The organism is Collinsella sp. AF19-1LB (assembly GCF_003459655.1).
In the GTDB taxonomy this organism is placed as follows: domain Bacteria; phylum Actinomycetota; class Coriobacteriia; order Coriobacteriales; family Coriobacteriaceae; genus Collinsella.
In genome coordinates this window covers 1-57,671 of the sequence record NZ_QRWO01000006.1, presented here as the reverse complement: position 1 = coordinate 57,671, position 57,671 = coordinate 1, and the positions used below count along the sequence as shown (strand labels likewise).

The 57,671-nt window shown below is 59.8% G+C and carries 43 protein-coding genes (1 of these 43 running past the window's edge); 14 read left to right on the top strand and 29 right to left on the bottom strand.

Annotated elements, in window-relative coordinates; all coding sequences use genetic code 11:
• From DWX39_RS02840 to DWX39_RS02830, 3 genes are all read right to left on the bottom strand, one after another.
• Positions 1 to 1,318, bottom strand: partial view of a UbiD family decarboxylase gene (locus tag DWX39_RS02840; RefSeq protein ID WP_117758449.1) — the 5' portion only. It extends 170 nt beyond the left edge of the window; the window shows 1,318 of its 1,488 coding nt (coding positions 1-1,318); it begins with the start codon at positions 1,316 to 1,318; the stop codon falls past the left edge of the window.
• Between the two features lie 142 nt (positions 1,319 to 1,460).
• Positions 1,461 to 2,918: an SLC13 family permease gene (locus tag DWX39_RS02835; protein ID WP_199411436.1), complete on the bottom strand. Its 1,458-nt coding sequence runs from the start codon at positions 2,916 to 2,918 to the stop codon at positions 1,461 to 1,463.
• A gap of 268 nt (positions 2,919 to 3,186) precedes the next feature.
• Positions 3,187 to 4,134 (bottom strand): isopentenyl-diphosphate delta-isomerase, encoded by a 948-nt coding sequence (locus DWX39_RS02830; protein ID WP_117758448.1) that lies wholly within the window; start codon positions 4,132 to 4,134, stop codon positions 3,187 to 3,189.
• 152 nt (positions 4,135 to 4,286) lie between these two features.
• Between DWX39_RS02830 and DWX39_RS02825 the strand changes: the two genes are divergently transcribed.
• Positions 4,287 to 5,531, top strand: coding sequence for an MFS transporter (locus tag DWX39_RS02825; RefSeq protein WP_233508899.1), 1,245 nt, complete (start codon positions 4,287 to 4,289; stop codon positions 5,529 to 5,531).
• A gap of 228 nt (positions 5,532 to 5,759) precedes the next feature.
• Here the strand turns inward: DWX39_RS02825 and DWX39_RS02820 are convergent, their stop codons facing one another.
• Together DWX39_RS02820 and DWX39_RS02815 are read right to left on the bottom strand one after the other, a co-directional pair.
• The gene (locus DWX39_RS02820) at positions 5,760 to 7,322 is read right to left on the bottom strand and encodes a PTS transporter subunit EIIC (protein WP_117758447.1); all 1,563 of its coding nucleotides are present in this window, start codon (positions 7,320 to 7,322) and stop codon (positions 5,760 to 5,762) included.
• Between the two features lie 82 nt (positions 7,323 to 7,404).
• Entirely contained in the window at positions 7,405 to 8,730 is a 1,326-nt protein-coding gene (locus tag DWX39_RS02815) for a 6-phospho-alpha-glucosidase (protein ID WP_089573127.1), read from the bottom strand.
• 298 nt (positions 8,731 to 9,028) lie between these two features.
• Here DWX39_RS02815 and DWX39_RS02810 point away from each other — a divergent pair, with 298 nt between their 5' ends.
• A complete protein-coding gene (locus DWX39_RS02810) occupies positions 9,029 to 9,778 on the top strand; it encodes a MurR/RpiR family transcriptional regulator (protein ID WP_117757480.1) in 750 nt (249 codons plus the stop codon).
• A 59-nt stretch (positions 9,779 to 9,837) separates the two neighbouring features.
• Positions 9,838 to 10,284: a low molecular weight protein-tyrosine-phosphatase gene (locus DWX39_RS02805; RefSeq protein WP_117758445.1), complete on the top strand. Its 447-nt coding sequence runs from the start codon at positions 9,838 to 9,840 to the stop codon at positions 10,282 to 10,284.
• A 172-nt stretch (positions 10,285 to 10,456) separates the two neighbouring features.
• Here the strand turns inward: DWX39_RS02805 and DWX39_RS02800 are convergent, their stop codons facing one another.
• From DWX39_RS02800 to DWX39_RS02790, 3 genes are all read right to left on the bottom strand, one after another.
• Complete coding sequence (locus DWX39_RS02800; protein WP_117758444.1) at positions 10,457 to 11,818, bottom strand: ATP-binding protein; 1,362 nt, start codon at positions 11,816 to 11,818, stop codon at positions 10,457 to 10,459.
• Positions 11,819 to 11,995: 177 nt separating this feature from the next.
• Entirely contained in the window at positions 11,996 to 12,325 is a 330-nt protein-coding gene (locus DWX39_RS02795) for a TIGR04076 family protein (RefSeq protein ID WP_199411435.1), read from the bottom strand.
• Positions 12,318 to 13,142, bottom strand: a complete 825-nt coding sequence (locus DWX39_RS02790; protein ID WP_117758443.1) for a PfkB family carbohydrate kinase — start codon at positions 13,140 to 13,142, stop codon at positions 12,318 to 12,320. The genes DWX39_RS02795 and DWX39_RS02790 overlap by 8 nt, the downstream gene beginning before the upstream one ends.
• Positions 13,143 to 13,702: 560 nt before the next feature.
• Here DWX39_RS02790 and DWX39_RS02785 point away from each other — a divergent pair.
• From DWX39_RS02785 to DWX39_RS02775, 3 genes are read left to right on the top strand one after another with little or no spacing between them, the layout of a single operon-like run.
• A complete protein-coding gene (locus DWX39_RS02785) occupies positions 13,703 to 14,209 on the top strand; it encodes a MarR family winged helix-turn-helix transcriptional regulator (RefSeq protein ID WP_117655367.1) in 507 nt (168 codons plus the stop codon).
• Positions 14,202 to 16,016 carry an ABC transporter ATP-binding protein gene (locus DWX39_RS02780; protein WP_117758442.1) on the top strand — a complete coding sequence of 605 codons (1,815 nt, stop codon included), beginning with the start codon at positions 14,202 to 14,204 and terminating at the stop codon, positions 16,014 to 16,016. The genes DWX39_RS02785 and DWX39_RS02780 overlap by 8 nt, the downstream gene beginning before the upstream one ends.
• The gene (locus DWX39_RS02775) at positions 16,009 to 17,928 is read left to right on the top strand and encodes an ABC transporter ATP-binding protein (protein ID WP_117758441.1); all 1,920 of its coding nucleotides are present in this window, start codon (positions 16,009 to 16,011) and stop codon (positions 17,926 to 17,928) included. Before DWX39_RS02780 ends, DWX39_RS02775 begins: the two co-directional genes overlap by 8 nt.
• A gap of 204 nt (positions 17,929 to 18,132) precedes the next feature.
• Here DWX39_RS02775 and DWX39_RS02770 read toward each other — a convergent pair whose 3' ends face one another.
• Positions 18,133 to 19,011 (bottom strand): LysR family transcriptional regulator, encoded by an 879-nt coding sequence (locus DWX39_RS02770; protein WP_117758440.1) that lies wholly within the window; start codon positions 19,009 to 19,011, stop codon positions 18,133 to 18,135.
• Positions 19,012 to 19,244: 233 nt separating this feature from the next.
• On the opposite strand from DWX39_RS02770, the gene DWX39_RS02765 reads away from it, so the two are divergent.
• From DWX39_RS02765 to DWX39_RS02750, 4 genes are all read left to right on the top strand, one after another.
• Positions 19,245 to 20,126, top strand: a complete 882-nt coding sequence (locus DWX39_RS02765) for an SDR family NAD(P)-dependent oxidoreductase (protein WP_117582973.1) — start codon at positions 19,245 to 19,247, stop codon at positions 20,124 to 20,126.
• 65 nt (positions 20,127 to 20,191) lie between these two features.
• A complete protein-coding gene (locus DWX39_RS02760; RefSeq protein WP_117758439.1) occupies positions 20,192 to 21,448 on the top strand; it encodes an MFS transporter in 1,257 nt (418 codons plus the stop codon).
• A gap of 68 nt (positions 21,449 to 21,516) precedes the next feature.
• On the top strand, positions 21,517 to 22,557 hold the full coding sequence (locus tag DWX39_RS02755) for a Gfo/Idh/MocA family protein (RefSeq protein ID WP_117564354.1): 1,041 nt from the start codon (positions 21,517 to 21,519) through the stop codon (positions 22,555 to 22,557).
• Between the two features lie 420 nt (positions 22,558 to 22,977).
• Positions 22,978 to 25,125, top strand: a complete 2,148-nt coding sequence (locus DWX39_RS02750) for a Tex family protein (protein ID WP_117758438.1) — start codon at positions 22,978 to 22,980, stop codon at positions 25,123 to 25,125.
• A 381-nt stretch (positions 25,126 to 25,506) separates the two neighbouring features.
• Here the strand turns inward: DWX39_RS02750 and DWX39_RS02745 are convergent, their stop codons facing one another.
• From DWX39_RS02745 to DWX39_RS02725, 5 genes are all read right to left on the bottom strand, one after another.
• The gene (locus DWX39_RS02745) at positions 25,507 to 26,211 is read right to left on the bottom strand and encodes a transaldolase (RefSeq protein ID WP_233508926.1); all 705 of its coding nucleotides are present in this window, start codon (positions 26,209 to 26,211) and stop codon (positions 25,507 to 25,509) included.
• A gap of 323 nt (positions 26,212 to 26,534) precedes the next feature.
• A complete protein-coding gene (locus tag DWX39_RS02740) occupies positions 26,535 to 27,926 on the bottom strand; it encodes a PTS ascorbate transporter subunit IIC (RefSeq protein ID WP_117758436.1) in 1,392 nt (463 codons plus the stop codon).
• 71 nt (positions 27,927 to 27,997) lie between these two features.
• Positions 27,998 to 28,273, bottom strand: coding sequence for a PTS sugar transporter subunit IIB (locus DWX39_RS02735; RefSeq protein WP_022094539.1), 276 nt, complete (start codon positions 28,271 to 28,273; stop codon positions 27,998 to 28,000).
• Positions 28,274 to 28,348: 75 nt separating this feature from the next.
• Positions 28,349 to 28,795: a PTS sugar transporter subunit IIA gene (locus DWX39_RS02730; RefSeq protein WP_117564351.1), complete on the bottom strand. Its 447-nt coding sequence runs from the start codon at positions 28,793 to 28,795 to the stop codon at positions 28,349 to 28,351.
• A 9-nt stretch (positions 28,796 to 28,804) separates the two neighbouring features.
• Positions 28,805 to 29,515, bottom strand: coding sequence for a transaldolase (locus tag DWX39_RS02725; protein ID WP_117564350.1), 711 nt, complete (start codon positions 29,513 to 29,515; stop codon positions 28,805 to 28,807).
• A gap of 348 nt (positions 29,516 to 29,863) precedes the next feature.
• Here DWX39_RS02725 and DWX39_RS02720 point away from each other — a divergent pair, with 348 nt between their 5' ends.
• Positions 29,864 to 30,655 carry a DeoR/GlpR family DNA-binding transcription regulator gene (locus DWX39_RS02720; RefSeq protein ID WP_158548938.1) on the top strand — a complete coding sequence of 264 codons (792 nt, stop codon included), beginning with the start codon at positions 29,864 to 29,866 and terminating at the stop codon, positions 30,653 to 30,655.
• Between the two features lie 45 nt (positions 30,656 to 30,700).
• On the opposite strand, the gene DWX39_RS02715 is transcribed toward DWX39_RS02720, so the two are convergent.
• Positions 30,701 to 31,528 (bottom strand): HAD hydrolase family protein, encoded by an 828-nt coding sequence (locus DWX39_RS02715; RefSeq protein WP_158561604.1) that lies wholly within the window; start codon positions 31,526 to 31,528, stop codon positions 30,701 to 30,703.
• A 75-nt stretch (positions 31,529 to 31,603) separates the two neighbouring features.
• On the opposite strand from DWX39_RS02715, the gene rlmKL reads away from it, so the two are divergent.
• Positions 31,604 to 34,162 (top strand): bifunctional 23S rRNA (guanine(2069)-N(7))-methyltransferase RlmK/23S rRNA (guanine(2445)-N(2))-methyltransferase RlmL, encoded by a 2,559-nt coding sequence (gene rlmKL, locus DWX39_RS02710; protein ID WP_117758434.1) that lies wholly within the window; start codon positions 31,604 to 31,606, stop codon positions 34,160 to 34,162.
• Positions 34,163 to 34,256: 94 nt separating this feature from the next.
• Here rlmKL and DWX39_RS02705 read toward each other — a convergent pair whose 3' ends face one another.
• The 5 genes from DWX39_RS02705 to DWX39_RS02685 all read right to left on the bottom strand — a co-directional run bounded on the left by DWX39_RS02705 (position 34,257) and on the right by DWX39_RS02685 (position 39,980).
• Entirely contained in the window at positions 34,257 to 34,970 is a 714-nt protein-coding gene (locus DWX39_RS02705) for a response regulator (protein WP_195919844.1), read from the bottom strand.
• Positions 34,971 to 34,974: 4 nt separating this feature from the next.
• Positions 34,975 to 36,600, bottom strand: a complete 1,626-nt coding sequence (locus DWX39_RS02700) for an ATP-binding protein (protein ID WP_117758432.1) — start codon at positions 36,598 to 36,600, stop codon at positions 34,975 to 34,977.
• Positions 36,601 to 36,713: 113 nt separating this feature from the next.
• Complete coding sequence (locus DWX39_RS10965; RefSeq protein ID WP_158561603.1) at positions 36,714 to 36,884, bottom strand: hypothetical protein; 171 nt, start codon at positions 36,882 to 36,884, stop codon at positions 36,714 to 36,716.
• 61 nt (positions 36,885 to 36,945) lie between these two features.
• The gene (locus tag DWX39_RS02690; RefSeq protein ID WP_117758430.1) at positions 36,946 to 38,973 is read right to left on the bottom strand and encodes a KUP/HAK/KT family potassium transporter; all 2,028 of its coding nucleotides are present in this window, start codon (positions 38,971 to 38,973) and stop codon (positions 36,946 to 36,948) included.
• A gap of 158 nt (positions 38,974 to 39,131) precedes the next feature.
• Positions 39,132 to 39,980 (bottom strand): nitroreductase family protein, encoded by an 849-nt coding sequence (locus DWX39_RS02685; protein ID WP_117758429.1) that lies wholly within the window; start codon positions 39,978 to 39,980, stop codon positions 39,132 to 39,134.
• Between the two features lie 213 nt (positions 39,981 to 40,193).
• On the opposite strand from DWX39_RS02685, the gene DWX39_RS02680 reads away from it, so the two are divergent.
• A complete protein-coding gene (locus DWX39_RS02680; RefSeq protein WP_117758428.1) occupies positions 40,194 to 42,494 on the top strand; it encodes an LTA synthase family protein in 2,301 nt (766 codons plus the stop codon).
• 711 nt (positions 42,495 to 43,205) lie between these two features.
• Here the strand turns inward: DWX39_RS02680 and DWX39_RS02675 are convergent.
• From DWX39_RS02675 to DWX39_RS02635, 9 genes are all read right to left on the bottom strand, one after another.
• Positions 43,206 to 43,904 carry a hypothetical protein gene (locus DWX39_RS02675; RefSeq protein ID WP_117758427.1) on the bottom strand — a complete coding sequence of 233 codons (699 nt, stop codon included), beginning with the start codon at positions 43,902 to 43,904 and terminating at the stop codon, positions 43,206 to 43,208.
• Between the two features lie 2 nt (positions 43,905 to 43,906).
• Positions 43,907 to 44,476: a hypothetical protein gene (locus DWX39_RS02670; protein ID WP_117758426.1), complete on the bottom strand. Its 570-nt coding sequence runs from the start codon at positions 44,474 to 44,476 to the stop codon at positions 43,907 to 43,909.
• Positions 44,469 to 49,946: a hypothetical protein gene (locus DWX39_RS02665; RefSeq protein WP_117758425.1), complete on the bottom strand. Its 5,478-nt coding sequence runs from the start codon at positions 49,944 to 49,946 to the stop codon at positions 44,469 to 44,471. The genes DWX39_RS02670 and DWX39_RS02665 overlap by 8 nt, the downstream gene beginning before the upstream one ends.
• A gap of 3 nt (positions 49,947 to 49,949) precedes the next feature.
• Positions 49,950 to 50,597, bottom strand: coding sequence for a hypothetical protein (locus tag DWX39_RS02660; protein WP_117758424.1), 648 nt, complete (start codon positions 50,595 to 50,597; stop codon positions 49,950 to 49,952).
• 95 nt (positions 50,598 to 50,692) lie between these two features.
• A complete protein-coding gene (locus DWX39_RS02655; RefSeq protein WP_117758423.1) occupies positions 50,693 to 51,418 on the bottom strand; it encodes a SipW-dependent-type signal peptide-containing protein in 726 nt (241 codons plus the stop codon).
• Positions 51,419 to 51,488: 70 nt separating this feature from the next.
• Entirely contained in the window at positions 51,489 to 52,010 is a 522-nt protein-coding gene (locus DWX39_RS02650; RefSeq protein WP_255413518.1) for a signal peptidase I, read from the bottom strand.
• Between the two features lie 845 nt (positions 52,011 to 52,855).
• The gene (bilS, locus tag DWX39_RS02645; RefSeq protein ID WP_117758421.1) at positions 52,856 to 53,407 is read right to left on the bottom strand and encodes a flavodoxin family protein BilS; all 552 of its coding nucleotides are present in this window, start codon (positions 53,405 to 53,407) and stop codon (positions 52,856 to 52,858) included.
• Between the two features lie 127 nt (positions 53,408 to 53,534).
• The gene (locus DWX39_RS02640) at positions 53,535 to 55,394 is read right to left on the bottom strand and encodes an ABC transporter ATP-binding protein (RefSeq protein ID WP_117758420.1); all 1,860 of its coding nucleotides are present in this window, start codon (positions 55,392 to 55,394) and stop codon (positions 53,535 to 53,537) included.
• A complete protein-coding gene (locus tag DWX39_RS02635; RefSeq protein ID WP_117758419.1) occupies positions 55,395 to 57,257 on the bottom strand; it encodes an ABC transporter ATP-binding protein in 1,863 nt (620 codons plus the stop codon).
• A gap of 215 nt (positions 57,258 to 57,472) precedes the next feature.
• Between DWX39_RS02635 and DWX39_RS02630 the strand changes: the two genes are divergently transcribed.
• The gene (locus DWX39_RS02630; protein ID WP_117758418.1) at positions 57,473 to 57,661 is read left to right on the top strand and encodes a hypothetical protein; all 189 of its coding nucleotides are present in this window, start codon (positions 57,473 to 57,475) and stop codon (positions 57,659 to 57,661) included.
• The last annotated feature ends 10 nt before the right edge of the window (positions 57,662 to 57,671 follow it).

Sequence of the window (57,671 nt, the reverse complement as noted above, 5' to 3'; positions counted from 1 at the left end):
CGTGGCAGTGGCAGCCGGGGATGGTGATGAGGTCCACGTCGGCCTGGAAGCGCGTGGTCATGGCCCACATCACGTCGCTCATGTCGAAGATGTCGACATCCTCGTCGACCAGAATCACATGCTTGAGCTCGGAGAATGCCGAGAAGGCGAGCATGGCGGCGTTGCGCTGACGACCCTCGTCATTTTTGCTCGACTTCTTGAACTGCATAATGGCAACGAACTTGCCGCCGCCGCAGGGGGCAGCGTGGACGTTGAGCAGGCGGCCCGGGATAGCGGTCTCGACCATCTTGTAGATGGAAGCCTCGGTGGGGATGCCGGCCATGGACACGTGCTCGCGCGAAGGGCCGATGCAGCTCTCCATGATGGGGTTGGTGCGTGTGGTGACGGCGGTGATCTTGATCACCGGGCAGACCTTAGCGCCACCGGTATAGCCGGGGAACTCGGGCATGGCGTAGCCGTGGCCGTTGACGTCCTCGTTGATGGTCTCGTCGTGCATGAGGTAGCCCTCGAGCACGTACTCGGCATTGGCGATGCACTTCTGCGGAACGGTGACGCAGTCGGCAAGCTCGACGGCGTGGCCGCGCAGGGCGCCGGCGATCTGCAGCTCGTTGAAGCCGAGCGGCGTGGTGGGAGCCTCGAAGCCGCAGCACATGTACACAGCGGGGTCCAGGCCGATGGAGATGGAAATGGGCATGTCCTCGCCGCGCTGGCAGTACTCGTCAAAGAAGGCGCCAAGGTGACGGCTACCCGGGGTGATCCACATGGCGAGCTTGTCCTTGTCGACGCAGGAGAAGCGGTGGATGGTCACGTCGGACTGGGAGCCGTCGGGGCTCGTGCCGTAGGCAAGGCCCATGGTGATGTAGGGGCCGCCGTCGACAGGCGTGTTGGTGGGAGCGGGGACGATCTTGCGCAGGTCAAAGCCCTCGTCGGTCGCCTTGTACACGACCTCCTGGCAGTCGACGTGCGCACCCTCGGCGATCTGCTCGGGCGCGATCAGGTTCTCGAAGCGCTTGCCGATCTCGAGGCCCAGGTGCTCCTCGTCCAAGTCGAGCAGGGCGGCAACGCGCTTGCGGCTGGCAAGCATGCCAATGCAGACCTTAGCATCGTCAAAACCCTTGACGTTGTTGAAGACCATCGCCGGACCCTCTTTGGTCGGACGCATAACGGTGCCGCCGGCGCCGACGTGGCGATAGACACCCGAGACCTCGGCGTCCGGATCGACCTGGGTGTCGGTCTCGAGCAGCTGGCCCGGCATCTCGCGCAAAAAGTCGAGTGCGGAGCGCAGATCGTGGATCTGGGAAGCATCGGTAGTGGACATGGCGTGCTCCTTTCGGGAGAGTACCCGGCGGCGGGAGTGCCGCCGGGCTGGGGAACGTAGTGGGGCCACGGCGCCCATGGATGGGGCACTCGGGCACTCGCAGTTCAAGCACTCGGCTAATTACAGCCAAGCGCTCGACCGTTTACATCAGGCCAAAGAGGTGGAACCAGGCGGCCTCGACCAGCACGACGATAAAGACGACCGCAGTGAGGGGAATGCCCATGCGCATGGCCTCTTTGGAGGTGTAGCCGCCGGCGTCCTTGCCCTCGCCGATAAGGATCGGCAGGTTATGGAACGGCAGGATGTAGTGGATGTTGATGGACGTGAAGACGATGAGTGCCACGGCGAGCGGGCTCACGCTGGAGCCAGCCGCAAAGCTGATGAACGCCGGCACGCACACGCCGAGCACGGCCATGACCGAGCCCATGAACATGTGAATGATCATGGAGAGCGCGGCGACAAGCAGGGCGAACAGGAAGATGTTCTCGGGCACGGAGCTGGGGAGCACGACATCGGCGATCCAGGCGTTCATACCGGTGGCACCGCCCACGGAACCCACGGCCATGGCGGCCGTCAGGAACATGAGGGACTTGATGTCGACGGCGTTCCAGCTGGCGGGAGTGAGGACCTCGCCGATGATGGGCATGGCGAGAGAGACGCCGATGGCCAGGGTGACCCAGCCGATGTAATCGCCCGAGACAGTGAGCCACAGCGCGATGGCGATGACAAGCCACACGATGGTGCGGATCTCCTTGACAGAGAGCTTGCCGAGCGCAGCCTGCTTGGCCACGATCTGCTCGCGATCGTAGACGAGTTCCTTGCTGGGCTTAAAGAGGAAGAGGCCCAGGAACAGGGTGCACAGCAGCGCGACCAGCATGGGCACGCTCATGTACAGGAACCAGTCGATAAACGACGGGCTCATGCCGCCGGCCTCGGCGCTGTACTGCGCAACGAGCGGGTTGAGTGTGGAGTCGCCCGTCAGGAAGAACATGGAGCCCGGAGCGGCAGCGGCAAACACGAGGAAGCCGAGCTTGCCGCGGTCGTCGTCACCGTAGCCGGCGGACTCGGCGATGACCGAGACGACGGCGAGGATGAGGAAGGCGCGGGGGAACGGATGCGGGATCAGCAGCGACAGCACAAAGGTGAGCGCGAAGATCGAGATGATGAGCGACTTGGCGTCGCGCACGAACTTGAGCATGAACGCGTAGGCGATGCGCTCGCCCAGGCCCGACTCCTTGACTGCACTGGCGATGAGGTAGGCGCCGATGACGAGCCACATGGTGGCTTTGGTCCACGAGCTAAACGTGGAGGCGACCGTCGCCGAGATGCTCGCGGCGCCCGTGTCGTCCACGCACACCTTAAACAGAACGAGCAGCGCGCAGTAGAGCAGGCCCACAAAGCCCGGCTGTGCCACGCCACATGCCCAGAACACCACCGTGGCGAGCGTCAGTGCCAGACAGGTCTGACCGCCGACCGTAAGCTCGACCGTCGAGCTCAGCTCCGCCAAAGGAAGAAACTTCACCAGCAAAAAGACAATGATACCCAGCACAAAGCCAATTTCGCGCTTGGTGATCTTAAACGCCTTCTTTTCCGCTTCCATCTCCCCACCTTTCTTGTTGGGGGCGCTCCGGATTCGCAGCCACGTTGCCACTTAAAAAGGGGCGCCCGTTATCGGACACCCCTTACGTTGCGCTGTGTTGCAGCAATACAGTCAAGCGAGATTTTTTGGATAGGTAGCGACCTTTCCTCTTGGACAGAAAACCGTCCCAACAATCGACGGTTTTCCTCGTTTTCGAGTTTTTCGCCGAATGTTGGGACGGTTTGGGGAACCAGTCGATCCCAGATGTGACAAAGGGACTGTCCCTTTGTCACATTGCGAGGGTCGTGCGGATGGATGGGGTCTCTAGAGCCTCGCGGAGCCAGGGGGCAAGGGGCTCGGGGCGACCCTGCAGGTAGCCGTCGAGCTCGGGCGGGGCCACACGACGCACCTCCGAGATTTCCTCTAGGTTGATGTGCAGCTCGCCCGGCTCAACATGGGCAAGATAGACCTCGCACCATTCGCACTCGCAGTGACCGTCGCCGTGGTCCTCGCGGTAGACGATATGTCCCAGATGCTCAAGATCGCTCAGCTCGCGCGCAACGCCGAGCTCCTCGCCCATACGACGAGCGGTGGCCGCGGCAACGTCCTCGCCCGGCAGCGGGTGGCCGGCGCAACCGTCGGCAAGTACCCCGCCCCACAGGCGCTTGAGCGGACTGCGACGACAGAGCAGCAGGTGTACATCTTCGCCCCGACCCTCAACTAGAAGCGTCAGGAAAGCCTGATGCAGGATGCCCTCCCCCGCATGCGCCTCGATGCGATCGACGGGGCCAAGCGCCTCGCCGGTCGCGGCATCGACAGCCACGACCTCGGCGCCCGCGCCGCCCTCGTCCCAGCCGGCGCGCAAGATGCGGGCTGCGGCGGCCTCGAGCGCGGCGATGAGTTCCTTGGTGGTATCGAGGACGCGCCGCAGATCGTCCGCGCTCGCGTGCTCAACATGAAAGCCCGTGCTTGCAACCACCGGCACGCCAAAACGCGTGGCCAGAGCCGCGGCGATATCGTGTGCCGGGATCTCGTCGCGATGGCACGGAACAGCCAGGATGCTCACCGTTGCCGTGCGGCCGGGCTCGGGGCGCGGAATGGCCTGCGCCGTGGCGCCCAGGTGAGCGAACTGGGGCGAGCAGGCATACACCGCCATGCCCCGCGGTGTCACCGTCAACTGGGCCTCGAGCGCAAACTTGCCCTCGCCCACTGCAACCTTTGTCGTGTGCATACCCATGGAATCTCCTGTCGCCCGCGATGTACCTGAGACCATCTTCACCTGTATTGCGACTATACAGACAAGCTCACCATGTGACAAAGGGACTGTCCCTTTGTCACATTCTGTTAGAGTTGCAGGGATTGAATCCCGCTTATTCATGCGACATTGGAGTGACAACCTTGACCGCCGCAACCACGCCTAAAAGTAAGTCAACCGCCGCCGCGCTCTCCCCCGCACGCACCAAGCTCTGCCTGGCGCTGCTCGTGCTGTTGGGATTCTCGCTCGGCTGCTCCGAGTTCGTGGTCATCGGCATCGAAAGCGACTTGGCGACGGAACTCGGCGTATCGCTTGCCACAGCGGGCCAGCTCATCAGCGTGTTTGCGCTTGTCTATGCCATCGCAACGCCGGTGCTTGCGCTCAGCACGGGACGTTTTCGCCGCTACCAGCTGCTCGTGTGCTATAGCATCGTCTTTGTGCTCGGCAACTTGGTCATGGCGTTGGCGCCCAACTTCCAGGTGCTGTTTATCTCGCGCATTGTCCTGGGCTCTGTCTCGGGTGCGCTGCTCGCCGTGGGCGTAACGTACATCCCTGAGCTTCTGTCCCCGCAGCAAACTTCGCTTGCCATCTCGGTGGTATATGGTGCGTTTTCCGTGGCGATGGTCTTTGTGACCTCGATTGGCAAGTTTGTGGCCGACACGCTCGATTGGCACGTGGCCATGTACGGCACGCTGACCTTTGCCGTTATAATCTGCGGAGCGCTCGTGGCGTTTATGCCACGAGCCGGGCAGACCGACGAACCCGCTACCTTCCGCGAGCAGGCGGGGCTTCTGCGCGAACCGAGCATCATCACCGGCATGCTCATCTTTTTGTTTGGCGTGGGCTCGGTCTACGTATTCTACGGCTACGTGACGCCTTATCTTGAGCAGGTGCTGGGCATGGGCACGGTCGAAGCCAGTACCACGCTTATGGCCTACGGCGTGTTCTGCCTGATCTCGAACATCCTGGGCGGATGGATCGACGCGCGTTTTGGCATGAAGGCGCTGCTTGTGACGTTTGTGCTGCAGGCTGTGGCGTTACTCGGGCTGTTTGCCGTGGGCGGCACCATGCCGCTCGCGCTGGTCTTTGTCTTTAGCTTGGCGTTGCTCATGTACCTGTTCTCGGTGTCGTGCATCACGCACTTTATGGACGTGGCACGCAGCCGCCATCCCAAGTCGATGGTACTCGCAAGTTCGGTTGAGCCCATGGCGTTTAACGTCGGCATCTCGTTTGGCACTGCAGTGGGCGGCGCCGTGGTAAGCAGCATTGGCATTGCGTACGTGGGCGCCGTGGGCGCCGCGTTCTCGCTTGTGGCCTGGGCGCTTACGCTGGTAACGATTAAGTTGGCTCGCTGGGAGCGCAGGCGAGCAAGGGCGTAGAGCGAGGTTCCCTCTAAAACGTCTATCGTTCCAGTCGCGACGCTTACCTGACGACAGGCTAAGCCAGCTCCTTTAGCTGTGGTTCGATCTCATGTACTTCGAATGCACGATTTTCCAGTTTTCGTGTATCCGAAGTACACGAAATGTGCGCGGGGCACCTCAAAGGCGGCGGCAGACGCATTGTCTGCCGCCGCCTTTTATACTGGATTTTATAGATACGCGAGTCGTTTACTCCATACCCAGTAGCTCGCGCATCTGAGTTGCGTAGTTAGATGCCATGTTGCCGTAGACAATCTGCACGCCGCCGTTAACATGCACGATGCCACGCGCTTCGAGCTTTTCGGTAAACTCGGCGTCATCAACTACCTTGTCACAGTCATTAAGCTGGATGCGCAGACGGGTGAAGCAGGCCTCGACAGACTTAATATTGTTATCGCCGCCCACTGCCTCAACGATGGCGGGAATGAGGTCGCTGATCACAGTCTTGGGAGCCTTTGCGGCCTCATCGTCGGACTCTTCCTCGCGGCCGGGAGTCTTAAGGTCCTTCTTAAGAATGATGAACTTGAAGACGAAGTAGTACACCACGAAGTAGATGGGGCCGAGGAACAGGATAACCTGCCAGTTGGAGCCCTTGGCTGCACCCATAATGCCGTTAAAGATCAACGACAAGAGCGGGCCGCCGAAGGACGCGGAGCCAGCCACGTTGAACTGCAGGATATAGGTCAGCGCATAGGCAAGACCAGCCATGAGAGCGTGGAACACGTAGAGGATGGGCGCAATAAACAGGAAGGAGTACTCGAGCGGCTCGGTAATGCCGGAGAGGATGCAAGGCACCACGATGGCAATCATGAGCGCTGCGGTCTTCTTCTTGTTCTTGGGAAGCGCCGTCTTGTAGAAGGCGAGTGCAGCGCCAGGCAGGCCGAACATGGCGAAGATAACCTTGCCGTTCATGACAAAACGGCTGACCTCGATGTTAAACGGCGTGCTGGGAGAGCCCAGGATCGCGTTGTAGATATTGATAGCGCCCTGAACAGTCTGGCCGTCGATGGTCTCGACGCCACCGAGCGACGTGAAGAAGAACGGCAAATAGACAAAGTGATGCAGGCCAAAAGGCAGGAGCATGCGCTCGCCGGCGCCGTAGACAAATGCACCAAAGGCACCCGTAGTCTTGATGAACTCGGACAGCGCACCGAGAGCGTTCTGAATAAACGGGAAAACAAAGGACATGACCAATGCGAGGATGCTGCATGAGAGCAGCGTCACCGCCGGGATAAAGCGCGTACCGTTGAAGATGGAGAACACGGCAGGCAGCTCAATCTTGTAGTAACGGTTATGCAACCATGCGACGATTGCGCCCACCAGAAGACCGCCGATAACGCCAGTGTCGAGCGTGGTGATGCCGAGGATCGTGCTCTGGCCCGTCGTAAGATTCGCGGGATCGATAACGCCAGTCGCCGTAAGGAACGTGCCCATCACGGAATTCATGCACATGTAGCCCAAAAAGCCACAAAGCGCCGCGGTAGCCTTCTCGGACTTGGCGAAGCCATAGGCGAGACAAATCGAGAAGATAACCGGGATGTTGTTCATAACGATGCCGGCAGCGGCCTTGAGAATCGAAAAGAAGATCGCAAAGCCCGGAGCAGCAAGCCAGGGAACAGCTGCCGTAAGGGTGGGGCTGGTAAAGGCATTGCCAAAGCCCTGAAGGATGCCGGCGATTGGCAGGATCAAGACAGGCGTCATGAGGACTTTGCCCAGACGCTGGAACTTTGCCAGCAGCTCATCTTTGTTCATGGGATACCCCTCTTAAAGAAACGGGGCGTGCAGCTCCACAGCCCACACGCCCCATAACAGTTATCAAGCGCTATGGAACTAGCTACTTAAGCTCCGGCCAGTAATCCTTATTGGCCTCGATGAGCTTGTCGAGCACTTTGCGAGCCTTCTTTGCGTCACCGACCAGACGATTAAGCGTGAGTGCCTGCAGAGCCTTCTCGTAGGAACCCTCCATCCAAGCCTCAACGGTCAGGCGCTCATAGGCGTACTGGTTCTCCATAAGGCCGCGATAGAAGGTACCGATCTTGCCAACAGCATAGGGCTGCGGGCCATTGGCGCCCACGCTTGCCGCGACCTCTACCATGGCGTCATCGGGCATGCCCTCGATAATGCCGTTGTTGGGCACGATGACAATGAAGGTCTTGTTGGTGTTGCGGTAAATGGCCGAGGTGATTTCCACGATCATATCGCCATGAGCGTCGTTCTGCACAACCGAGGAGTTCTTTGCGGTGCCGACTTTGGCAACACGCTCGCACTCGGCGAACACGCGCTTCTCACGACCGTTGATAACCTCGTCGGAGCGAGTGTAGTCGGGGTCGAGGTGAGCGACCTTGTACTCGGGATACAGATAGTACTGCAGATAAGTGTTGGGCAGATAGTCGGGGAAGTCCTCGAGCATGTCCTTGACCATGGCGTAGGTATCAAGCCAGGACTGGTCACGCTGCTCGGCATCGGCAGGAAGGAAGCCGTTCTTCTCCGTGTATTCCTTAATCTGCGGGACGAGGTCATGGCCCTCTTCATCGTAGATGTGCTTGAACCAACCGAAGTGATTGAGGCCAAAGTACACGGGCTCCGTCTTGCTCATATCGCGACCGAGCAGGCGACCGTAAGAGCGCATGAGGTTGACGGGCTGGTCGCAGATGTTGAGGACGCGATGCTCATCGGGCAGGACGCGCTCGAGACCATATGCCACAATAGCAGCCGGGTTGGTGTAGTTGATAATCCACGCCTCCGGGCTATGAGCGCGAACGTCGTTGACGATCTCAACCATGTCATGCATGGAGCGCATACCGTAAGCCATGCCGCCAGGGCCCACCGTTTCCTGGCCGATGATTCCCATATGCAGCGGAATCTTCTCGTCCTTGCTACGCATCTCGTAGCCGCCGGTACGAATCTGGCAGAGCACAAAGTCGACGTCGGTGTAAGCCTCGTCCTTATCGGTGGTGTAACCAAACTCCACACCGGGCTCCTCCTCGGCGAAGAGGATCTTGCCAAACTCGCCGATCGGACGCTGGCGCTCGGCATCGATGTCATAGAGCATCACGCGGTTCAGCGGCAGAATGTCCATGTGCTTGGTCAGGGCCTTGAGAATGCCAGGGCACCACGTAGAGCCGCCGCCAACGATCACAATATTGAGCTTATCCTTCATGTTCCGTCCCTCCAGGGTTGGCTGATCGGTGTTCTCGAAGACCTTGGGCTCCGCGGTTGTCCTCGGCTTGCTTCGTTTCGATTGATATTTTGCGATATAAGGTCATTTGAGAGTCCCCGTGTGGGCCAATGCGAAACGGGGACACATGATTTCGCTCACGACACAGATATGTGTAGGCAGACACGCGCGTTTGCCCAGTTCATGGGCAATAGGCAATCTTGACCGATTACCGATTTCTCACCTGGCTACACAAAGCGGTACCATATGTACGGCGAGATGCGAGGGGCTGAAACATCTTATGAAAGATCAAGAATCTTTTTATGATCATGTGCGAGCTGGCGAGAGCAAGCTCAACGATCTCGAAAGCGAGATCATGCGCTACATCATCGAGCTGCGTGATGATATTGACGATGTCACGCTTAAGAGCGTTGCTGAACGGTTCTTCGTCGCTCCCAATACAATCGTCAGGCTTGCCCATAAGCTTGGCTTCTCGGGGTTTACGGAGCTCAAACAATCGTATTCCGCCTCGCTCGACCGCAATCGATTCACTATCGAGGCACTTCCTCTTGATACCCAGCTCGTACAGACCAAAGATCTGCTTAACGACAGGGTCATCGATTCGGTTGTGAGTCTTATCCAGGATGCCTCGCATATCGTGTTCTTCTGCTCGGGCTTTTCGAAATACCCGTGCCTCGAGATGGCTGAAAAGCTCAAAATAATGGGCAAGAACACCGATACGCTCAGTGAACGTCATGTCATGAGGCATTACGCAGAGCTCCTCGGCAAAAACGACCTGGTCTTCAGCGTTTCCGTAAGCGGCGAGACGCAGGTGTCTATTGACGCCACATCGATAGCCAAAACGCGCGGATGCAAGGTCGTCACGCTCACCGGCTTTTCTCGAAATTCTCTCTCGAAACTAGCCGACTACCCTATCTACACCGTGCAAAAAGAAATCCGCTTGGGCAGCATGGACCTCGACAGTCGATTGATGTTCTATTACGTTTTCGAATTGATATTTGAGCGTTACTTCAAACTGGCCAAGAAATAAAACTTGGCATGCGCCCGGCTTCGACTCCTTAGCAGCCCTCTATATGAAAGGAACCGCGCATGCAACGTGTACTGTTTATCTGTTATGGAAATATCTGCCGCTCGACGATGGCTGAGTCGGTGTTTACCGAGCTGGTGCACCGCGCCGGACGCGCGGACGAGTTTGTCATCGATTCCGCCGCGACCTCGACCGAGGAGATCGGCAACCCGCCACATCACGGTACCGTTGCCAAGCTACGCGAGGTTGGGATTCCCGTCGTCGCACATCGCGCACGTCAGGTGCGGCGCGCAGAGTATGGCAACTGGGATCGCATTGTTTATATGGATGCTGAGAACGCGCGCGGTCTGCGTCGCATCTTTGGCGACGACCCCGACGGCAAGATTACGCGCTTGCTCGATTGGACCGAGCGCCCCGGCGACGTGGCCGATCCCTGGTACACCGGCAACTTCGATGCCACCTACCGCGATGTGCTCGCCGGCTGCACTGCCATGCTCGAGCAGATGTAGGTTCGCGGGCGCACGAACCTCGCGAGCCGCGTCATCGGCATACAGATCGAGCGTGGATTTTCTCCCACTTTGAGCATTCAAGTGCGCTCTAGACGGGAGAAAATCCACGCTCATTATCTCGGATAGCGGATGCGACAAAGGCACTATCCCTTTGTCGCATCGGGGACTGTCCCTAGACCGGCTTGACCTCCAGCTTTATCCCCTCGGCACAGGAGTCACCCAAAACATCCGAAAGGGCCCAGGTCGCATATAGCGGCAAATAAAGAACAGCTCCGCTGCGTTCAACGTTGCCTCTCGAGAAAACAATCCCAAGCCTTACGCCATATTCGGCCGTATCAAGCACATGACCGAGCGCGGCGTGCGCGTGGTAATAGGAACCCGATTTAACCTCGATCGGAACAGCCGTTCCATCCGGTCCGTCGACCACAAAGTCCACTTCGCCGCGCTTCTTTGTCTGATAGTAGTAAAGCTGGCGATTTTGGGCAGTCAGCTGCTGGGCCACCACGTTTTCGTAAATACCGCCCAGATTGGGTTCCTTGCTATCAAGATACGCCGCCTGGGCGACGCCAACGGGGTAGCGCGCCATCAACATGCCCGTATCCGATTGGTATAGCTTGAACTGCGATGGCCGTGCCGTCTTGAGCAGGGGCGACTTTGGCTCGGTTACGATATCCGCCTTGAGAGCAACGCCGGCATCGACAAGCCAGACAAAATCTCGCTGGTACTTGTCGTAATGCGCCTTGGGGTCAATGGAATTGAGCACGAAGCGTTTGTTTTCGCCCTCGAGCATAATAGGGAGCTGATCGTAAATGCTCTGCACCTGAAGGGCTCGCCCGCTTGCATACTTGGAGATATCCCGCCAGTACTGTTCGTTGAGCTCTGACTGTAGCTGACGAACGGAGGCAAGGTCGCCCCGCGTGTCAAGGAAACGCTGCACGACCTCTGGCATTCCACCGACAACGGTATAGGTCCTGAAGTTTGCCATCATCGCGTCGTGAATGTAATCAGGAATGGGCTTCTCGCTGATACACGCGTCGCGTATCGTTTGGCGAGCTCCCTCGCTCACCCCGATCGCCCAGCAAAACTCCTCGAAATCGAGCGGGAACATCCTAAGCTCGTGAACATATCCCACGGGATAGGACCTAACGCCCTTGAACTGGGTCCCGAGCATTGACCCCGAAAACGCCCAGCGGCACCTCCCGTCCTCAACAAGGAACTTTGCCATCGTCATGATGTCGGGGGCCTCTTGGACCTCATCGATAAACACGAGCGTTTTGCCCGGTGCTATCGGCTTTCCCGAGAGAAGCGTCACCCTGCTGATGAAATCGTCGGCATCCCGTGCCTCGAGAAGAGCATCTTTTGCCTGGCGATTTTCCATGAGGTTGAGCTCGATGTAGGTTGCATGGCTGGCTTTGCCAAATGCGCGAATCGAATAACTTTTGCCGATCTGGCGAGAACCCGTAATGAATAAGGCCTTTTGCTCGGCAGACTTCAGCCAACGCTCCAGCTCTGCCGCTATTTTCCTACGCAGCATAGGCTCTCCCCTCAGTGTCATCAAATGAAATGCAAGGTTTATATGCTTGATTATCGATGAAATGCAGAGTTTTAGAACCTAAAATCGGATGAAATGCAGAGATTTAGGATTATAGGCAAAAAAGAAGGGGCACCATCGGCGGATGCGACAAAGGGCCCGCCCCTTTGTCGCATCCGGCTATTCGTCGACGATCTCGGCAAGCCAGACGTTCAACGTGTCGACCTCGGGACAGCAGAACTTTGCCGTGCCGGGCTCGTTGCCAGGCACGGTTCCGCCATAGCGCAGGATATCGATATAGGGAAAGCCCACATGGCAGGCCATGGCGCACATCTTGCCGCGGTCTCGGTCGAAGTCAAAAACGTCGCCCGGCTTGTGGCCATGGTGGCAGCGGTACGCACCCAGCTGGTCCACGCAGCTCACGCGGATGCGCGGCCGCTTGCCGTGCGGCGCGCCGAGCGGCTTGCCCCCGCCCGCAGGCTTGGCGCCGCCCTCGCCAGCGTTACTCATGGTCAATCACATCCAGGCAGGCTTCGATGGGAAGGCCGGCCGACTTGTCCTCCTGGTCGGCATTGCGCTCGATAAGCTCAGCCACCACACGCATGGCATCGGACGTCGCGCGCTGCAGACTCCAACCTGCCATAACGCGGCCGACGAGCACCGCCGAGAACGTGTCGCCCGTGCCCGGGAAATAGACCGGAATGAGCTCAAAGGGAATCATAAAGTACTCCCCCGCTACATGGTCGTAACCGATAACCGCGTTCGTGCCATTGACCACGGCGCTCGTAATGACCACCGACTTGGCACCCAGCTCGCGCACGGCGTCCACAAGGGCGCGGCCCTCATCGGGCGTAATTTCCTCGGCAATAGGCCTATCGGCAAGCAGGCACGCCTCGGTATAGTTGGGCACCGCGTAGTCTGCGCACTCCAGAAGATGCCGCATAAGGCCAATCGTGGACTCGGGCACGCCCGCATAGAGCTTGCCGTTGTCGCCCATGATGGGGTCGACGAACACCTTGGTGCCCTTTTGCGCGCGGCGGTGGCAAAAGTCCGAGATGATGCGCGTCTCTTCCTCGGTCACGATAAAGCCGGTCGAGATGGCGTCGAACTCAAAGCCGAGCTCCTCCCAGATGGCAAGACTCTGACGCACGTACTCCGTGGTGTCGTGGATGTAGAACTTGGGGTAGTTGAGCGTGTCGGAAACGAGCGCCGTCGGCAGGTTATGGATACGGTAGCCCATGTGCGACAGCACCGGCAGCATGGCGGAAAGCGCGACCTTGCCGTAACCGCACATATCGTTAATCAGCAGCAGCTGAGTGTTCTTCATGAGGGTCTCCCTTGTTTCGGGCACAGCGCAGCAGCGCCACAGTGCGACTAAGTGTAGCGCAGGAGGCGTTGTGGGCGGAGGCGAGCGGTACGAAGGGCAAATTGTTGCGGGAAGGTTTCGGAAATGGGGGCTGTTTGCTCCATAGCGGCCTAGTTGATGCTACTCATATAGCGCCATTTCAAAACTATGCCTATTTACTACGTTTAACCGCCCGCCTCCAACCACAACGAATTTCTCTCCAACAAAACCGCAGGTAGATAGCTTGCGTTTTTTCAGAAACAGCTGTTGTGGTCAGCGATGCTGGATTCATCGTAGTAATTAGGCATAGTTTTTGGCAAGGCCGCTTCGAAAGGCATCATCGCAGCCCAAAACGATACCTTTTCCTTCGTCCCCAAGGGATCAGATTGCCGCTTAGGAGCGTTTGCAGCATCGAGCGGTTACGGCGTTTGGTAAAACGCCGTAACTTAATAAGTTTGGTACCTTGACATTTATTTCTTGCACTCCTAAATTAGTTAGGCACAAAACAATTGCACTACCTAACTAAAGAAAGGAGCGACACCATGTGCGATGACCACATCGGCCTCTGCCCCCACACGCCGGGCGGCGACCCCCATGAACCCGCAGATGCGCCCGCGGCACAGTCCCAATCAGACGCGCTCGCCAAGCACATCCTAAACGGGCTGGGCTTCTGCGGCCACTTTCTGCACTTTCACGGCGGCGGCGCCTCGGGAAAGGCCCCCATCGTCTGCTTGCTCGCCAAGCAGCCAAACGGCGAGATGTCACAGCAGGAACTAGGCCTGCACTTTGATCTTAAGCCCGGTTCGCTTTCCGAGATTCTCTCCAAGATCGAATGCGCCGGCCTTATCGAGCGCAGCCGCAATCCCAAAGACCGGCGGCAGCTCACCATTCGCCTGACCGAAGCGGGATGGGAAAAGGCCCACGTAGAGCAGGCGGCCCGCATTCGCTTTAGAGAGCAGGCCTTTAGCGCGCTCACCCACGACGAGCGCGAGGACCTCGCCGAAATGCTCGATAAAATCCGCGTAACCTGGGAGGAACTGGATGATTAAAACCCTCATGGGAAGCATCCGCGACTATATGAAAGTCACTGTTGCCACGCCGCTGCTCGTGCTTGGCGAGGTGCTCTGCGAGATGCTGATTCCATTTATCACCGCCAACCTGATCGACGCTATCAAAGACGGCGCCACCGTAGCCGAGATGCTTCCCACCGCAGGCTTTTTGGTGCTCATCGCGCTGACGTCGCTTGCTTTTGGCGCCGCGGCTGGTGTCACCTGCAGCCATGCGAGCTGCGGATTCGCCAAGAACCTGCGTCACGACCTGTTCTACAAGATCCAGACGTTCAGCTTTGCCAACATCGATGAGTTCTCGAGCTCCTCGCTCGTCACGCGCCTGACCACCGATATCAACAACGTGCAGCAGGCCTTTATGATGATCATCCGTATCGCCGTGCGCGCGCCGCTGGTCTTGATCTTCGCCTTTACCATGGCATTTATCATGGGCGGCAGCGTTGCCATGGTCTACCTGGTCATCATTCCGCTGCTGGGCTTTGGGCTGTTCTTTATCATCTTTAAGGTGCGCCCCATCTTCTCGCGCGTGTTCCACAAGTACGACGCCCTTAACGAGTCCGTCGAGGAAAACGTCACCGGCATGCGCGTGGTCAAGAGCTATGTGCGCGAAGACTTTGAGAAGGAGAAGTTCGCGACCGCCGCACGCGACGTCCAGATGGACTTCACCCGCGCCGAGAAGCTGCTCGCCTTTAACAACCCCATGATGAACATCTGCGTCAACGGCGCGTTCGTCGTCATCATCTACCTGGGCTCCAAGCTCATCATCACGAGCCAGGGCACGCTGTTCGACGTGGGCCAGCTCTCCTCGACCTTTACCTATGGTTTCCAGATTCTCATGAGCCTGATGCAGCTGTCGATGATCTTTGTCATGGTGACCATGGCCGACGAATCGGCACACCGCATTGCCGAGGTGCTGGCCGCCGAGCCCACGATCGCCGATCCCGCCGAGCCCGTGCTCGAGGTTGCCGACGGTTCCATCGACTTTGACCACGTGAGCTTTAAGTATTCCAAGCATGCGAAGCGCCAGGCGCTCGACGATATCGACCTGCACATTACGAGCGGCGAGACCATCGGCATCATCGGCGGCACTGGCTCGGCCAAGTCCACGCTCGTTAACCTCATCGCCCGCCTGTACGACACCACCGAAGGCGCTGTGCGCGTGGGCGGCGTGGACGTGCGCGACTACGACCTGGACGCGCTGCGTCACCAGGTCGCCATGGTGCTGCAGAAAAACGTGCTGTTTAGCGGCACCATCGCCGAGAACCTGCGTTGGGGCGACCCGAACGCCACCGACGAGGAAGTCCGCGAGGCAGCGCATCTGGCCTGCGCCGACGAGTTTGTCGACGGTTTCCCCAAGGGCTACGACACCTGGATCGAACAGGGCGGCTCTAATGTTTCGGGCGGTCAGAAGCAGCGCCTGTGCATTGCACGCGCCCTGTTGCGTCGCCCCAAGATCTTGATCCTGGACGACTCCACCAGCGCCGTCGACACCAAGACTGACGCCAAGATTCGCGCAGGCCTGGCAAGCTATCTGCCCAACACGACCAAGCTCATCATCGCCCAGCGCATCAGCTCCGTGCAGGACGCAGACCGCATCATTGTCATGGAGGGCGGCCGCATCGCACAGATCGGCAACCACGAAGAGCTGCTCAAGACGAGCGAGATCTACCGAGAGACCTTTACCTCGCAAAACAAGATGTCTGCCGAGGGCGAAGGGGCCGTCGAGGCCGACACCGAGGCATCCGCAACGCAAGCTCAGACCCAGGAAGGAGGCGAGGCACATGAGTAAGGCAACGACCGCCGAGCGCGCGCTCAACCGTAAGGGCGGCACCATGTCGCGCCTCATCAAGACGCTCTTTGACTTCTATCCCGTGCTTTTGCCCCTTGTCGTCGCCGGCGTGGTGCTCTGCGCCATCATCAACTCCATCGGCGCGACCTTCCTGCAGAGCGCCCTGCAGATTATTAGCGAATCGTGGCAGTCGGGCGATTGGGAAGCCGCACAGCCCAAGATTCTACAGCTCGTGACCACCCTCGCCTGCATCTACGGCGTCGGTGTCCTGTCCTCGCTCTTCTGGAACCGCGCCATGGCTATCGTCACGCAGGGCTCGCTCGAGAAGCTGCGCGAGATGATGTTCAACCGCATGCAGGACCTGCCGATCCGCTACTTCGACACGCACCAGCGCGGCGATATCATGAGCCACTACACCAACGACATCGATACGCTGCGCCAGATGATCAGTCAGTCGCTGCCCAACCTGCTCATGACGATCATCATCATCGTCACGGTGTTCTTTATCATGCTGTACTACAGCGTGTGGATGTGCCTGGTCATCATCGCCGGCGTCGCCTTTATGACCTTTATGACCAAGCTGCTCGGCTCCAATTCCGCGCGTTTCTTCATTGCGCAGCAGACCGAGCTCGGCGTGGTCGAGGGCCATATCGAGGAAGTCATGAACGGTCAGAAGGTCGTCAAGGCGTTCTGCCACGAGTCTGCCGCCGAGGCCGATTTTGACGAGCGCAACGAAAAGCTCTTCGAGGTCTCACAGAAGGCCAACATGTACGCCAACATCCTCATGCCCATCCTTATGAACCTGGGCAACTTGCTCTACGTGCTGGTGGCCCTTGCCGGCGGCATTTTCCTGGCGCTGGGCGTGCCCAACCTGAGCATCTCGGGCATGGCGCTGTCGATCGCCGTCGTGGTGCCGTTCCTCAACATGACCAAGCAGTTCTGCGGACAGATCGGCCAGATCTCGCAGCAGATCAACGCCGTGGTCATGGGCCTCGCCGGCGCCGACCGTATCTTTGAGCTCATCGACGAGAAGCCCGAAGCCGACGAAGGCTATGTGACGCTCGTCAACGCGCAGGTCAACCCCGATACCTGGCAGCTCGAGGAGGCTGACCACCACACCGGCATGTGGGCGTGGAAACATCCGCACCGCGCAACCGGCGAGATCGAGTACGTGCCGCTGCGTGGCGACCTGGTCATGGACAACGTCGACTTTGGCTACACGCCCAACCACGAAGTGCTGCACGGCGTGTCCGTGTTTGCCAAGCCGGGCCAGAAGATCGCGTTTGTCGGCGCCACCGGAGCCGGCAAGACGACCATCACCAACCTCATCAACCGCTTCTACGACATCGCCGACGGCAAGATCCGCTACGACGGCATCAACGTCAACAAGATCCGCAAGGCCGACCTGCGCCGAAGCCTGGGCGTCGTGCTGCAGGACGTGAACCTGTTCACCGGCACCGTGATGGATAACATCCGCTACGGCAACCTGGACGCCACCGACGAGGAGTGCATCGCGGCGGCCAAGCTCGCGGGCGCCGACGACTTTATCACCCGCCTACCCGACGGCTACGACACTATGCTCACCGGCAACGGCGCGCAGCTGTCGCAGGGCCAGCGCCAGCTGATTTCGATCGCACGCGCCGCCGTCGCCGATCCGCCGGCAATGATTCTGGACGAGGCCACGTCGAGCATCGATACCCGCACCGAGGCCATCGTGCAAGCCGGCATGGACAAGCTCATGGAAGGCCGCACGACGTTTGTCATCGCGCACCGCCTCTCCACCGTGCGCAACTCCGACGCAATCATCTGCCTGGACCACGGCCGCATCATCGAGCGCGGCAACCACGACGAACTGATCGCCAAGCGCGGGTATTACTACCAGCTGTACACGGGTGCATTTGAGCTCGAGTAGATAGGCTTGTTCCACGGAGGTCTCCCAGGCGGGCCGGGGTGTAACCTCCGTGCTCAAACATTCTCGCTTCGCTGCGAAACTGCGCGCGGAAGTTACACCCCGGCCCGCCTGGGAGACCTCCTGCGCGCAATCAGCCCGTCGTTTAAAACGGAATAAAGGTTAGTGAGGCCCTGGCCGTTTGGCCAGGGCCTCGTTTTGTGTGAGCTACTTGAGGAGTTGGGCAATGGCGTTGACGAATTTTTGGACTTGGAGGGTGAGCTCGAGCGGGTAATGCAAGAAGACCGGCACCTCGCGGCCGCATAGGAACGGCACGCCCACAAAGGCCGGGTGCACGCCCGACCACGCTCCGCAGGTGAGCACCGCGTCACCCTTTTCCTCCGCATCGTTGAACAGCGCAAAGTCAAAGCTGTCCACGTCGATCACGTCCACGCCGCCGTCGGCCAAAAGATCAATGCGCAGGCTGTCCATAGCGTCGTTGCCGTGACGAAGCACGCGCAAGCGCATGCCCTCCAGGTCGGCAACCGTGATGCGCGTCTTGCGCGCAAGCGGGCTCGTGCGCGGCACATCAATATAAAACGGTACGTTGACGATAAGGAGCTTTTGGCAGGCGTCGCCCCAGCGCGGGGTCGAAAAACTCGACTGCACCACATCCACCTCGCGCCCCAGGCTGCGCATAACGGATTCGCGCTCGTCATAGAGATCGCTCACCGGCACAATCTCAAAGCGCAACGACGGTTCCAATTCGTGCACGTCCGTCCACATCGACAGCGTCTGGCGCCCCGGGCACATCATCGACACGCCCAGGCGCACGGCACCGCCATCGCCCGCCGCGCGCCGGGCGCGACGCAACGCATCCTCGGACTGGCGCATGATCGAGCGCGCGTCGTCCACCAGCAGGGCGCCCGCCGGCGTCACCTTGACGCCCGAGTGCGAGCGCTCGAACAACGTGATGCCAAACTCGGCCTCGAAGCCCGAAACCTGCTTGACGAGTGCCGGCGTCGACACGCGCAGCTTTGCCGCGGCGCGCGAGAAGCTTCCCAGCTCAGCGGCGGCCGCTATGGCCTCGAGTCGTCGATCGTACACGTCAATCTCCCGTTTCCAGACGTATGGACATGCGCTGCCGAAGGGGGTCGTTTTGGCAGGTCACACACTCAATTAAGAACAAATTGCCTTGCGTGCTGTAAACCATAGGTTTACGCCATTCTAACAAATATGCAATTCACCTGCGCAAATGCAAAGCATACGATAACCAGCGAAAACCACGTGGGTCGATTAATGGGAGCGACCCACCGGGAGGCACAAGAAGGGAAGTTCCTATGAGCAACTGGCTTAAGCTCGAGGGCGATGTCTGCGCTGTGACCGGCGCACTCGGCGGCATGGGCGTCGAGATCTGCCGCGAGTTCGCCCGCAACGGCGCCAACGTCGTCCTGCTCGACCTGGACGAGGAGAAGGTCAAGGCCGCGGCCGCCGACCTCGCCGCCGAGTTTGGCATCCACGCCGAGGGCTACAAGATGAACGCCACCGACGAGGCCGAGGTTCAGGCCGCCGTCGACGCCACCATCGCCGACTTCGGCCGCGTCGACGTCCTCGTCAACACTGCCGGCATCCTGCGCTTCGCAGCCATGGAAGACCTGCCGCTGAGTGACTGGAACGAGGTCCTCAACGTCAACCTCACCGGCTACTTCATCACCTCGCAGCGCTTTGGTCGCGAGATGATCAAGGCCGGCCATGGTCGCCTGGTGCACATCTCGACCGTTGCCAGCCACTCCCCCGAGACGTTCTCGGGCGTGTACAGCTCCACCAAGGCGGGCGTCAACATGATGTCGAAGATGTTGGCTGCCGAGTGGGGTCCCTACGGCGTGCGCTCCAACTGCGTCGAGCCCTGCTTTGTTAAGACCCCCATGTCGGCGAGCTTTTACGCCGACCCCGAGGTCGAGAAGAGCCGCAGCCGTCTCATCGCCACGCGCCGCATCGGCGAGGTCAGCGATATCGCCAACGCCGTCATGTTCCTGGCGTCCAAGCGCTCGGACTTTACCACCGGCGACGCCATCAAGGTCGACGGCGGCTTCTCCAATATGATGGGCGACCTCACCGCCAAGCCCGGCGGCCGTCGAGCCTTTGCCGACAACTACCTCAAGAACAAGGGTGTCGAGCTTTGGTCCGACGAGTCCGGCGTCGCAAAGCCCACTGACCAGTAAACCAGCCTGACAGGGAGGCCCGCGGTGATGCCCGCCCCTCCCCCGCATCGATTAGAAAGAGTCCAATGGCTTCCACCAACTCCAACAAGGGTCGCGCCGTCGTGCTTTCCGCCGCGTGCGTCACCATGTTCTTTGTCAGCTCCATCGCGCTGTATTCCGTCGTGAGCAAGAACCTGCTCGCCGTCTACCCCGAGTGGTCCAGCGCCCTTACCTGGGCTTTCCCGGTCTTTCAGACCATCATGGCCGTGACAGGCATCTTCGCCGGCCGCATCTCCGATAAGATCGGCCCCCGCAACGTCGTGATCGCCGCCGCCGTGTGCTACGGCCTGGGCTGGTTCATGTCTGGCACCGTCACCGAGCCGTGGCAGTTCTACCTGTGGTTCTCGCTCGTCGCCGCCATCGGCAACGGCCTGGGTTACAACCCGGCGCTCACCACCGGCCAAAAGTGGTTCATCGACAAGAAGGGCCTGGCCTCCGGCATCACCCTGGCCGCTTCGACCGCCGGCCCCGCCGTGCTGTCCCCGGTGCTCGCCTCGCTGCTCATCCCGAGCCTGGGCATCTTTGGCGCCCTCAAGGCACTCGGCGTCATCTTCTTTGCAATGATCGCCGCCTCCGCCCTGTTCCTGAAGGCCCCCGAGGCCGGTTGGCTGCCCGAGGGCTTCGAGGCCCCCAAGGGCGGCGCACACGCCGGCACCTTCGGCGACCTCACCCCGGGCGAGATGGTCAAAACCCCGCGCTTTTGGATCCTCATCGTCACCTTCGCCTTTGCTGCCACTGCAGGCACCCTGCTCGTGGGCAAGGTTGCCTCCATCGCCGCCGTCCAGCTCTTCGCCGACCCCACGTGCGCCGCAGCTGTCGCCCTCGGCGGTGTAGTGGTCTCCGTCAACACCTGCGCCAACCTGGTCGGTCGTCTGTCCTTTGGCCAGATCATTGACAAGCTCGGCGCCTACAAGTCGCTGCTCATCAGTCTTGTCGTCACCATCGTCGCGCTCGTCATCATGTCGATGAGCTTTACGCAGAGCATGTTCTTTGTGGCGCTCGCCCTGCTCGGCTTTAGCTTTGGCGCCCTGCTCGTCATCTACCCGCCGCTTACCGGTGGCGCCTTTGGTACCAGCAACATCGGCGTCAACTACGGCATCATGTTCCTGGGCTACGCCGCTTCTACCTGGATCAGCCAGCCCATCACTGCCGTGCTGTATCACGCTGAGGCCGGCAGCGCCGCCTACCAGCAGTCCTTCTACGGCGCCATCGTGATCGCCGCCATCGCCGTCGTGCTCACCGTCTACATGATGGTCTCCGACAGCAAGAAGAAGTCCGCCTAGTTTTACCGATGCGACAAAGGGACAGTCCCTTTGTCGCATTCCACCGCCACCAGTATTAAGGAGTCGAAATGTCTGAGCTCAACCCCGTCCGCATTGCCGTTATCGGCGCCGGTGCCATGGGCCGCAACCACATCCGCTTTGTCACCGAGGAGCCCGAGGCCGAACTCGTCGCCATCGCCGACGCCTTTGAGGGCGCCCGCGCCACGGCCGAGGCCGCCGGCGTGCCGTTTTACACCGATCCCGCCCAGATGATGGACGAGGTCAAGCCCGAGGCCGTCATCATCGCCACCCCCAACGACCTGCATCTGGGCGTTGCTCGCGAGGCCATCAAGCGCAACATCGTGCCGCTGGTCGAAAAGCCGATCTCCAATGACCTCGAGGATGCCCAGGCCTTCGCCGCCGAGGCCGAGACCGCTGGCGTGCCCGTGCTCGTGGGCCAGCACCGTCGCCACAACCCCTTCGTCAACAAGGCCAAGGAGATCATCGAGTCCGGCGAGCTGGGCAAGCTCACCGTGTCGAGCTTCCACTACATGATCTATAAGAATGACGAGTACTTCGATGTCGAGTGGCGCCGCAAGAAGGGTGCCGGCCCGATCCTGGTTAACCTGGTTCACGACGTCGACCTGCTCCGCTATCTGCTGGGCGAGCCCGTTGCCGTCCAGGGTATGCAGTCCAGCGCCGCCCGCGGTTTTGAGACCGAGGACTCCGCCGTGGTCAACGTCCGTTTTGCCGATGGCGCGCTCGCAAGCATGACCATCTCCGATGCCACCGCCAGCCCCTGGAACTGGGAGGCCACCGCTCGCGAGGACCCGCAGTACCGTCCCTTCGACGCCGACGCCTACTTTATCGGCGGAACCTTGGGCGCCCTTTCGCTGCCCCGCCTGCACCAGTTCTCCTACGACGGCGCCTCCAACTGGCACAAGCCGCTGCAGATGGAGATTCCGGCCGTGGACCCGGCGCTGCCGCACAAGATGCAGCTCAAGCACTTTGTGAAGGTCGTCCGCCGCGAGGTCGAGCCCGTCGTAACCCCCGCCGACAACGTCAAGACGCTCACGCTTCTCAACGCCATCAAGGAGGCCGCCGAGACCGGCCAGCTCGTCGAGCTGTAGCACCTTAGGACAGGCCGCGGCAGAAACCCCATGCCGGGCCCCTCGGTCCGCCACAAATAAGCCCCTCTTCTTTGCCCCGCGAGCAGCTTCCTGCCCGCGGGGCATTTTGCTACGTTGCCAATGATTTTTCTGGGACGGGGGACTTTTTGCACCTTAGCTTGATTCGTTCGCCACGAAATGTGCCTATCTACTACGTTTAACCAATCACCCTCATCCATACAGAATTTCGCGAAATAAAAACCGCAGGTAAACGGCTTGCGCATTTTCGGAAAACCGGGGGATGGTCGACCCACACGGTTCAAACGTAGTAGATAGGCCGCTTTCGTGGTTCCGCGCCAAAACAGTCTTTTTTGGGCGAAGTGGCAGGTGGTATCCTTGGTAGCTCTGTGCTGCAAACGCACCTTAAACGCAAGGAGTCCCATGGATCTTATCCCCCAGCTCGCCCGCGAGCTCAACCTTAAGGCCGCCAACGTCGAGGCGGCCGTCAAGCTCATCGACGAGGGAAACACCATTCCCTTTATCTCGCGCTACCGCAAGGAAGCCACGGGCGGCATGGACGACGTCGCCCTGCGCGCACTCGACGAGCGCCTGTCCTACCTGCGCAATCTTGAGCAGCGTAAAGAGGACGTCATCCTGCTCATCGATGCCCAGGGCAAACTCACGCCCGAACTCGAGCAACAGATTCGCGAGGCCACACAGCTCCAGCGTGTCGAGGACCTCTACAAGCCCTACCGCAAAAAGCGCATGACCCGCGCGCAGAAGGCACGCGAGGCCGGCCTGGAGCCGCTCGCCAACATGATCATCATGCAGGCCTCGGCCAAGGGCAGCGCGCTCGACGCCGCCGCGGACTACGTCAACGAGGAGGCCGGCTTCGACACGCCCGAAAAGGCGCTCGCCGGCGCCGCCGACATCGTGGCCGAGACGGTGGCCGAAGATCCCGAGAACGTCGCCGACCTGCGCGCCTTTACGCAAAACACCGCCGACATCGTCGTCGAGGCCACCGACCCCGCCGAGAAGACCCCCTACGAGCCGTACTACAGCTATGATGAGCCGCTGCGCCGTATACCCAACCACCGCGTGCTGGCTATCGACCGCGGTGAGCGCGAGGGCAAGCTCCGCGTGCGCGTGAACGTCGACGGCGCTGCCGCTACGGCACGCCTCGGCAGCCGCTGGCCCCGTCGCCAGGGCGTGTTTGCTCCCGTCTTTGACGCCGCCATCGCCGATGGCTACAAGCGCCTCATGGCCCCCTCGCTGGAGCGCGAGGCCCGCGCCAAACTCACCGTTCGTGCCCAGACCGAGGCCATCAACGTCTTTGCCAAGAATCTCGAGGGCTTGCTCTCGACGCGCCCCGTGCGCGGCGCCCGCGTGCTCGCGCTCGATCCGGGCTACCGCACCGGCTGCAAGGTCGCCGTCATGGACGAGACCGGCAAGCTACTCGACCACGGCGTGGTCTATCCCACCAAGCCGCGCCATGACGTCGCCGGCACCAAGCGCGAGCTCGCCCGCCTCGTCAAGAAGGACGGCGTCAACACCATCGTCGTCGGCAACGGCACCGCCAGCCGCGAGACCGAGGAAGTCGTCTCGGAGTTCATTGCCGAGCAGGCGCCCGGGCTGCGATACACCATCGTCAACGAAGCCGGCGCGTCGGTGTACTCCGCCTCCGAGCTCGCCAGTCAGGAATACCCCGACCTGGACGTCACCGTGCGCGGCGCCATGAGCCTGGGCCGCCGTCTGCAAGACCCGCTGGCAGAGCTCGTCAAGATTCCGCCCCAGTCCATCGGCGTTGGCCAGTACCAGCACGACCTTGACCAGGCCGAGCTTTCGCGCACCCTGGGCCACGTGGTGGAAGACGTCGTCAACCGTGTGGGCGTCGACGTCAACACCGCGAGCGCAAGCCTGCTGGGCTACGTGTCGGGCATTACGCCGAGCGTAGCCAAAAACATCGTGGCCTACCGCGAGGAAAACGGCGCCTTTACCGATCGCCGCCAGCTCAAGAAGGTCCCCAAGCTGGGCCCCAAGGCATATCTCAACGCCGCGGGCTTTTTGCGCATCAGCGGCGGCAAGAACCCGCTCGACGCGACAAGCGTCCACCCCGAGAGCTACGAGGTGGCCACGTCCGTCTTGGAACGCGCCGGCGTGGCGACCAGTGAGCTCAGCCGCGGCGGCGTGCCCGACATTGAGCACCGCCTGGGCAGCATTTCGGCACTGGCAAGCGACCTGGACTGCGGCACCCTGACGCTCATCGACATTGTCAACGAGCTCAAGAAGCCCGGTCGCGACCCGCGCGACGACGCGCCCGAGGTGGTCTTTAGCCGCTCGGCGCTTTCCATCGACGATCTGGAGCCCGGCATGGAACTCAAGGGCACGGTGCGCAACGTTGTGGATTTTGGCGCGTTCGTCGACGTGGGCGTGCACCAGGACGGCCTCGTACACATCTCCAAGCTCGCCAACCGCTTCGTCAAGCACCCGAGCGACGTGGTGCGCGTCGGTGACACGGTCAAGGTGTGGGTCGAAAAGGTCGATCGCGACCGCAAGAAGATCTCCCTCACCATGGTGCAGGGGAGGTAAACCGCCAAAGCAAGGGTACCCCCTGTAGCAGCGTGCAAAATCGCGAGTATTCTGCAATTTCCGCCGCTCCGAACGCTCCTCAGAGGCAATAAAGTCACAAACAGCCCCCGTTTTAGCGTCGTCAGAGCCAAAACGGGGGCTGTTCCGTGCTTCAACCAGCTGGTAAAAGCCTTTACCTTGCTGAATACTCTCAATTTTGCACGTCGCAGGCGGGGGTACCTTTGCCTACGGCAGGATATGGAAGCCGAGTGCTAACTTGCCGGCAAGCTCGTGTCGGCAGCCCCGGCCTTTCCTTTACCTAGCGCGACCCTCGCGAAGCGCGTGAGCGATAGGGAAAGGAAAGGCCGGGGCGAACAACCCGCGGCGCAGCCAGTGTTCGCGTTACGGCAGGATATGGAAGCCCAAAGCGGCGATATCCTTGGCAAAGCCGCGCACGGTATCGAGCGAAACCTCATACGGGTCGCGCCCGATGTTCTTGCGCTTGGCCAGGATACTGTTGGGCACCGTGATGATCTGACAACCGCATCCTTCCGCCTGGTAAATGTTGATGAGCTCGCGCGTGGATGCCCACAGGACCTCGCAGTTGGGCTTGGCGGCGGCCCTCTTGACCGACTCCGTCATAAACGGAATGGGGTCAACGCCGGTATCGGCGATACGGCCGGCAAAGAGCGAGATGATAGACGGCGTCTCGGCGTCAACGGCCTCGACCATCTCATCGACCTGCTCGGGAGTAAAGATGGTGGTAACGTTGACCTTGATGCCGTCGGCCGAAAGCTTGCGCACCAGCTCGGCGGTGGACTCGCCCTTGGTAGTCACGCACGGAATCTTGACGTAGACGTTCTCGGCCCAGGCAGCAATCTCGCGGGCCTCGACCTCCATGGTCTCGACGTCGTCGGCAAAGACCTCAAACGACACGGACACATCGATGATGTGGGCCAGGACCTCCTTGGCAAACGCGCGATAATCCGTCACGCCGCCCTTCTTCATAAGGGACGGGTTGGTCGTGAAACCCTGAACGTTGCCGCTCTCGTACATGTCGAGCATGCCCTCGAGGTTTGCACCGTCAGCGAACACCTTGATTGCCATCTGCCTGATTCCTTTCGTTAGCATACGGCCGATAAACTGCTAAACACTTTATCTACGTTTATCAAGGCGTGAACTGCGGTTTTTATCTTCTCGGCGAACGGTTTTGCAGATTTACCATTTTTATATCGACGCCCCAGCGGCAAAACGTTTTTGCCGATCATTGCGTTTGATTCCGTTCACGGAACAGAAGCAGCGCCTCGCCGGCTCATATTCACAATCGCTCCAAAGCAAAAAGCGGTGACGCCTCGATTGAGACGTCACCGCTTCCGTGTAGGAGCCGGTTATCGGAGCTCCGCCCGATTAGGGCTTAACGTATGCCTGGATTACTCTTCCTCAACGTGATTGATCACAGCACCCTTGGTGTGGATGAAGTTGGGGACGAAGGCAACGACCAGAAGGACAGCGAGAATCGCGTAGACACCGGTGGTACCGAAGGCCTCGGCAGCGCGGCCAAGCGTAATACCAATGACGGAGAAATCGAAGTCGCCGAACGTAGTGTTCTTGAAGCCAAAGACGTCAAGAACGGGCAGGAGCAGGGCCGGGGCAAAGGTGATGAGCAGGCCGTTGACGAAAGCGCCAAGAGCTGCGCCCTTGCGACCGCCGGTAGCATTGCCGTAGATACCTGCGGTAGCACCGCAGAAGAAGTGGGGAACCATGCCCGGGATGATGAAGATGCCCAGGGTAGCGCCCACGATGAACATACCGACCACGCCACCGATGAAGGAGGCAACAAAGCCGAGGATGACGGCGGTGGGAGCATAGGGGAAGAAGACGGCGCAGTCGACGGCGGGGATGGCGCCGGGGATCAGCTTGTTGGAGATGCCCTGGAAAGCCGGGACCAGGTCGGCAAGGATCATACGAACGCCGTTGTAGACGATAGTGACACCGACGGCGAAGGACAGGGCGCAGGTCAGGGCATAGACGATTACATTGTCGCCGCTAGCGATCTTGGTAACGACCGCAGGATCTGCGATGTAAGCGGCGAAAGCGGTAACCAGGTAGAAGAAGGCCATGGTAAGAGCCGTGGAGATGGTGGTGTCGCGCAGGAAGGAGAACTTCTCGGGAACCTCGATCTTCTCGGTGCTGTTCTCCTCGGCGTCCTTAGCAAAAAGCGTACCGACTGCAGCGGAGATGTAATAGGCGAGTGAACCGAAGTGGCCCATGGCGATTTCATCGCCATCGGTAACCTTCTCGGTGAAACGCTGACCAACGGCGGGAAGCATAGCGCTCACGAGGCCCAGGAACATGCCGCCCACGATGACAAGCTGGACATCCTGGAAGCCAGATGCCTGCAGAACGGCAGACAGCAGGCAAGCCATAAACATGCTGTGATGGCCCGTCAGGAAGATGTACTTAAACTTGGTAAAGCGGGCAATGATAATGTTCACGACGTAGCCGAGAATCAGGATCATCATGGTCTGAACGCCGAGGACGCTCTGAGCCATCGAAACGACGACCTCGTTGTTGGGCACGACGCCGGTGATGTGGAAACCGGTCTCGATGAAGGTACCCAGCGGAGCAAGGTTCTCCTGAACAACAGCGGCGCCGGCAGACAGCATGATGTAACCCAGAATGGGCTTCAGGGTGCCCGTCATCACCTTGTGGGCAGGACGCTTAAGCGCGACAAGGCCCACAAAGGCAAATAGACCCATAATCCACGCTGGCTTGGTCAGAATCGATTGGATAAACTCAAGTATGGGAAGGATGGCTTGCATCTGCGCTTCCTTTCTCTCTAACGTGGGCGCGTTTCCCTCTTCCACAGGGAACCGCCCTTTTTTGTGCCGCTTTAGGCGTTAGCGGCGGCCGCCTTGATTGCCTCGAGGGCGTCTTCGCGGATCTTCTTCTTGTTCACATAGCTGCGAACGATCACAACGTTGCCGTGGAGCTCGGGGGCGAGTTCTTTAACGGTGATGAACAGATCCGGATTTGCGGAAGAAGCACCGTTCAGGTCCATAGACTCAACGTCGGCCTTGATGCCCTCCTCCTCGCAAAGCTCCTCGACTTTGCCAGCGAGCATCAGGCTGGACCCGATGCCGTTTCCGCATACGGTGATGATATGCATGGCAACCTTCCTCTCCTACACGTGACGGTTTTCCGTCTATCCAAAAGCGGCGACGCATCGCCGTGCCATTAAGGCCTAAAAGAATGAACGCATGGTCTCCAAAACCTGCTCGGGCGTATCGCATGCGCTGAGCTTGGCAACGCAGTCCTCGTCCTCGAACATCTGCGAAAGCTCCGCCAAGCAGCCAAGATGAGCCTTGGGGTCGGGTGCGCAAATACCCACGAGCACGTGAACCGGATCGAAATCCTCGTGTCCAAACGCAATGGCAGGGTCAAGCGTGACGATACAGATCCCCGCTTCACTCACATTGCCATCTGCCTGAGCGTGGGGCATGGCGATGCCCTCTTCCAAGACCATATAGGGGCCGAATTTGTGAACCGATGAAATCATGGCGTCAACATAGCTCTGGTCGCATTTGCCAGCGTCTACGAGCAACTTACCGCATGCCTTGATCGCTTCCTCCCAGTCGGAGGCCTCGACGTGGCAGGCAACAAGCTCGGGCTTAAGAAGATCGGTCAGCATGCTCGTCCCCTACTCCTCAGGCAGGATATGAAAACCAAGCGCCTGAATGTCGCGGGCAAAGCCCTTGACCGTATCAAGCGAGTACTCAAGCAAATCTTTCCCGAAATTCTTGCGCTTGGCAAGAAGGGCATTGGGGACCGTAATGATCTGACAGCCAACGGACTCCGCCTGGAAGATATTGAGGACCTCGCGCGTAGACGCCCAGAGAACCTCGGCAGCAGGCTTAACGGCAGCCTTCTTTACGGACTCCGCCATGAGGGGCAGCGGATCGACGCCGGTATCGGCAATGCGACCGGCAAAGATGGACAGAATAGAGGGGGTCTCAGCAGAGACGGCATCGACAAACTCGTCGACCTGCTCGGGCGTGAAGATAGTGGTGACATTCACCTTGATGCCGTCGGCAGAAAGGCGCTTGACCAGCGCGGCAGTGGACTCACCCTTGGTGTTGAGCGCCGGGATCTTAACGTAGACGTTGTCTGCCCAGGTTGCGATCTCGCGAGCCTCGGCTTCCATGCCCGCCTCGTCGTCGGCGAATACCTCAAAAGAGACCGACACATCAGTAATGTGCTCAAGAACCGTCTTGGCAAAAGCGCGGTAGTCGGTCACGCCGCCGGCCTTCATAAGGGAAGGATTGGTCGTGAAGCCCTGAACGTTGCCATTGTCATGCATGTCAAGCATACCCTCGAGGTTAGCGCCGTCGGCAAACACCTTGATCGCCATGTTCGGTCCTTTCTCATCTAACACTATTGCTATCGAAAGCCTTCTTCTTTGTTTCAAAAGCTTTTCGGTTTTCTTTTATAAACCATTTCAAAAGCTATCGAAAGCTCAATTGTCAACTTTCCGTGAACGGTCGAATATCGGGCGTGAACGTACTTCTTTTGGGCGGCACCTTCAGAATGAGACTCTTTATAGCCCGTTTACGTGCGAACTATCTGCTACGCATGCATTTGTGACATGCCATTCCGTTCTTTTGATTCATTCGAATTTGCCTTGTTCTTTTCATATCGATACGTTATATTTCGATTACGAAAGGCGCATCTTTTACCTTTTGTTCAAAAGGAGCGGCATATGGCATCTACTTCAGACCTTTCACCGGCCGAGCGTCAGCGATTTATCATGAATTGGCTGGCCGAAAAGCCAAATATCTCGGTATCCGACATCGTTCGCCGTTTTTCGGTTTCGGAAGTCACCGCACGACACGACCTCATCTCGCTGGAATCCGAAGGCAAGCTGCGTCGCGTACGCGGCGGAGCGGTATCGCTTTCTCGCTCCAACGCAATCTCGTATCCCGAGGAGCGCATCAATGTCCAAGTCGAGGCCAAGGAAGCCATCGCCGCAACCGCAGCAACTCTTGTTGATGATGGCGATGTTCTGGTAATTGATATCGGCACCACAGGCTTTTACTTCGCTAAGGCCCTCATGGACAAGCGTGAGATCACCATTATCACCGGCGATCTTGCAATCGCGAACTACGCCAGCTTCAATCTCCCCAATGCTTCGGTAGTGCTGCTGGGCGGCTCCGTGCGCAAGGGCCACCTCTATCTCGCGGGCGCACTAACGCTCGACTGCATGAGCAAACTACATGCCGACAAGGCGTTTGTCAGTGCCGACGGATTCCACCCCGACCACGGTTTTACCGTCGAGCACGACTTCTCGGCCATGATCAAGCATATGTACCTTACCAACTCAAACCAGGGCTACATGATGGTTGACCAGGGAAAGTTCAACAAGACCAGTTTTTATCAGTCCGCGCAGATCGATGACCTCGACGGCATCATCGTTGATGGAGACGACGAGGGCATCATGACGGCGGCGATCGAGAGCAGTCGCAGTCATCCCAAGCTCTATATTGCAAAATAGCTCAAATGGCCGGGTCGCCCCCACTGCGGGCGACCCGGCCATTTATTAAATCAACCCAAAATGCTGCATCGCTGTGACGGTACCGTCGTGTGCGACATCGTTGGTCACGTAGTCGGCGACCGCCTTGACCTCGGGCATGGCATTGCCCATGGCCACAGCCGTCTCGACGGCGGCAAGCATGCCCAGGTCGTTGCCGGAATCGCCAAAGCCAAAGGTGCGCGCATTGCCAGTGCGGCCCAGATACTCCAGCGCTCGCGCCACGCCCAAGCCCTTGTCGATGCCTTTGGGGCTCAGCTCGCGATTCTGGCCACCGGTGTTGCACAGCTCAAACTCGCGATCGATAAAGCCATCGTCGTTGGCTACGCGAGCCAGGTCGCACGCGTTAATGCACACCTTGCCTACGCGCAAATGCCCATCGACGCGCATCTGGTCGGTGCCATGCACCACGCCGGCGCCTAGCAGAAATGACTGTTCGACACCAACTGGCTCAAGTGAATAGGTGGCACCGTTCGTCTCGAACAACGCCTCGCCGCCCGCCACAGTAATGCGACGCGCGAGCTCCTCAACAATGTCTTCGTCAAAGCAGTCCTCGTGTACCACGCATCCCTCGACCTCGAGTGTGGCGCCCGCCATGGCAACGATACCCGCCGGGTTCAGCGCACGCAGGCCATCGGCAACCAGCCACAAAGGGCGACCCGTGCAGATAAATGCCTGGTGGCCCGCATTGCGCAGGCGACCAAATGCATCGACAACAGCCTTCGACGGATGGACTGCATTGAAGTCCTTATCGGTCATATCATCGGGATCGAACGACGTCAGCGTGCCGTCCACGTCAAAAAAGAGCACAGCGGGTTCGGGACACGCATCAATCATATGGGTTCCTTTCGAGGATAAGGGCAAACGAAGCATCCATCATATAATGGAGCGACGCAACCAGAGAGGTCACCCATGGAATTTTACGCAAGCTGCCCCGAGGGCTTTGAGTCCGCACTCGCCGATGAGCTTAAACGCCTCGGTCTTTCGCATGTCCGCCGCTTAAAGGGCCGCGCTACATTTGAGGGCGAGCTCGAAGAAGGCTACCGCGCCTGTCTGTGGTCGCGCCTGGCCAGTCGCGTGTTTGTGGTCCTTGGGCGCTTTGAGGCGCAGGATGCCGATGAGTTGTACGACGGCGTTTACGACATCGCCTGGGAAAGCATCGTCCGCCCCGGCGCCACCATCGCCATTACCGCCCGCGGCGTGACCGAGCAGCTGCGCAACACGCGCTTCTCGGCCCTGCGCGCCAAAGACGCACTGTGCGACCGCCTGGCCGAGACCACGGGCCGTCGCGCCGATGTCGACGCCGCCGATCCCGACGTTCACCTGCTGCTTTCGCTGCGTCAGCGCCGCGCGAGCATCAGCCTGGACCTTTCGGGTGACCCGCTGTTCAAGCGCCTGCCGCCCGCAGCGACCCGCGCCGGCGAGGGCGCGCACGTGCTGCGCCCCGACTACGCCGCCCTGGTGCTGGCGCAGGTCGGCTGGACCGCGCTATGTGAGCGCGAGCTGACGGCCGACGACTACGAAAACGAAGCCCTGCCCACGCTGATCGACGCCTCATGCGCCGGCGGCGGTCTGCTGTTGGAGGCCGTGAACATTCTGACCGACCGCGCCCCGGGTACCGCACGCGAGCACTGGGGCTTTGAGGGCTGGCAGCTGCACGACGCCGCCCTGTGGAAGCAACTGCTTGCCGAGGCGCGCGAGCGCGAGACGGCAGCACGCGAGCGACAGGCGCGCATCGTGGCCGTAGACATCGACCCCGCCGCCCGCAAGACTGCCGAGCGCATGGTCAAGTGCGCCGGCTACAAGCGTTTTGTCGACTTTTGCGCTGCCAAGCCAGCCACCGTGTTGGACCATGCAGGCGCTGTCGCCGGCGCCGCCGTGGTCGCGGATACGACCGAGACGCCGCTTTCGCTCATGCACGATGCCATGACGCTCATCGGCGAGCTGCGCCGCGCGCCCGAGCTTGCCGCGGCACCGGTCGCCGCACTCACCCGCGACGGATTGCTGGCCCGCGCGCTCCACGCCGAGCCCGAGCGCTCCATCGCCGTCATGCCCAACAACGAAGAGGCGACCGTCGAAGTCTGGCCTTCTCTCGACCACGCCGCCGCGGCATTCGAAGCTGCGACCAGTGCGAATGCCGAGGAGCAGGCCGCAGCTGCCCAAGACGAAGCCGCCAATATCCCCATGCCCGAGCCTGCCGCCATGCTCGACCTGGGCGACGGCAAGCCGCTGCCCGTGCTCATCCCCGAGTCGGAGCAGTTCGCCAACCGCCTGCGCAAAAACGCCCGCCTGCGTCGCAAGTGGGCAAAGCGCGAGGGCGTGAGCTGCTACCGCGTCTACGATGCCGACCTGCCCGATTACTCCGCCGCCATCGATCTGTACGAGGGTTGTCCACAGACTCCGGGCCGCTGGCTCGTCATCGCCGAATACGCCGCGCCCAAGACCATCGACCCCGCACTGGCCCAGGCCCGTATGCTCGATATTCTGGCCATCGCGCCGCGCATCCTAGATGTCCCAGCCGAGCATGTGCACGCCAAGGCCCGCATGCGCTCGCGCGGCGGCTCGCAGTACGGCAAGCAGGGTGCCGGCAAGGGCGCATCGGGCGAGCGCGCCAATATCGCGCGCCGTCGCCTCCCGCTCATCGAAGAGGGCGGGCTCACCTTTGCCGTCAACTTTGACGACTATCTGGATGTGGGCATCTTCCTGGATCACCGCGTCACGCGCAACCTGGTGCGCGAGCACGCCAAGCATGCGCGTCGCTTCCTCAACCTGTTTGCCTACACCGGCACCGCCACCTGCTATGCGGCAGACGGCGGCGTCGAGGAGACCGTGACGGTCGACCTCTCCAACACCTATCTGGACTGGGCCGAGCGCAACATGCGCCAGAATGGCTTTGTGGGGCCGCAGCATCACTTTGTGCGCGACGACGTGCTCGCCTGGATTCGCGACCAGCGCCAGACGCGCAACCGCTGGGACCTGATCTTTGTCGACCCGCCCACGTTCTCGAACTCGTCCAAGATGGGCCGTCGCACCTGGGATGTTCAGCGCGACCATGTTGAGCTGTTGGCCGGCGTATCGCGCCTGCTCGCGCAGGGCGGCCATGCCATCTTTAGCTGCAACCTGCGTGGCTTCCGCCCCGAGACGCGCAAGCTCGCCCGCGCGGGCGTGGTGTTGGAGGACATTACGGCGCAGACCATCCCCGAGGACTTCGCACGCAACCAGAAGGTGCACCACTGCTATATCGTGCGCCGCCTGCCCATCGAGGACGCCATGGCCGAGGTCGGCTTTTGCGCCGAGGAAATTGCCGAGCGCGTCGAGGAACTGCGCAACCCCGAGGCCCGCAAGCCCCGTGTGACAGTACCCGCGCACGCGCAGGCCGGCAACGGCAAGTCCAACTTTGCCGGCAAACCCTCCCCCGCCGGCAAGCCCAAAAAGAAGAAGTTCTACGCCAGCAAGCCCAAGGGCAAATAACAAAGTTGCGGTGGAATACGGACTGTTTTGCCTGGAATTAGGCAAATTTAGACCGTATTTCACCGCAACTCATATTGGGATGGTGGTTGGCGATCTAGCCTTGGATGACTAGGCGGTAGCCAATGCCCACGTGCGTTTGGATATAGCGCGGATGCGCGGGGTCGGACTCGATCTTCTTACGCAACGTGCCCATAAAGACGCGCAGGCTCGCCAGATCGCTCTTGGTCGCCGTACCCCAAATCTCGTGCAATATAAACTGGTGCGTCAGCACCTTGTCGGCGTTGTGTGCCAGCAAGCAGAGCAACTTGTACTCGATCGGCGTCAGGTGCAGCTCCTCGCCATCCATCGTGGCGATGCCGGCGTCAAAATCGATATGCAGCTCACCGGTATCGAACGAGCCCTCGGAGGCAACACCGCCCGTTTGCGCATACGAAAGGCGCCTGAGCGTCGTGCGAATGCGCGCGAGCAGCTCTTCGACCGAAAACGGCTTGGTCAGGTAGTCGTCGGCACCGGCATCGAGTGCGCGGATCTTGTCCGCGTCTTCGCTGCGCGCCGAGACCACAATGATCGGCATGCCCGACCATGCGCGCACCGACTCCACCACCTTGACGCCATCCATATCGGGTAGGCCCAGATCGAGCAGCACAATGCTCGGTGCCTGCGACGAGGCGGCGGCGATGGCGGCGTGGGCGGTCTCCACAGCCATATGGCGCAAGCCGTGCGCCTCGAGCGCGGCGACGATAAGGTTGCGGACGGCGGGATCGTCCTCAACGACCAAGATGAGCGGTTTCACGGCAGAGTTCGGCACGGCGCTACTCCTTATCAAACGAAACATCGGCGGCGGGAAGCTCAATCGTAAAGACCGAGCCGTGCGGGTCCGCCGCGGCAACCTCTATGCTACCGCCATGCGCCAACGCAATGGAGCGGCAGAGCGAAAGACCCAGGCCCACGCTGCGATGGCTGTCGGCAAGACCGTGGTTGGCGGTGTAGAACGACTCAAAGATTCGCTCGCGGTCCTCGGGTGCGATGCCCGGCCCGTCATCGGCAACCGAGCACGCCACGCGGCCGCCGTTGACGTCAATCGAGATCACGATATGCGAGCCCTCGGGCGTATAGGTGATGGCGTTGTTCACCAGGTTTACCACCAGCTGCACCATCAGGCGCGCGTCGACGTTGACGAGCGCCGGCTCATCGCACGCCACCACCTTAAGGTCGTGCTCGCGCACGGCCGGATTTACATGGCGCAGTGCCTCCTCGACGATATCGTCCATAAGCTCGAGCGTTGTCGACAGATGCATGCCGCCGCCCTCGAGCTTGGTGATGGCAAGCAGGTTCTCGACGGTGGCGTTGAGCCACAGCGCATCCGAGCGAATGGATAGCAGCAGGCCGCGGCGCGTCTGGGCATCGAGCACCGCGGTGCCGGTCGAACCCTGATCGAGCAGCACGTCGGCATTACCCGAAATACTGGTAAGCGGCGTGCGCAGATCGTGCGAGATGGAGCGCAGCAGATTGGCGCGCAGCTGCTCATTTTTGGCAAGCACCGCCGCCTCCTCGCGGGCCTCCATGGCGCGGGCGCGATCGAGTGCCAGCTCGCCTTCGCTCACGATGGCATCGGCAAGTGTCCGCTCCTCGTGCGTCAGCACGTCGGGCTCGGCAACGATAGCCAACACGCCCACCACCGAGGCGGGATCGCCCGCGCGCACCATGGTGTCGCCCGAGCGCACGGTCAGGTAGATGCCGTAGAACGCCGAGGCGCCGTAGGTGGCATCGAGCGGCGTTCCCACATAGGCGGACGCCGAGAGCCGCGGCGGCATCTGCGGCGCCAGTTCATGCACCGGCGCGACATCGCCCACGGCCGTGTATGTCGCACGCGGCAGCAGGTCATCGCCCTCGGCGTCGGCGCTGTACCACACGACAGGACAGCCCGAAAGACGCGCCAGCTGCGTTGCCATAGCATGGACAATCTGCTGCTGACCGGCGCAGCGCTGCAGCATACGGTTGGTCTCGAGCACCATCTGCGTGCGCCGGTCGCTGGCGGCGGCCTGCGCTAAGGCACGGCGTAGGGCAAGCGAAATCGAGCTCGACACGAGCGAGACCGCAAACATGATAAAGAACATGCCGGGATAGACGCGGTCGATAAACGACAGCGAGTAGCGCGGGTCGACAAACAGGAAGTTGTAGAGCGCCACGGCGGCAGCCGAACTCAGCAAGCAATACAGGCGGCTCCAGGTAAAGAACGCGCACAGCTGCACGGCGAACACATAGACGATCATGATGCTCGGCGCGAGACCCGGATGGTCGAGCAGCGCGCCCACAATCGTCGCCGCGACCAGCAGCCCCGCCGATACGCAGGCGTCATACAGAGGGCTGCGACGCGTCAGCGTCGTGCGCCGCCACCAAAAGTTCTCGGCAATATCGCCGTCCGCATGGACGTCCATCAGCGCCCCGTCCCTCTCTCAAAAACAAAAACCACCACAAAGGGGACAGGCACCTTTGTGGTGGTTTCCCCTTGTGGTGGTTCCAAGTGTATAGCCTTTACAGCCTGCGGTCGTTAGACAAACAGCACGTGCGCGAGCAGGGCGCACACGCACACCGCTCCAAATACCAATGCCACGATCGAAATCACGCGATCGACCATGTCCATGTTGGCCCGATTCGTAAAGAACCGATCTTCGGCGGCGTCGATACCCGCCTCGAGGACGTCGAGTGTCCTTGCATCCATGTTTAACTCCCCGGCTTTAGTTTTGTCCATCGAAAACCAGCTCCATGCAACCCGTCGGCGCCTACGGACGCTCGTTGGGGGCCAGGCGCTGCATCTTGCTCACGGCCTTAAACTTGGTGAACAGCGGCACGTACTCAAAGCTCACGTTGGAGTTCTCCAGGCCGTACCAGCGCGCGGGCGTGCCGGCGGCGCGGCGGATGATGTACTTGAGCGTGATGGCCGTGCGCTCGCTCGGCTCCACATCGCTTTCGGGCGCCAGCAGCTTACGGATCATGACGAACTTGAACGTGCCGATGTTGCCCGGATCCTTATAGACCGAGTAGTCGTGCGTCTGCGACGGCAGCTCGCCGGTGGCAGCCAGGTCCTGAACAACTTGGCGCAGGTAGGCGTTGACGCGTTGGTTAATCTTGTAGCCCAGGTACAGATGCACGCGGAAAACATAGTCGGTGCCGAACGTCTCGACCGAATAGGCAAAGGTATGCGGCTCGTCCATGGTCTCGACATTCACGAACCACCAGGCGCGAGCGCGCTTGGGATGCTTGTCCAAGATCGAGTAGACGATATCACGGTCGATGTAATCGGTATGGGTGTCCTTGGTCAGGTACACGATGTTGTCGCTCAGGCGCTCGTAACGGTCGTCGTCGCGCAGGCGCTTGAGCTGCGGCAGGTAGCTGCGCAGCGGCAGCAGCGTAAACTGGCGCTGCTCGACCGCCGTGCCGTTGTACCAGCACACCATAATGCCCATGATGAGTGCAGCCATGAGGATGGTGAAATAGCCGCCGTGGAAGAACTTGGTGAGCGAGCTCACGAAGAAGAAGCCCTCGAGCAAAAGGAAGAAGGCCGCGAAGATCCACGGCGCGACCTTGAGCTTGCGCTCCTCGTGCAGGTAGAAGAAGAGCAGCAGCGTGGTGCACATCATAGTCAGCGTAATGGCAAGGCCGTAGGCGGCTTCCATATGCGCCGAGTTCTGGAACAGCAGCACCACAATGACGCAGCCGACAAGCATGACGTTGTTGACCATGGGGATGTAGAGCTGGCCCTTGGTCTCGGCAGGGTAGAAGACCTGCATGTGCGGCATGAGGTCCAGACGGCTGGCCTCGGACACCAGCGAGAATGCGCCGGTGATGAGCGCCTGCGAGGCAATGATGGCCGCGACGGTGGAAAGGCCGACGGCAAAGGGACGCAGACCCGGGGTGAGCATCTGGTAGAAGGGGTTGAGGTCGGCGATACCCATGAGCTCGGGGTTGGCAGCGTTGTTCATAAGCCAAGCGCCCTGGCCCATATAGGACAGCAGCAGGCAGCACTTAACGAACGGCCAGGTAGCGTAGATGTTGCCGCGGCCGACGTGGCCCATGTCGGAGTAGAGCGCCTCGGCACCGGTGGTGGCGAGGAAGCAGCTGCCCAGAATCATGATGCCCGCGTGGTTGTTGGGGCTCAACAAAAAGGCGATGCCGCGCACCGGGTTGAGGCACAGCAGCACGGCGGGGTGCTGTAAGACAAAGAACAGACCCGTGCCGCCCAGGAACAGGAACCACAGCGTCATGATGGGGCCAAAGGCGTGACCGATCTTGGCCGTACCGATGCGCTGCACCAAGAAGAGCACGATGATGATGGCGAGCGTAATCGCGACGACGCGACCCTGGTCATCGCCCAGCACGGCATGGACCGCCGGGATGGTGCGCAGGCCCTCGATGGCCGTGGTAACGGTAACAGCCGGCGTCAGGATGCCGTCGGCGAGCAGCGCGGCACCACCCAGCATGGCGGGGATGATAAGCCACTTACCGCAGCGCTTGACCAGGCTGTACAGGGCAAAGATGCCGCCCTCACCATGGTTATCGGCGCGCAGCGAGATGAGCACATACTTGATGGTGGTCAGCAGCGTGACCGTCCACACGACAAGGGAGAGCGCGCCGAGCACGAACTCCTCCGTGACGCTTCCGATGCCGCCGTTGCCGGCAACGAGCGCCTTGGTTACATACATGGGGCTGGTGCCGATATCGCCGTACACCACGCCCAGCGTGACGAGCATCGCCGAGATGCTCACAGGAATCGCAGCGTGCGAGGCTGCCTCCTTGGCCTTTTGTTCCATAAGCCGGTTTCCTCCCAACTTTAATGTTCGAAGGGATTATAGGTAATCGGCCCATGTTTTAATGCACTGTTTTCCCAGCTAGATAAAGATTTATACAGTCTTTAGGCCACCGCGGCGATATGGAATGTGACAAAGGGACGCCCCCTTTGTCGCATTCGTCATTTTCCGAGCCAGTTTTTGAACCACCACTCCATGGAGCGGCTCATCTCGGCCATAAAGGGGCTCGTGTGCTTGCGGGTGTAGATATCCACGACGCGCTCCCCCACCTCGCGGGCGTGCAGGCGAAACATCGCATCCATCTCGGCCACCTGCGCGTCCATGGTCGCGGTATCGGCGCGGCGATAGCGCTCCTCGTGCACCAGGTTCACCACGGGATGCGCGATCGCCGGGCGTTCCTTGCGGGGCGTGCCGATGATGAGCATCGATAGCGGCATGGTATAGGGCGGCAGATCGAGCAGCTCGGCAACTTCCTCGGCGTTCTCCACGATGTCGCCAATGTAGCAGCTCCCCAGGCCCAGGGCCTCGGCGGCAACCACGGCATTTTGCGCGGCGATCACGGCGTCCTGCGCCGCGATGGCAAAGTCGCCTAGACCCGGTGCACGACGGGGCGCCTTGCCCGTGCGCTCGACAAACTCGGGCTCAAAGCAGCCCACGTGCTCAAACAGATCAATCCACTTGGCATAGTCGACCACAAATATAAGTGCCCAGGGCGCCTTGGCGATCATGGGCTGGTGGTCGCACAGGTCAGCCAGACGGTCCAGCGTAGCCTGCTCGCGAATGCTCACGATGGAATACATCATCATGGCGCCCGCCGACGGCGCGCGACTCGCCGCATGCAAAATCGCCGCACGCTGCTCGTCGGTCACCGCCACGGGACGGTCGTCGTCATCACGCGCGAAGGCGCGCGTGGAGGAACGGTGCTCCAACGTGTCCAGCACCGCGTTGCCCGTCGTCTCGACCGGATAGCCACACGTATCCACAGCCTTGGTGCAAACCTGCTCGTCCATCGCCTCATCCTCGCTAATTCTTTAAGAAGCCTTTACGTTTCCGTGTAATTCCCGTCCATTATCGCGCAGGTCGCCACTACATTGCGTCACACCGCCACACGCGCGCGTTAATATGGCTGGTTGTTGTGCGCGGCCACCAATCGCTGCGCATATCTTGGTAACAATCGGGTAAATCCCCGCTTTCGTAGGTTTTAGTTTGTGAGGAGTCTCAGCATGTTCGCTGCCGCCATCTCGCTCGTCGGTCTTGCGGCGACCGTCTACCTTGTCTTGCGCGAGGCCAAGGCCATTTGCGCAAAGTCGGGCACCGTTGCCAAAAGCGCTCTTGGGTGGAGCGTCGCCTTCGGCCTGTTCCAGCTCTTTTTGACCATTTGGGGCGCCATTGGCCTCGTCGCTCAAAACGAGCCGCTCGCCTTTGTGATGCTCATCCTGACCAACGCCATTCTCACCGGATGCGCTTGGGCCAGCATCGCCCGCGACCGCATCGCACCGCGCGTCTTTGCGTTCGCCTCGGCCGACGCTCCCGCCCCCACTGGCAAGCTCGCCCGCCTGCGCGGCGCCTTTGTGGGCAAACCGCTCGTCGCCGCCGTCCTGTGCCTGCTGCTCGCCGGCGTCTTTGCGCTGCTGGGCATGGAGGTCTCGTCCAACCACGACTTTACCTGGGTCTACCCCCTGTGCATCCTGCTCGAGTGGGCCATCATCACCGTGCTCATGGTCGGCCTGTTCTTCCTGTTCCAGCGCCACGGCGCAGCACCGGCCGTCCTAGCCTTTGCCCTCTTTGTCCTGGGCATTGCCGAGTTCTTCGTCATCACGTTTAAATCCATGCCGATCCAGCCGGGCGACCTTTCGGCCATCTCCACCGCCGCCGCGGTCGCCGGCAACGGCTACACCTTCTCGATCTCGCTGTTCTGCGTGCTGTCCATGAGCTTTACCGCCATCGCCATGCTGCTGTGCGAGTACGCCGGCCTGGTCGCGCCGCATCGCCAGAAGGGTGCCGCCAACGCCAAGCGCATGCTGCTCACCAACCTGCTCGTGGCGGTGCTGTGCCTGGGCGGCGTGACCGCGCACGTCACCCTCATCGACTACTACAATACCCTCGGCATCACCGTCTACACCTGGCGCCCGCTCGAGAGCTACTGGCGCGAGGGCTATCTGCCTGCCTTTATTAGTGCAGCGCAGTCCATCAAGCCGCCCAAACCCGCCGACTACTCCGTCGACGATGCCAAGGCCACGCTCAAAAAGTACGCCAAGGCCTACGACAAGTCCGACGCGGCCAAGAGCGACGAGCGCGCCGCCGCAAAGGAGCAATTCGACAGCGAGAAGCCCACGGTCATCGCCATCATGAACGAGACCTTCTCGGACCTGTCCATCTACCAGAACATGCGCGCCGGCTACGAGGGCCCGCAGTACTTTAAGAACCTGTCCAACTGCCTCAGCCGCGGCAAGCTCTACGTGAGTGCCTACGGCGGCGGCACCGCCAATACCGAGTTTGAGTTTATGACCGGCAACTCCATGGCCAACCTGGGTTCGGGCGTGTACCCCTACACCATCTACAACATGGAGACGACCGGGAACCTGGCAGAGCAGTTCAAATCGCTCGGCTATTCCACCACGGCCATGCACCCCAACCACGCCACCAACTGGAACCGCGAGAACGTCTATAAGGATTTTGGCTTTGACCAGTTCCTGTCCATCAACGATTTCCAGGGCGCCGATACCCTGCGCGGCATGGTGACCGACCAGGCTACCTACGACAAGATTCTGGAGCTGCTCGACCAGAACGCCGACCCGCAGTTCATCTTCGATGTGACCATGCAGAACCACTCGGGCTACGACACGGGCCTGCTGCCGGTCGACAAGCAGATGCACCTGAACATCGACACGACCGACCTGGATGCCAAGACCGTCGAGGACGGCACGCTGTCCGATGTCGACGAGTACGTCTCGTGCATCGAGCAGTCCGACCAGGCGCTGCGCTACTTCCTCAACGCCCTGAGCAAGCTCGACCGCAAGGTGGTCGTGGTGTTCTGGGGCGACCATCAGCCGTTCTTCCCGTCCAAGTTCAACGATAAGTGGTTTACCGACGAGGACGACGCCACGCATCAGGAGCGCTTGTGGCAGACTGACTACATCATCTGGGCCAACTACGACGTTGCCGGTTGCGACCAGACGAGTGAGGTCGACGACCTGTCCACCAACTACCTGTCCACCCAGCTGATGCAGCTGATCGGCGCCCCGCTTTCCGACTATCAGAAGGCGCATATGACACTGCGCGAGTCGCTGCCCGCCATCAACTCCGTCGGCTACGAGGACGCCAGCCTGCGTTGGGCGCTTTCCTCCAACGTCACCGGTGACGACGCCGCTGCCGCAGCCGCCACCAAGGCGCGCGAGGATTACGCCAAGATGCAGTATTACGAGATGTTCCGCGACGGCAAGAACGTGTACACCGAGCACTTCCAGACCGAGGCCAACGAGACCGACCCCAACCTGGCACCGGGCACGACCAAGATCAAGTAGCGACTAGCTGCGAGTTCATAACTGAAACGTCTGTCCGGGCGGAGGCATATAAGGTTCCCTGCTCGGACAGTCCTGCGCAAGACGGAGGCCACATTAAGTGGCCTCCTTTGCGTGCGGAACTCGCGATGAACCTTACATTCCGCGTCGCCGGGCAGACGCCTCGGTGTTGAAGCGCGGCTTGTCATGAAAGCATCCGCAACATATATAAGTTGAAGGCCACATTAAGTGGCCTTCTTTATATTCGGAAAGTGTGTCCCGGAATCTGCCTTCGGAATGGGACGCAGTTTCCGCTTGAGGGCCTGTTGGGAAAGCGCATCCCACTTCAAGAGTAAATTCCGGGTCGCACTTTCCGCTAAGGCTCTCAAGCGGAAAGTGCATCCCATTCCAAGCCTTAATTCCGGGACGTAGTTTCCGGACAAGACATCAACCGGAAAGTGGGGACCACTCTGAGCGCCGATTCTGGGACACACTTTTCGAAACCCCGCCCATCCGGAAAGCCCGTCCCACTCCGTATACATCCAGGCATGAAATCATCAGCTTATTAGGCCTTCTATCAATAAAGAGACACCCTCCCGGGCGGCGGGCACGAAGTTCATCGCGAGTTCCGCACGCAAAGAAGGCCACTTAATGTGGCCTTCGTCTTGCGCAGGACTGTAGAGCAGGGAACTTCGTGCCCGCCGCCCAGGAGGGCGTTGCGTTTAGAAGATGGACCTAGCGCTTGTTCCTCCGGGACAAAAGAAGCGCGGCTATAAAAGCGATGATGGCAAGCGCCAGCAACACCAAAAGCAAAGCGAGCGCGTTGTCCCCCGTTGCCGCCAGACCAAGCAAGCCGGGCTTCTTGCTGCCAGCAGGTTGTACGGGGATCTTCTCGCCATCGTCTTCGGCGGTGATTTCCCAGCGAATTGCCTTGTTTGCGTCGGCAAGCTCGTTGCCCACCGACGTCGGGACACTTAGTTGCAAATTGAGTACCGTGCTGCCATCGCTCGTAAACGTTGCGACCTGCGTGGGATAGGCAAACACGCTGCCCGGCGTTCCCGTCTGGAGCCAACCGGCAGACGCATCGGCCGCCGACGCCGTTAGGGTAATGGGCGACAGCAGATGTGCCGTCTCGTGATCGACAACAGCCCGCACAAACACACGTACCTGGGACTTTACACCCGTGGCACGAACCCCAATCTGTTGCTCGCGTACATCGCCGGGCATTAGATCTTTAAAGGCTGGAAACAGATCGGGCTCCCCCGAGGAGTCCGTCGCTCCCGATACCGTTAGCTGGCGTGCATTTCCGTCATAGGCAATCGTGGGAATGTCAGCAAACGCACGTGCAGGAACGGCGAGCGCGATAAGGCAGACGATTGCCGCCATCACGCAATGCAAGAAACACGCAACGTCTTTACGAATCGGAGAGGCCATACTTACGCACCTCCATGCGGCGGCACCAGCACGCCATCCTTGACCGTACAGCCCCATGCCTCTGTAACTGCGTCATCGGGCGTGGACTGAATTGCCTGGGTCGAAATGTCGACGACCAGGTTCTTGCCATCCGCCTTCCTCTCAGTCACGCTCTTGATGAGCACGCCGGTTTTGTCCATCGGCGCAACGGAAGATGTCCAATAGTAGAATCCGTCGGACGCGGCAACCCAAGACGAGGCGCTGTTGGAAGCAGACGCATCGGACACGTTGCCCCACTCAATAACGTAGTCCGTTCCCGCAACCGGCTCATCCCACAGGCGCGCGCCATCCTGGTCCTGCCAGTAGATATCCACCGCAGCACGCAGGTATGCCGGAGCCGAGCCCTTGTTTGTAATCGTGACGTCACTCTTCACGTTGCCATTGAGCTTCTCGTCTACCGAGGGCGCCACCGAACCAAAGCCAAACTCGTTGACCAGCACGCCCGTAACCGAAAGCCAGGCAAAGGTGCCGGCAGCGCCAGCCAAAAGAAGAACGCCGACAAGGAGGGCGACGATTTGCTTGCGCTTAGTCATCCTGGTCCTCCTTCTTCAGCGTGCCGTTTTCCCAAACATTCTTGGCACGCGAGCCACCATCGACCCATTTGTCCTTCGCGCGCGTGTTAACGCACGTCACCACCGCATCGCCCGCGCTCGAGGCAGACGAAATCGTCAGCTCGGCAGATTTGCCGGGCGCCTTACCAGGCGTGCTCAGCTCACCCTGGTAGCGCCATGCCCAAGCCGTGTCTTCCTCGACGGTATAGGTGCCCGCCGGAGCGGCGAACTGCACGCTGCCGACATACCAGGTCTCACCGTTTTCCGGCTGTTGCTTATCGACCTTCACCTCGACCACGCGCGTCTCGGGAGAGGCTCCCTCCGCCGTCTTCGTCACCTTAAAGCGGAACGTCTGTCCCATAGCGCTGGCATCGGTCGTCTTTTTAACGATCGTCAGCGCATGAGTCTGGGCAAAGTTGAACACGGCTTTGCCGGGGCCCTGATCGCCCTCGCCCGTCTTCTTGGACTCCAGACGGTTGGCCAGGTCGAACGAGCCGTCACCCGAACCAAGGCTGTAGAGCGAGACAAACTTGCCGTTCACAGGCTTTTCCGCCGCAGAAACGCCCTCTGCACCAGGGCCGTAGCTTGCCTGCGTTACCGTAACAGTCAGTTGCGTCCCCATAAACGGCTTGGCAAAGCAGACCTTAAACGGCGCATTGTCGGCACTGTCACCGACGGTGTTGGCCGCGGCGGGATCGAGCAGCCACTTAAGCTGCGCGGTCATAGTTACGGGGCTCGCGGGATCAGACGTATCGTTGGCAACCACGCGATACGTCACAGGATACAGGTCCATGTCACCCTTGACTGGCTCGCCCTTGAACTCATCCCAAGACTTTGCAGTGCCATCGGCACCCACATATCGCCACTCCAAGAAGAGCTCGCGCTTATCGCCATTGGCAGCAGCCTGTTCATCGAGCAGCGCGACGATCTTGGAGTGGGCGTCCGGGTCGTACGCCACGGATTTTTGCTCCATCACAGGATTGCCGTTGTCGTCATAGACCGGGTTGCCGCTCTCATTCACCTTGGGAACATCGACGTTATGGACAAAGCCAGCGCCCGTCGCGCGCTCGTCGCTCGAGTCGACCGTCGCCGTAAAGATGACCGACCCGTCGACACCGTGATAGCGCACCTTATACGGCGCGGTCTTGTACACCGCGGTGTAGGCCACGCTCTCAAAGGGCTCGCTGCCCTCGAGGGGATACTTCTCGCCATCGGTCAACAGGGTGTATTTGCCATCGGGTTCGTAGTCGCGCGACCAGCCAACAAAGTCGTACTTGGTGCCGTCTATGCCGACAACCTCGGTTGCGGCTTTTACCTCCAGCGAAATTTGATCACCAGAGTCGGTGCGCGAAAGATAACGCACGGAACCGCGGTTATCCAGATTGTCATCGATATTCGATTGGACACGTACCGCGCTGGCACGGTAGACCGGATACAGCTCCATGGGTGCCTTGACCACGGTGTTTTTATTCACCATGGAAACGCCGTCCGACCAAACGACATAACCGCTGCCAGCTACCGGCTTAGTTTCCGTCCAGCCCACGAAGGCATTGTATGCGTTCGTTGCAGCATCGATATCGCCGACGTTATACGTTGGCAGCGGGATGCCGTCCTTAAGGCTGCCGAGAGAATCGCCCTGCTGGGCTACCTTACCGTCCACATCCCTGGCATTGAGATGGTACACAACCGCCAACGGCGAATAGTACGCCACAAATGTATAGGTCCCGCCGGGCTCCACCTGATAGGAATATGAGTTACCGTCGGCAGAATCGAGCTCCTTGACCTCACCATTCGGAAGTTCGACCTCGACCTTATTTAGCTTATATAACTCGCCGCCGGACTTGTATACCGTCGTTTCGATATCAGGGGTCACCGTTGCCGTGGCAGGATCGGTGTCCACATTGAGATTAGGGGTGATGTCATACCTAGGAACATTCACCTCGGAAGTACCCTTAAAACCGGCGCGATACAGGTTGGTGGTGTACCTAACATCGTACTTCGCGTACACCGGATAGGCATCCTGCCACTGGGTGACCTTAAAATCTGGTTTCACCAGATACGGTTCGGCCTTATCCGGGTCAGAAGTGGTGAAGGAATCGCCCTCGACATCGTAGATATACTTCCAGACGTCAGAATCCCTCTGGACCTCGGCGGTCGAAATCCAGCCCAGGAACTTATAGCCCGGCACGGCCATGTCGGCATCGGTCGGGGAAGCTTCGAGGGTCAGGGGGCTCTCATACGATCCCTTCTCACCATCTTCTGGCTTTTCGGCCACTTTAACCGACTTATTAACATGCGGGTAGTAATACGTGAACGTCGGATCCGCCCCGTTCACCTTGGTCTGCAGCAAGTTACTCTCATAGCGCCGCGTGGCAGTCCTCACGACATTATCGCCCTTGTTGTAGAAATTAACGTCCGTGGTAATCATCGCGCGAACGTAGTACTTCTTATCTGTACGCACCATGCTCTCGATGGGATTTTTCACATATGTCCAATATTCACCATCGCGCTCAAGCGTCCAAAAATTCAGGCGATAGCGATCATTCACCGGTTTGACCGTTACGTTCAGCGAAGCCGGAGTCCAAGTATCGCTTAGCGTTGCAGCGCCTGGAAAATCGGTATCGGCATAGAGGTTTTTTAGAGTATCGGCTCCCGTATCGTTTTTAACGTTGTGCGAGTACGCGTTAAGGGGACTCACGACAAGGGTTTCCTTCGTGAAGCGCGTGCCACACGTTTCATAACTATCCTTTATACCGTGGTCAACATGCTCCGGGCCCCAGTGGACGACGTTTTCACGCACGAAGGTACTACCGACGTTTTCCTCAAAGGGCGTTTGATAGCGATTCCAAACGGAACAAAGTAGCTTGCTGTCCGTAAACTCATGGTTGGTATAAGCCCGAACGTAATAATCCACTCGGCACTCAAAGCGGGCGATGTAGGTATGTGGCACAGTTAGATCGACATCGGCAGGGAGTGTGTAGCTGGGGTCACGGCTTACGCGCACCTCGACCTGGGACCCATCGGCGGCCTGCTTGTTTTCATACCAACCCAGGAAGCGGTAGCCGTCGGGCAGCGCACCGTCCTCAGATAAAGGTTTGTTGTCCACGTCGCACACCTGCACCGTGTACACACCGGTGCCATCCTCGGCAGTCTCAACCTTAACGACAGTTTTGCCCACGCCCGCGCGCTGGGTCTTATCGTCAAGCTCATCCCGCTCATTGCCCTCAAACACCGTCATGATGTTCGACACATAGTCGGTGTACACCGGATAAAAATCGGTAGGGCCAAGCACAGTGATCTCAGCGCCGGCAGGATAGAACGCACCGGCGTTTTTTAGCTCGGCAAGCTCAGGCGAGGTAATGGCCGCATAGCCGCCATGCATCTCGGCCTCACCGCTCGGCTGCGTCGTCCAACCAATAAAGGTGGCGCTGGCAGATAGAGCGCCGCGGTCCGCAGGGGCAACCGGCGTTAAACCGACACCATAGCGGTACCAATCCGTCGACTTGTCGTGCGCCTCGCCGCTCTGCCACGAGAGCATCTCACCCTTGACGTTATAGAACAGCACCTGCGCCTCGTACGAAGCGATAAACAGGTCATTGCCCTTAAAACCGTCGACCCCCTTGGCATTATCGGCGGTATAGGTCGACGTATGCTCGTGTGCCTCGCTCTTCTGGACCTGCTTGCCAGCAGCCACAGCATCGGCATCGGTCTTGCCGTCAAACCAGCTGTTGTCTTGTCCAATTCGATTCACACGCACATCGGACTCGCGGAACCAGCCCATGAAGCGATAACCGCCGTTGGCATCGGTCAAGCCCTTGGGCTTTGCGGAGGTATCCTGCCCAAACGTCACCGATGTATCGCCCTGGGCCAAGCCCTGAGCCGTTCCCGCCAGCACGGCGCTCACGGCAAAGGCGTACGGATCCGAGGTCTTCTGTTCAATACCAAGTTTGGTTGCCTCGATGGTCGCGGTACCCGCACCGGGAAAATCGATCGTCGCCTTAACGCTCTGGCCATGCACAGGAATATTCAGCTTGTAATCCATCGCCCACTCATTGAAGTGCGAGCCACCCAAGGCCCCGTTGTTAGCAGTCGAGCGCTTGGTGCCGGCACAAAAGTCGTAGTCGTGCTCTTCCCACAGCTCGCGCGTGGTGTAGCGCTCGTCATCCCATGGACCATAGCCATCACCCTTGGTGGTGCCATCGCCGCCAAACGAGGGGATTTTCTTTTTGGCAGGGTTGCCCTGGCTGTTGCCAGAAAGGCTCACGCTCGGCTTAAAGTAGCACTCGGTGACCGTGGCATCATCCTTGTTGGCACGCGCGGCAATGCCGCCCAGGTTCACATCGTTTTGAATGATGGGGATCACGGCGATGGGATTGTACTGACGCGAGCTCAAGTCACCCGCAAAATGGCTTCGAACGAGCTCGTTGCCCTTTTCGGTTAGAATACGACCCGCCAAGCCACCCGTCCACGCGCGCGTCACGGCGACGACGCCCACGTACGACGCGGCATAGCTGTAGCACTGCGCCGTCGAGAAGCAGTCGATAATCTTGGCCTCGCCCGCCATGCAGCCCACAAAACCCGAGGCGTACACGTTGTTGCCGCCCAGGGCGCCAATGGCCACGTCGTACTTATTGGTGACGTCGGTCATGCCCTTCTCGGCAATCGAGCCGTCGTCCTTACGCGTCGGCGTCACGCGACAGTACTCGATAGTCGAGTTCTTAACGTAGCCGGCAAACGCCGCCATATACAGACCCTCACCGCCGAGCGCCTGCACGCCCGAGGTCGCATTGTTGACGGCACGGCCGCCACGGACCTCGCAGTTGTAGAGGGTGCAGCCGTCGAGCTCGCCGGCGATGAGACCGCCCTCAAAGCCTGCGTTGGTAATGAGGTTGAGAGCATTGTTGGCGCAGGTCACGTGCAGCGTGCTCTCCATGACCATAACGTTTTCGAAGCGCGTTTTGACGGCCTTGCCCACGATAATGCCACCGCGGAAGTCCGCCCACACGTTGGCGTCCTTGACCAGGAAGTTTTTGATGGTGGCACCGTTGGTCTCGGCAAAAAATCCCGTATCGCGCTCGGGGTCAAAAGCGTCTTTATCGTAGCTCAGGCCCTCAACGGTGTGGTTTTGACCATCGAACACGCCCTTAAACGGATGCTCCTTGTTGCCAAACGACAGATGCTTAACGGTGTGCGAGACAATGGTCTTCATGTCGTCATCATTAAGCACGATATCGTTATCGAGATAAACGCGCCAGCCGGACGTATCGCGCTCACGCGAAAGCGCCACGTACACCAAAAAGTCGTTCGCGTTTTTGATGTGGTATTCGTTTGTGTTCTCGGGCACGTCCTCGGCATGCACCACCGTTGGCAGCGCCATAACGCAGCAAAGGGCAATCGCCGCGACGGCAACTAGCCTGCTAAGCACGCCCCGGTTCATGTTCTTGATCTTCATAGGCTAGTTCGCCTCCGGCCAGCCCGCGACGTCAAGCACGTCGAGGACGGTATCGCTTGCCTGCTGGTTTTTGGCCTGCACGGCCTGAACATCGATATCGAGCCTGAATGAGCCGCCGCGCGCGGCATCGTGGTAGTCGCCCACAAAGCGCAGCGAGTCCATGAGGCTTTCCGTCATGGCGCCGGGGTCGAGCGTGCCGCCACGCCCGGCCAATCCGCGGTAGTAGTACCACCCATCGCCGCCATCGATCCACGGGGACCCCTCGCCTGCGTTCACATGAAACGCAACGCTGCCCGAAGCATCCGCGCTCGAACCGTCGGGCGCCACCGACGTCATGCGCAGACGCGCGCGAACGTACTCAGGCTGCGTTCCAGCGTTCTCCACGCGCACAATGCGGCTGATATCAGAGCCACTGGCCTTGGTGTCGGGATAGTCCCCGTGCTCGTTGGGCTCAAACGGAATCTCCTCGCCCTGTTCGTTGAGGGTGTATTCGCAGACTCGTACCTTCACGCTGCCAAACGATAGAACGTTGTTCACCGGAACCATATCAACGGTAAAAGCCAGCGTGCCGCACAGGCACGCCAGGGCCAACAGCGCCATCGCGGCAAGCGCCAAGGTGCGTTTCTGATTGTCGGAAAGATTGTTGAGCATTACGTTCGCCAATCGTCGATCAAAGGGGGACCGAGATCCCGGCCCGAAAATGGGGATGGGGAGCGGGCCGGGATCTCGGTGGGGGGGGGGTGGGGTTACTGCTTGGTCTGAGCCCAGGCCTTGGCCTGAGCAACGGCGTTGTCCGCTGCGTTGGTGGCGCCATCAGCCTGATCAGCACCGAAAATAAAGGCGGAGACAGTAATCTCAGGCTTAACGCCATCACCCGAGACAACGTCATCGCTCTTCATTGCACCGGGGATCATCACCTGGCTAAAGAGCTCGCCAGTGTAGACATCCTTAGCTGCTTCCTTGGCACCCAAGGCGACGGGACCGTTCTCGGCACCCTTGGCGTACATGAACAGACCGCTTACGTACTGTCCCTCGGTGCCGTTCGTCGTCACCTGTTCAGCAGAAACCGGCTTCCAGTTCGCGTTGAGCGTAAAGTAAGGAGTGCTCGCAAGACCTGCACTATTCTTGACCACGGCGTTCTTTACATAGATGAACACAAAAGCGTCATCGGAACCGTTTTTAATACCAACGTTCGGGTTCTTGCCCATCGGAGAGCCCGGAATCATCTTGTGCTCCGCGCTGGGGTCCCACTTGGTCTCGAACAGATAGGCACCGCCACCAGCCTCCGTGCCAGGCTGCTCGGGGTTTTCCGGATCAGGCTTCTTATCGGGAGCCTCGATTTTTCCAATCGTAAACACGTTGTGCAGGTCGGCAGTAGCCGTCAGCCATGCATAGGTACCCACGCCGGCGGCCAGCACCAACAGCAACAGGGCGGCAATGATGCCGTAGCGCTTTTTCTTCTTGTTTTCCATCGTTCTCTTCCTTTCGAGAATCGTTTTCCCCGGCAACGGCCCCTACCGCCGCCGACGCTTTTCCCTGCCGCTATGAACGCCGCTCCCTCGCATGCACGCGGGTATGCTTGCCCGCAGGCTCGTCTGGAACCATCCGATCGAGCACTATCGACGCCGCGATCAGCAGCGCCAGAACGGCCACCACAACAAGCAAACCGGGCATCGTCGTGCAATATGCGTTGACGAAGCCCAGGTAAGGGACACAAAAAGAAACAGTGCCGATAACACTCGAAAAAGGCGTCTGCTCGGCATCGTGCATGATGCTTCCGTCTGCATTTTTGTTCGCAATTCCCTGCGTGCCGATCATCTGCGCCACAGGGTCGATCTCGTACACCTGGTGCGTCACCACGGCACCGTCCGATCGGTAAAAGGTTGCATTGTCACCCACGGCAATATCCGTTGGATCAACTTGGTGAACAAACACCATGGAGCCAACGGGTAGCTCGGGCTCCATAGAACCCGAAAGCACTGCATAGGGCGTGTATCCAAATGCACGAGGGACAAAAGAAACAACGGCAAGAGCCATGACGAGCGCAATCGCCAAGCTACTCAAAAGTGCAATAAATCGTTTGAGTCTACGCGCCGTCAAAGTGATAATTCACACCCCTTGAGGACCTATTCGACCCATCCAAAGGTCAGCAAGTTTCAACAGGAACCGCAAGGCGCTTGAAAAGTGAGTCCGAAATAAGCCAATTTGGAATCTTTTCGTAATAAAAACATAGCGATGTGCTACACATTTTTCAATGTTTTATCGCTAAATGCTACTTATTTTGGCGTAAGTGGTCATTTATCCCCAAATTAATCTGTTTTATCCAATATCTGTGACTAACCCCCTACGCAACTTCCCCATAGAGGAATCGATTTTTTGCGAAACTAAAATAATGGTACCCCCCCCCACATTAAAAATAATTGCTGGAAGTGCCATTTATTTCCGACCCCTTTTACTGGAGTTTTATGACAGCCCCATGTAGCTCGCAGCCCATAACCCTCTGAAAACCGTGTCCCAGAATTCGCTTGCGAAATGGGATGCGGTTTCCGCTTGTGGCCCCGTTGGGAAACCACATCCCACTCCGACTACAAATTCCGGGTCGCACTTTCCGCCAATGCCCTCAACCGGAAACGGCATCCCATTTCTCGACCGAATACTGGGATGTAGTTTCCACAGAGCTCTTCAACGGGAAACCGCATCCCATTCCAAAGGCAAATTCCGGGACGCATTTTCCGAAACCCCACCCATCCGGAAATCCCATCCCACTCCGCACACATCCGGGCATAGAGCAATCAGCTTATTAGGCCTTCCATCAATAAAGGGGCGCCCTCGTGTCATGAAAAAAGCCCCGAGAATTTCGAGGCTTTCACATTTGTATTGTTTTGCACGAAGGACCACGAACGGCGAAGCTACTCTCCCAGCACGGCCTTCTTGGCGGCTGCAGCCATGTTGTCCAGGTCTTCCTTGGTGGGATGGTCCTTCGCGGCAACCCAGTTGTCGAGCAGCATCTTAAATCGGGCGTTTTCGGGATCTTGCTCGAGCATGGCCTCATAGCGCTGCTTAACCGCGGGACCCATCTTGCCCTGGCACATCGCCCAGCCCGCAAGCTCGGCATCCTCGGCCAGATTGGAAGTTACGCGGTCGACAATCTGCTGGTAATAGCTCTGGTCGGCCCCAAAGCCGCAGGTGCCAAACAGGAACACGCGCTTGCCGTGCAAGGCAGAGAGCAACGCCGCGACCGAAGGCGTGCACGCGCCCTTGTCGCACCAAAAACCGACGAGCACCGTGTCGGCCGCGCAGGCGCCCTGCGCCTCGAGCGCAACCTGATCTGCATCCGCATCGTCGCTCAACGCCGCGGCATGGACAAACTCAACGCCCGCAGCCTGCAGAGCGCGCTTGATCGCGCCCGAAACCATCCTGGTATTACCGCTCTTGCTGTTAACCACCAAAGAGCACGTCATAGTCACGTTGCCTCGTTTCCCCCAAAACTAAAGCCACTAATGCAATTTATTAGATGAATATCTTAGTACTAACGTGACAGATGTAAACCACCGTCTGTCGATTGATTAATTTGCCCCACGGGCTTCCTCACTGGGCGAATTGGCTGCGGTAGAGCTCGGCGTAGAAGCCGCCTGCCGCGAGCAGTTCATCGTGCGTGCCGCGCTCGATAATCTCGCCATCGCGCATTACCAGGATGCAATCGGCGTTGCGAATCGTCGACAGGCGGTGTGCCACGACAAAGCTCGTGCGGCCGGCCATGAGCTCGTCGAATGCCGCCTGCACCTGCAGCTCGGTACGCGTATCGATGCTCGACGTTGCCTCGTCCAGCAGCAGAATCGCCGGATCGGTGAGCATGACGCGCGCGATGCACAGCAACTGTTTTTGACCCTGGCTAAACGTGCCGCCGTCCTCGCCGATCACCGTATCGTAGCCGCCTGGCAGCTGCACGATAAACTTGTGCGCATGAGCGCGCTTGGCGGCCTCGACAATCTGCTCGCGCGTGGCATCGGGGCAACCGTAGGCAATGTTTTCGGCCACCGTGCCCTCGAACAGCCAGGTGTCCTGCAGCACCATGCCAAAGGCGCGGCGCAGGCTCGCACGCGTGTAGTCACGCGAGGAGCGACCATCGACCGCGATGCGCCCAGCATCGATATCGTAAAAGCGCAGCAGCAGATTGATGAGCGTCGTCTTGCCACAGCCCGTGGGACCGACGAGGGCAAAGCGCGTACCGGGTTTGGCCTCGATGCAGATATCCTGCAGCAGCTTGCGGTCGGGCGCATAGCTAAAGTCCACGTGTTCAAAGGTCACCTCGCCCTGCGGGGCGACAAGCTCCACGGCATCCGCCGCGTCGGGCTCCTGCTCGCGCGCATCAAGCAACGCAAACATGCGGCGCGCCGAGGCGTACGCGGTCTGGATCTGCGTGATGACGTTCGTGACCTCGTTGAACGGCTTAGTGTACTGGTTGGCGTAGGACAGGAAGATCTGCACGCCGCCCACCGTGAGCGCCGCCGGCACGCCCGTGATCACGCCCACGCAGCCGATCACGGCGACCACAGCGTAGATGATGTTGTTGATAAAGCGCGTACCGGGGTTGGAAAGCGAACCCATAAACTGCGCGCGCTCACCTGCCGTATACAGCTCGGCGTTGAGGGCATCGAAGCGCTGCTGAGCGCTCGGGCCGTAGGCAAACGCGTCCACGAGCTTTTGCTCGCCCACATACTCCTCGATATGGCCGCCGAGCCGGCCTTGAATGCGTTGCTGGGCTGCAAAGCTCTTGTTGGAGAGCCTTGCGATGGCGCCGGCCGCAAAGATGGAAAGCGGCGTGACGAGCACCACCACGAGCGTCATGGCCAGGTTAATGGAAAGCATAAACGCGAGCGTACCGACGATGGTGATGACGCCGGTAAAGAGCTGAGTAAAGCCCTGCAGCAGACCGTCGCCCACCTGATCGACGTCGTTGACCACGCGGCTCATGAGGTCGCCGTGGGCATGGCTGTCGATAAAGCTGAGCGGCATGCGGCTGAGCTTGTCGCTCGCCTCCACGCGCATGTCGCGCACCGTCTCGTAGGACAAGCGGTTAACGCAATAGCCCTGCAGCCACTGGAAAACCGCAGCACCTACGACGACAATCGCGAGCTTGGTGACAAGCGGCAGCAGCGCATCGAAGTCCACCTGGCCCGTCGCGACGATGAGGTCGATGCCCTCGCCGATGAGAATAGGTGTGTAGAGCTGCAAGATCACCGAGATGGCAGCGCTCACAAACGACGCCGTAAACGAAATGCGATGCGGACGGACGTAGCCCAGCAGGCGGCGGGTCACCGCGCCCACGGGATAGCGCTCGGGGTCGCCGGGCTGGCGCGGACCGTCTCCCAGGTCGTTGAGGTTATCATTACCGGACACGTTGGCCGTCATCGTGGCGACCGACCCGGAAGAAGTGTACGGATTCATTTAGCAGCCCTCCTTTGCGCAGGCGGATGCAGAGGCGATTGGGGCGGGCGTGGCACTTGGGGCGGACGCGGACGCGGCACTCCCCTGCTGGCCCTCGAGCTCCTCGCGGCGAAGCTGCGACTGGCAGATCTCGCGGTAAAGCTGACAAGTCGCATACAGCTCGTCGTGCGTACCCAAGCCCGCGACCGAACCGTGGTCAAGCACGCAGATCATGTCGGCATCGCGCACGGTCGAGACGCGCTGGCTTACGATGACGGTCGTCAGCGGCAGCCCACCCTCGGCGGCACCGTGCACGTTACGCTCGCGGATGGCATGGCGAAGCGCCGCATCGGTCTTAAAATCGAGCGCCGAGGCGGAGTCGTCCATGATCAGAATCTGCGGCGAGCCCACCAGGGCACGCGCGATAGTCAGGCGCTGGCGCTGGCCACCGCTAAAGTTTTTGCCGCCTGCCTCGACCGGAGCATCCAGGCCCTGGGGCTTGTTGCGCACGAACTCGCTGGCCTGCGCCATATCGAGCGCCGCCCAGAGCTCCTCGTCGGTCGCCGACTCGTCACGCCAGGTCAGGTTGCCGCGGATCGTGCCGCTCACCAGCGACGCGCGTTGCGGGACGGTTGCGACCACATGGCGCAGCTGATCGAGCGGCCAGGCACGCACGTCGGAGCCCATCACGCTCACGCTGCCGGTGCTCGCATCGTACAGGCGCGAGATAAGCGAGGCGAGTGTGGACTTGCCGCTGCCCGTGCCGCCGATAATGCCGAGCGTCTTGCCCAGTGGGAGTTCCAGGGTCACATCGTTGACGGCATTTGCCGCGCCCGCGCCAAAGGAGAAGCTCGCATGGTCAAAGCTCAGCGCGGGAACTGGGGCGGCATTGCCCGGCTTGGGCAGCGCGACCGGCTCGTTGCCCTCGTCGGTGATGCTCGGCACGCAATTGAGCACCTCGTTGATACGCGACGCGCTGGCGCTCGCCTTGGTAAAGACCACGACCAGGTTGGCGACATACACGATGGAGGTCAGGGTCTGCGTCATGTAGTTGACGAACGCCATGACCTGGCCCTGTGTGAGCTCGCCCACGTTGACCTGGACGCCGCCCACCCACAGGATGGCGCACACGCCCAGGTTCATCACCAAAAACGTGACGGGATTAAGAATCGACGAGAGCTTGCCCACCGCGATGGCGGTATGCGCCTGGTCATCGGCTGCCTGGGCAAAACGCTCACGCTCGTGATCCTCGCGCACAAAGGCTCGGACCACGCGGGCGCCCGAAAGCCCCTCGCGACAGATGAGTGCGATGCGATCGAGCTTTGCCTGCAGCTGCTTGTAGTACGGGATGCAGCGCGCCATGACAAACCAAAACACCAGGCCGATGGCGGGCGTGCAAATCAAAAAGATGATGCCGAGCTTAAGGTCGATGGCAAGGGCCGCGACCATGGAACCCACCGCCAGGAAAGGCCAGCGGATGAGCATACGCACGCCCAGCGCCACGGCGAGCTGTACCTGGTTGACGTCGTTGGTAATGCGCGTGATGAGCGACGGCGTGCCGAAGCGGTCGAGTTCGGCATAGCTCAGCTTATTAATGTGCTTGTAGAGTGCGCCGCGAATGTCAGTACCCATGCCCTGCGAGGTGAGCGCCGCCATCTTTTGGCAGACGAGCGTAAACGAGATGCCGATCACAGCCATGGCGGCGAGCACCATGCCGTAGTGGACGACGGCACTCACGTCGTGCGCACCGATACCTTTATCGATCATCTGGGCAATCACCGGCGGCGTAAGCAAGTCAAAGATCACTTCGATCAACTTGCACGCAGGGCCAATCACCATATATCGGCGAAACTTGCCACCAAAACGCCTGAGCAGCTCAATCATAGAAGGCGCTCCCTATCATCATTCACACTCAATTCGAATCATGATAGTACGGTGAGCCCAAAAGAAGCGTAAACAACTCGTCATTTCTAATGGGGTTCGGTTTCCAAAGAAGCGGAGGGGCACGTGCACACCCAGCCAGTGTCGGGTCGACTAACTTGGTATACTTACCTTAGTGCTACCAAGTTAGTCGCCGACCCTTGAAATGAGGTGCCGAGATGAACGACATTCTCGCAAGAAGAGCAAGACGAGCAACTGTGGGCATCGCCCTTTCCGCGGCACTTGTCGCGGGAATCGCCCCCGCAACGGCAATCGCGGCAGAAACCAGTTCCCCCACCGGTGCAGTTGCCTTGCAGACGAAAGATGCGACCGCCGCAAAAGAAAAGGCTCTGTTAGACCAGAATTGACATTTAGCAC

Coding starts and splice junctions, on each gene's coding strand:
- DWX39_RS02815 (WP_089573127.1), bottom strand. CDS start 8,730: ATGAAGGATAAGCTCAATATTGTGATCGTTGGCGGCGGCTCTACGTGG.
- DWX39_RS02630 (WP_117758418.1), top strand. CDS start 57,473: ATGAACGACATTCTCGCAAGAAGAGCAAGACGAGCAACTGTGGGCATC.
- DWX39_RS02745 (WP_233508926.1), bottom strand. CDS start 26,211: ATGGCAATCAAGGTGTTCGCTGACGGTGCAAACCTCGAGGGCATGCTC.
- DWX39_RS02830 (WP_117758448.1), bottom strand. CDS start 4,134: ATGGGTATGCACACGACAAAGGTTGCAGTGGGCGAGGGCAAGTTTGCG.
- DWX39_RS02665 (WP_117758425.1), bottom strand. CDS start 49,946: ATGAAGATCAAGAACATGAACCGGGGCGTGCTTAGCAGGCTAGTTGCC.
- DWX39_RS02635 (WP_117758419.1), bottom strand. CDS start 57,257: ATGATTGAGCTGCTCAGGCGTTTTGGTGGCAAGTTTCGCCGATATATG.
- DWX39_RS02835 (WP_199411436.1), bottom strand. CDS start 2,918: ATGGAAGCGGAAAAGAAGGCGTTTAAGATCACCAAGCGCGAAATTGGC.
- DWX39_RS02805 (WP_117758445.1), top strand. CDS start 9,838: ATGCAACGTGTACTGTTTATCTGTTATGGAAATATCTGCCGCTCGACG.
- DWX39_RS02810 (WP_117757480.1), top strand. CDS start 9,029: ATGAAAGATCAAGAATCTTTTTATGATCATGTGCGAGCTGGCGAGAGC.
- DWX39_RS02655 (WP_117758423.1), bottom strand. CDS start 51,418: ATGGAAAACAAGAAGAAAAAGCGCTACGGCATCATTGCCGCCCTGTTG.
- DWX39_RS02820 (WP_117758447.1), bottom strand. CDS start 7,322: ATGAACAAAGATGAGCTGCTGGCAAAGTTCCAGCGTCTGGGCAAAGTC.
- DWX39_RS02640 (WP_117758420.1), bottom strand. CDS start 55,394: ATGAATCCGTACACTTCTTCCGGGTCGGTCGCCACGATGACGGCCAAC.
- DWX39_RS02800 (WP_117758444.1), bottom strand. CDS start 11,818: ATGCTGCGTAGGAAAATAGCGGCAGAGCTGGAGCGTTGGCTGAAGTCT.
- DWX39_RS02755 (WP_117564354.1), top strand. CDS start 21,517: ATGTCTGAGCTCAACCCCGTCCGCATTGCCGTTATCGGCGCCGGTGCC.
- DWX39_RS02720 (WP_158548938.1), top strand. CDS start 29,864: ATGGCATCTACTTCAGACCTTTCACCGGCCGAGCGTCAGCGATTTATC.
- bilS (WP_117758421.1), bottom strand. CDS start 53,407: ATGACGTGCTCTTTGGTGGTTAACAGCAAGAGCGGTAATACCAGGATG.
- DWX39_RS02760 (WP_117758439.1), top strand. CDS start 20,192: ATGGCTTCCACCAACTCCAACAAGGGTCGCGCCGTCGTGCTTTCCGCC.
- DWX39_RS02775 (WP_117758441.1), top strand. CDS start 16,009: ATGAGTAAGGCAACGACCGCCGAGCGCGCGCTCAACCGTAAGGGCGGC.
- DWX39_RS02715 (WP_158561604.1), bottom strand. CDS start 31,528: ATGATTGATGCGTGTCCCGAACCCGCTGTGCTCTTTTTTGACGTGGAC.
- DWX39_RS02765 (WP_117582973.1), top strand. CDS start 19,245: ATGAGCAACTGGCTTAAGCTCGAGGGCGATGTCTGCGCTGTGACCGGC.
- DWX39_RS02670 (WP_117758426.1), bottom strand. CDS start 44,476: ATGACTAAGCGCAAGCAAATCGTCGCCCTCCTTGTCGGCGTTCTTCTT.
- DWX39_RS02780 (WP_117758442.1), top strand. CDS start 14,202: ATGATTAAAACCCTCATGGGAAGCATCCGCGACTATATGAAAGTCACT.
- DWX39_RS02725 (WP_117564350.1), bottom strand. CDS start 29,515: ATGGCGATCAAGGTGTTTGCCGACGGCGCTAACCTCGAGGGTATGCTT.
- rlmKL (WP_117758434.1), top strand. CDS start 31,604: ATGGAATTTTACGCAAGCTGCCCCGAGGGCTTTGAGTCCGCACTCGCC.
- DWX39_RS02685 (WP_117758429.1), bottom strand. CDS start 39,980: ATGGACGAGCAGGTTTGCACCAAGGCTGTGGATACGTGTGGCTATCCG.
- DWX39_RS02735 (WP_022094539.1), bottom strand. CDS start 28,273: ATGCATATCATCACCGTATGCGGAAACGGCATCGGGTCCAGCCTGATG.
- DWX39_RS02675 (WP_117758427.1), bottom strand. CDS start 43,904: ATGGCCTCTCCGATTCGTAAAGACGTTGCGTGTTTCTTGCATTGCGTG.
- DWX39_RS10965 (WP_158561603.1), bottom strand. CDS start 36,884: ATGGATGCAAGGACACTCGACGTCCTCGAGGCGGGTATCGACGCCGCC.
- DWX39_RS02740 (WP_117758436.1), bottom strand. CDS start 27,926: ATGCAAGCCATCCTTCCCATACTTGAGTTTATCCAATCGATTCTGACC.
- DWX39_RS02785 (WP_117655367.1), top strand. CDS start 13,703: ATGTGCGATGACCACATCGGCCTCTGCCCCCACACGCCGGGCGGCGAC.
- DWX39_RS02680 (WP_117758428.1), top strand. CDS start 40,194: ATGTTCGCTGCCGCCATCTCGCTCGTCGGTCTTGCGGCGACCGTCTAC.
- DWX39_RS02690 (WP_117758430.1), bottom strand. CDS start 38,973: ATGGAACAAAAGGCCAAGGAGGCAGCCTCGCACGCTGCGATTCCTGTG.
- DWX39_RS02790 (WP_117758443.1), bottom strand. CDS start 13,142: ATGAAGAACACTCAGCTGCTGCTGATTAACGATATGTGCGGTTACGGC.
- DWX39_RS02750 (WP_117758438.1), top strand. CDS start 22,978: ATGGATCTTATCCCCCAGCTCGCCCGCGAGCTCAACCTTAAGGCCGCC.
- DWX39_RS02730 (WP_117564351.1), bottom strand. CDS start 28,795: ATGCTGACCGATCTTCTTAAGCCCGAGCTTGTTGCCTGCCACGTCGAG.
- DWX39_RS02660 (WP_117758424.1), bottom strand. CDS start 50,597: ATGCTCAACAATCTTTCCGACAATCAGAAACGCACCTTGGCGCTTGCC.
- DWX39_RS02700 (WP_117758432.1), bottom strand. CDS start 36,600: ATGGACGTCCATGCGGACGGCGATATTGCCGAGAACTTTTGGTGGCGG.
- DWX39_RS02795 (WP_199411435.1), bottom strand. CDS start 12,325: ATGAGTAACGCTGGCGAGGGCGGCGCCAAGCCTGCGGGCGGGGGCAAG.